We start from the raw sequence: 54,477 nt of genomic DNA, 5'->3' as shown, positions 1-54,477 counted from the left end.
GCTTTCCGGCATCAGTGGAAACGTGTTGGGCGCCACGATCGCAACATTTTGCGCATGACTGACCAGTTCCGCCGCACCGATCGCCGCCGCTGCGCCACCGCCCATGCCGTTGTAGAGCGCCACCATCTGCGGCATGGCCGTCATCGCCACCCGCCGCCCGGACCACCACGCGGCGGATACGCCAATCAGCACGGCGGCGATGATCAATCCGCGGTTCTGCATATCCGGCAGCAGCAAGGTCGCCACCACCGCCAACAGCATGCCGAAGCCGGCCCACACGATGCCGCCGCGCGCCGTGCGCGGCGAACTCATGCGTTTCAGACCGAGAATGAAAAGAAGGGCAGCAATGAAATAGCAGGCATCAATCAGTGTTTGCAGCCAGGCCATCACTTGGCCTCCTTGCTGCCGGGAGCAGGCTTGCTGGTCTTGAACATCTCCAGCATGCGTTCGGTGACCACGTAACCACCCGCCGCATTGCCGGCACCCAGTAGTACACCGACAAACCCGATCGCAAGTTCAAACGATGTATGCGCATGACCTAGCGCTATCATGGCGCCAACCAGCACAATGCCGTGTATGAAATTGGAGCCGGACATCAACGGCGTGTGCAGGATCACCGGCACCCGCGCGATGATTTCGTAGCCCGTGAATGCGGCCAGCATGAAGATATAAAGCGCCAGGAACCCGTCCAGCATGTGTTTCCCCCGCCAATCGGTCACATTCGCCGCATCATACGGTGAGCGGGACGCTGTGATCCATGGCATTCCGCCGCATGGCGTGGCCGGCGGTCGGCCCGTAAAGTCAACCCGCGCGGGCGCTGCGCGTTGATGGCGAGAGTCGAACAGATGGAGCCTCAGGATGCTCGCCCGGACGATCCAGAGAACGGCGCCATGAACAGCGTCTCGGCCGTTTTTGAGGCGGAACTTCTTGCGCCGGACGGTCAGGCCGCACCCGCCACTTTGGATGCGTTCCTGGCCGGCATGGAACGGCGCGCCTTCCGCATGGCCGAGCTGCATCTGGGCAACCGCGAAGATGCGCTGGACGCCGTGCAGGACGCGATGCTTCGTCTGGTCAAGCATTACCGTGGCAAGCCCGCAGAGGAATGGACGCCGCTGTTCTGGGGCATCCTGCGCCGGCGCATCGTGGACTTGCAGCGCCGCCGCAAGGTGCGTTCCATCGTGGTGGGTTGGCTGGGAGGCGGGCACGACGATGACGGCGATGAGCTGCCGGTGTGGGAACCGGCCGATACCGGCCCGGATCCACTGGAAAAGCTGCATGGCGAGCAGTCCTACGCGGACATGGCCGCCGCGGTGAAGAAACTTCCGCAGCGTCAGCGCGAAGCCTTCATCCTGCGGGTGCTCGAAGGTATGGACGTGGCAGAGACCGCCACGGCGATGGGTTGCTCGGAAGGCAGCGTAAAAACACATCTCTCGCGGGCGATGCAACACCTGCGCGAGCAATTGGAGGAGTGGCGATGAACTCGTCCGACAAACAATTCGAACAGCGCGCTCGCGCACGTTACCAGGAGGCGATCCAAAGCATCGATCCGGTGACGGCCGGTCGCCTGCGCGCTGCACGCCGTACCGCACTCGAAGTCGCTACCGTGCAGGCCTCGCCGCATCACCGAGTGCGCGTACTGCTGCCGGTGGGCGCTTTGGCCGCCATGGCGCTGGCAGCGCTGATGGTCTGGCAGCCTTCGCCGCAGCCGGAAGGCAAGCAAGTGGCGGTCACCGAGCAACAGGACAACGAATATCTGCCGCCGGAAGCCGACAAGGCTGATCCCGGCCTTTATCAAAACCTTGATTTCTATAGCTGGCTTGCTGCGAACAACAGCGACCAGGCCAAACGCTGATCCATGCTGCCACGAAGAGTTCACCTGCCAACGCTGCTGTTTTTTCTGCTCGGTCTGATGATCGCGGCGCCATCGTCTGCGCAGGGCACTCATCCATGGAGCAGTTTGAGCCAGCAGCAGCAATACCTGCTTGGCCCGCTGCAATCGCAGTGGGAGACGCTGCCGCAGCAGCGCCAGGAGCACATGATCCAGCGCACGCAGGAGTGGATGAAGCTGCCGCCCGACCGCCAGCAGGAAATCCGTGAGCGCATCCAGCGCTGGCAGCAGATGACGCCCGAGCAACGCGAGCAGGCCCGCCAGAACCAGCATCTGTACGACACCTTGCCAACCGAGAAACAGCAGCAGTTGCACGAGGCCTTCAAGCGTTACCAACAGCTACCGCCCGACCAACGCGAAGAGCTGCGCCGACGATGGCTGGAACAATCGCCCGAACAAAAGCGGCAATGGCTGGAACACATGGGGCCACATTCGACCTTACCCGCGGGGCACGCCTTTGGCATGCCTCGCGGCCGGCATTGATGGCGGCTTGCACGCGCCGCCATCGGCTCGTTACGCGCTGAACACGATCTCGCCCTGGCGCGTTACGCAGCTCTTCGCAACCAGCTCGTCATTGAAATCCGGTTGCAACGCACTATCGCGGAGCAATAACTCGGCGAAGTTGTAGATATTGCGCGCGTACATCTCCGAGGCATGCAGCGGCGCGCCGGCAGCGAGATTGAGCGGACCGAGGATCGTCACGCCGCCATGCTCTACGCGTTCGCCCGGGCGTGTCAGTTCGCAATTGCCGCCGCTTTCGGCGGCCAGATCGACGATCAAGGCGCCGGGCTTCATGCCTTCGACCATCGCAGTCGTGAGGATCTTGGGTGCAGCGCGCCCGGGCACGGCGGCCGTGGTAACCACCACATCGAAGACTTTCAAATGTTCCGCCAAGGCTTGTTGCTGCGCCGCGCGCTCTTCGGCCGTGAGCTCGCGCGCGTAACCGCCGCTGCCGGCCGCGCTCACACCCAGCTCCAGGAATTTTGCACCTAGCGATTCGACCTGCTCACGCGTTTCGGGGCGCACGTCGTAGCCTTCGATCTGCGCACCAAGCCGGCGCGCTGTGGCAATCGCCTGCAAACCGGCGACGCCTGCACCGATCACCAGGACGCGCGACGGACGAATGGTGCCCGCTGCCGTCGTCAGCATAGGAAAGAATTTCGGCGCATTTTCGGCGGCGATCAGCATGGCGCGGTAGCCAGCCACGGCGGCCTGCGAACTCAGCACATCCATCGCCTGCGCACGCGTGGTGCGCGGCAACAGTTCCAGCGCAAAAGCGGTGAGTTTCTGCTGCGCGAGTACCGCGATGCGCGATGACGCCCCATGCGGACGCAGTTGGCCGACGACGATGGCGCCTTCGCGCAAACCGGCGAGCGCATCGTCCGGCGACAATACGCACGCCAGCAGATCAGCCTGGGCTAGCACCTGGGTGCGATCGGCAAATTCGACATCCGCATAGCTCGCATCCGGAAACCCCGCCGCCTTTCCCGCATCATGTTCGAGCAGCACGCGCAGCCCCTTGCCGCGCAGTTTCTTTGCCACTTCCGGCGTGATCGCCACGCGGCGTTCGCCGGCGGCGGTTTCGCGCAATGCGGACACGGTGATCGACATCGGCCATCTCCTGCGGATGAGTTTTCCCATCGTAGCGGAAGCGCGGGTTAACTCGTAGGTTGGGTAATCCGGGAACAATCAAACGATGCCGTGGCAAAGACGTTGGGTTACGCTGCGCTAACCAACCTACGAGCGGTGAGGAATTCTGGTGTTCGAGCAGATCGACGGCAGCACCCTGTTGGACCTTGCCCGCAGCGCGCGCGACCTGGCCTATGCGCCCTACTCGCGCTTCCAGGTTGGCGCCGCCCTGCAGACCAAGGATGGCCTGGTGTTTCCCGGTTGCAACGTGGAAAACGCGGCCTACGGCTTGTGCAATTGCGCCGAACGCACCGCGCTTTTCAGCGCGCTGGCCGCCGGCTATCGGCCCGGTGATTTCAGCGCCATGGCCGTCATCGCCGACACCCCTGAACCCGTCACCCCCTGCGGCTCGTGCCGCCAGGTCATGGTGGAACTGTGCCCTGCCGACATGCCGGTGCTGCTGGCCAATACGGCAGGCGCCACGCGGCAGACGACGGTGCAAGCCTTGCTGCCCGATGGCTTTCGACTGCTTCCTGTCGCTACCACGTAGGCTGGGATGCCATCCCAGCTTTCATGTGGTTTCCCGGTACTGGGATTTCATCCCAGCCTACATGTGGGTTGAGTCCGCCGCGCGCAGCAGAGATGCCAGCGCACCGTCGAATGCCTTCGGCTCATCCACGAAAACGGCATGACGTGTATTTGGCAGTGTGATGAAAACGGCACCACGGATGCTTTCGGCCATCTGCTTTTGCGCATCGAGCAACGGCGAGCTGGCTGAGGCAACCACCAACGCCGGGCGATCGATTTTCTGCAATGCCGGCCGGCGATCGGCGCCAAAAATATCCGATACCAACATGGCCGCGCCTACGGCAGGTGGTGTGCGTCGCGCTTGTGCAATCACCGCTTCGATGTCGGCAGGTGGATGCAGAAAAATCGAGCGCACCATGCCGGCGCTGTAATCGGCCGGATCCGCTGCGTAGCGCGAGAGGCCGGTAAGAATGGCCTTGCTGAATGCCTTGCGCAGATCCAGTTCGTTGTTGCCGGCGGATACCGGCGAATCCACGAACACGACACCTGCAAGCGATCCCGTGCCGAATTGCTGCACATAGGCGGCGACATCCTGGGCGCCTTGCGACCATCCCACCAGCACGTATCGATCGACATGCAAGGATGCCAGCAATTCGTGCAGATCCTGCGCGCGGCGTTCCGGCGTGTTGCCGGTCAGCATGATCGATGATGCGCCTTGGGAGCGTGAGTCCACGGCGATCACACGGCGGTGATCGGAAAATCGCTGCAGCTGTTCACGCCACAATGAGGCCGTCAGCGTCCAGCCGGGAATCAGCACCAATGCCGGGGCAGCACTGTCCCGCCCGGCCTGCAGATAATGAATGCGTGCGCCGTCGTCCGTGCTGGCATAGCCCTCGCTCAAACCACTGTTCATCGTGGTCGCCTCGCCTGCGTACACGACAGGCGCCAGCGCCATCATCAAGGTTACGGCCAAGCCTTGCAGCAGCGTCATACAGCGCACTCCTCAGAGGGGTGCGCGGATCGTATGCCCTGGGCCCGTGGATGTCTGCGTGACTGAAAGGCATCGTGACTGGACGCAGACGGTTGTAGGATAAGCCTTTTCCCCACTCTCCCCTCCCATGCTCGACGCACTTTCCCTGCTGCAGCAACGCCATTCCGCACCCTCGCGCCAACTCGGCGAACCCGCACCCGATGCAGACACCTTGCGCACCTTGCTCGAAGCGGCCATTCGCGTGCCGGATCACGGCAAGCTCGTGCCGTTCCGGCTTATCAGCCTGCGTGGCGAAGCCAAGTTGAAGTTTGGCGCAGCGCTGGCCGAGCGCGCCATTCGTCGCGATCCGGATCTGCCGGAATCCAAGCGCGAAAAAGAGCGTTTTCGCTACACGTTCGCACCGCTGGTGATGGTGGTGGTCGCGCGCATCGATCATGACAACGGCATTCCCGAGATCGAGCAGAAACTGTGCGCCGGCAACGTGGCCTACAACATTCTGCAAGGCGCGTATGCCTTCGGCTTCGGTGCGCAATGGCTGACCGGCTGGGCTGCTTACGATGCGGAAGTGGCAGCATTGCTCGGCCTGGCAAACAACGAGTGCGTGATCGGCTTCGTGCACATCGGCACGCCGCAGGCAGACATTCCCGATCGCGATCGTCCCGCGCTCGATGATCTGCTTACCGAATGGAAGGGCTGAGCACGTGCGCTCTCACCTCCCCACCGCGCACCTGATCGACGGCAGCCTGTACGTGTTCCGTGCCTGGCATTCAATGCCGGACGAGTTTCACGACGTCGACGGTCACCCGGTCAATGCGGTGCATGGCTTCACGCGATTTCTGTGCGAAGTGCTGGAGCGCGAAGATCCCTCGCATCTGGCCGTGGCATTCGATGCCTCGCTCACTACCTCGTTTCGCAATGCCATCTATCCGGCGTACAAGGCGAACCGCGAGTTGCCGCCACCCGATCTGGAGCGGCAGTTTGTCCTGTGTCGCGCGGTAACCGAAGCGCTCGGCATTCGCGTGATGATCGATCACAGCTTTGAAGCGGACGATCTGATCGGCAGCACGCTATGGGGTCTGCGTGCGCATGGTTTTCGCAGCGTCATCGTTTCGGCGGACAAGGATTTCGGCCAGCTGCTCGGCGAACACGATGAGCAATGGGACTACGCGCGCAACCTGCGCTGGGGACCTTCCGGCGTGTTCGAGCGATTGGGTGTGCATCCGGAGCAAGTCGCCGATTTCCTCGCGTTGTGTGGCGATGCCGTGGATAACATTCCTGGCGTACCGGGCATCGGCGCGAAAACCGCCGCTGCGCTGCTCGCCCACTTCGGCAGCCTGGATGCGTTGCTCGATCGCGTGGATGAAGTGCCATTCCTGCGCCTGCGCGGTGCGGCGAGCTGCGCGGCAAAGCTGCGCGATCATGCCGAGTCAGCAAGACTGTATCGCCGCCTCACACGCATTGCCCTGGACGCACCCTTCGAAGGCGGTGTGGAAACGCTGGTTCGCGTGCGCAGCACCACCACACTCGAAGCCTTGTGCGAGCAATTGCGCTTCGGCCCGCTGACGCGCAGCCGTTTGCGCGCACTCAATGGCGCTTGAGTTTTTGAGACCGACATGAACGACATCAACCGCAAACCCGAAGACGCCAACAATCCTGCCGAGACGCTGTATCAGGGGCGCTGGCTACGACTGCGTCGTCGCGGCCGCTGGGAGTACGCCGAACGCAATAACCCGGGCGGCGCCGTGATCATTCTTGCCGTCACGCCAGAAGACAAAGTGCTGTTCGTGGAGCAGTACCGCGTTGCCATCCAGCAATTCACCATCGAAATGCCGGCTGGCCTGGTCGGCGATCTGGCCGATCAGGAACACGAAGGTGCGCTGCTCGCCGCGCAACGCGAACTGGAAGAAGAAACCGGCTATCGCTGCAGCCATGTCAGCTTCGTGCACGAAGGCCCTTCGTCCTCCGGCATGAGCAACGAGATCATCGCGTTCGTGCGCGCGCACGATCTGGTCAAGGTAGGCAATGGCGGTGGCGACCACACCGAGAACATTGTCGTGCACGAGATTCCTCGGCGTGAAGCCGGCGCATGGTTGGTGGCGCGTGCGAAAGATGGTTATTCGATCGATCCGAAGCTGTTTGCAGGCTTGTGGTTTATCGAGCATGCAGAAGCGTTCGGTTGAACCTCCTTCCTCCCCTGCGAACAGGGGAGGAAGCCCTCACAAGCCATATACGTTTCAAATGCAGGCTGGGGTGAAATCCCAGCTTGTTTGCAACTCTCCGTGCTGGGATTTCCTCCCAGCCTACGTAACTACGCCGCTCCTTTGGTGCTCTGACTGACCTGCTGTACCGCGCAATCGCACTGATCCTGTTCGGACAAGCGCAAGGCCTGCAGATTTCTTTTCAGCACAAGCGCCCAGTTCTTCAGATCCTGCACGGCCAGGACGTTTTCCTGCAGCAACAGATCGCGGTACTCGTCCTCCCCATACGAGCCGGATGTATCAATAGGTTGGGCAGCCGCCAGACTCGGCTTGCCCATGAAGGCGGTAACCTCGGAGGCCTGGATGACGGAATCGATGATCTGCAGCATCTGCACCCCTGCCTGCTCCATCACGATGATGCCTTGGCGGATGCGATCCACGCTGTCGGCAATGATGGCGTCGATGTGTTTGCAGGTAGCCGAGCCGCGCTGCGCATGTTTCAGGACCTGGCTGGCCAGCAGCGAAAAATGCTGCTCGTCCTGGTAATCCGCCGCGCGCGATGGAAACAGTTTTGACGTGGTGTGTTCCACCTCGTCGATCAGCCGCACCACGTCATGCGACAACACACTGAACACCCGCGCGTGGTCGACCAGCTCGTAACCGATGCTTCTCCCGCGGCAGAGCGGGAGCGATCCAGGTGATTTATCGCCTTTGATGCAGGTGTACTTCCTGGGTGAGCCTTCCTCCTCGTGCGAGCACGTGGCATGGCTCTGAAAAGCCGCATTCCTGCAACGATGGCTCGGCGCACCACCGCCATCCCCGGCACGGCTGCGCTTGAGCGACACTTTCCAATTTCGAACCAGCTTGAAGCATTTTGCATAGCGCATTTGAGGTACCCCCAAAATGCATGTCGATGATCAGGCTCGTGCGAGCACCGACTGAGAAACAGGGGAAGTCTTGAGGCCTCGCTCTATCGCCCAGCTCTGTCGTCCGGTTCATAGGTCCAAGCCGCCTCGTTGGGCCTGGACTCCGTGCACCCGTCTGTGAGTGCCCCTTTCATCTCCCCGCGATGTCGATTCCGCTCCCTGCGACATCGGTGCGCTATGTTCATTAGCGAATTGAATGTTCATATACGTTGTAGTCCAAACTTTCCCTCGATGCAAGGGGGTAAAAGCGGCCTTTTTCCACGCGCGCGCACTCTAGTCGCACGAGCCGTGCAACCTCATGAATTTTCAAGGAAACTCGTAGACTGGGATGAAATCCCAGCTCTGTTGGCACGGCGATGCCGGGATGTCATCCCAGCCTACGTAGCTAGGCCGCCGCTTTCAGGGCTCGCACTCGCCAGAACGCCAATGCTGCGCCGACTACCGCCACGCCAAACCACGCAGCCGCCGTTGCGTTGTCGTTGCCGAGCCACAGCACCGCGTCGACAGCGCCAACCACCAGCACTGCGATGGCTGGCGCAAGAATCGGGTCGATACGTCGGTAGTGCCAACGCAACAACAACGCCGCACCGAGCATGGCCAGCAACACGGCCAACACGCGACGCAATGCCGGATACTCCGGCGGCAGCGGCGTATCGGGGAAAATCTCCGACAACGGCACATCGCCGGATTGCACCGCATAGCCGATGCCATCCGGTGCGTCATCAGCCGGCACCAGCTTGTTGCCTTCCACCTTCGCGACGACGGTGACGGTCTGCACCGGCACGGCTTCCCACATCACGCGTAGATCGCCGACTTGCGGACGCGAAGGCTCAGGGCTGGTGACCAGACCGTCGTTATAGAGACTGAAGCTCGCGGCAAGATTGCTCGGCAGACGACGCAGATCCGGCTTCACCGGTTCGCTGCCAATCAAGGCATGCACGAGCGCCGGGGCGAGCGTGAAATTGTTCAAGCGCACCAGGCCCGCATCGAACTGCGCGCCATCGAGCGGCATCTTGCTTGGATTGGTGTGCCCTTCCGGATGCACGAAATGGCTGGAATCGATGGGATGATCCTGCCAGTCCTGCTCGTAGGTTGTTTGGCCACCGTAGCGAAGTTCGCGCCACTGGAACATCTGCACGTGGCGAATCAGCACCGGCTGATCGGTCTGCTGATTGAATTGCTGATCGAGCGGCGCTTCCACCACTTGCAAGGGGCCAACCACGCGCACCATGAAACCCTGCATGCTGGCATCGGGAAGACCGCGGCTACCCAGGTCCAGCACGTCGCCGCCATGGCGTTTCATCTGCGCGCTGTAGTCGAGTTGCCCGCGTTCCACCACGGCCCCTACACCTGCCCCCAAGAGCAATAGCACTGCACCCAGTGCAGGCAACAGCAATTCGCGGATAGAGGTTGGCTTACGCTCGACGCTCATCGAGCCTCCGGTGTGGTGTAGCGATGGGTCAGACGATGCCGCGCAATTCGGGCTGCTCGTCAGTCGTACCATAGCGCCCACGCTCATCGCGTGTCACGCGAGCCAACGCGCAAGCGTGGTCATGCGTGAAAAAAAGCCGCACATTGCGCGCGAACTTGTCTTCAAGAAACACCCGCTTCTCGTCGATGAGCGCTTCCGGATAACGGTCGTAGCCCATGGTGATGGGCAGATGCACCCAGGAGCGCCCCGGGATCAGGTCTGCACAAAACACCACGCCGGCCACTTCGGACAGCATCAAGCCCGGCGTATGGCCGTCCGAAAAAGAAAACCGCACCGCACGACCCAGCGTCTGCGAGTATTCGCCAGCCACCAGCTCCAGCCGCCCACTGTCCTGCAACAGGTGCTGCAATTCGGGAATGAAGGAAGCGCGGTCGCGCGGATGCGGCTTCCATGCGCGCTGCCAATGCTGCGCACCGACCAGGAAGCGCGCATGCGGAAACAACAACTGCGGCGGCTTGCCCTCTTCCCATGCTGCGAGCAAACCGCCGGCGTGATCGAAATGCAGATGCGAAAGCACCACAACATCGATGTCTTCGTGCGATAGCCCCAAGGACGCGAGCGATTCAAGCAACACGTGCTGGCTTTCCACCACCCCGTAGCGCTCGCGCAATGCCGGCTCGAAGAAGGCGCCGATGCCGGTTTCGAACAGGACGTTGCGGCCGTCCAGATCCTTGGCCAGCAAGCAGCGGCAGGCGAGCGGGATGCGATTGGATGCGTCAGGTTCGATCCAGCGCGACCACATGGCCTTCGGCGCATTGCCGAACATGGCGCCGCCGTCGAGTTGTTGCGTGTTGCCGTTGAGGGACCACAGTTGCATGACTATCCCGCTGTTTGGTCTTGCTTTGTCGTCATTCCGGCGAGGGCCGGAATCCAGTCAAATACGCGTCCGAAGGACACAAAACAGCTTTCGAGTGCTTCGCACGATTTATTTAACTGGATTCCGGCCTTCGCCGGAATGACGAACATGTGAGTGCTTACTGCACCTTGCCCAATCCATCATCCCTGCGCGGATCGCTCGCCGCATCCAGCTTGTTGATGCGCCGATCCCAGATCACCACGTTCATGAAACCCCATGGGTTGCGCTCTTTGAAGGTGTAGCCCATCTGCGCCAGCGCATTCGTGGTCGCTTCATCGAAAACGCCAGGTTCGATCGACACGACGTCCGGCATGAATTGATGATGGAAGCGCTTGGTCGCGACGATCTGATGCGCATCGCCGCCATTGATAAAGGCGAGGATACCTTCAAGCACCTGCGTGATGATGGTGGAGCCACCGGGCGAGCCGATCACCGCCGTGCGGTCCGGGCCGATCACGATGCTTGGCGTCATCGACGACAACATGCGCTTGCCGGGTTCCGGCGCATTGGCCTTGCTACCCAGCAAGCCGTACACGTTGGGTTTGTTCGGCACCAGCGCGAAATCATCCATCTCATCGTTGAGCAGCACACCGGTGCCCTTGGCCACGAAGGTGGAGCCAAGCAGGTAGTTCACGGTGGAGGTAATCGCGACCATGTTGCCGTCGGCATCGATGATCGAGAAATGCGTGGTGTGCATGCCGGGATCCTCGCCACCCGACGGCGCCAGCATCGACGAAGGCGTGGCCTTGTCCGGCAGGATGCTCTGGCGCAAGCCATCTGCGTAGTACGGCGACAGCAGCATGTTCAGCGGCATCTTCACGAAATCCGGGTCGCCCAGGTAATCGTTGTGATCGCGGAATGCGCGGCGCATCGCTTCGATCACCAGATGCGCGCGATGCGCTTGATCCAGCTTGGCCAGATCGAAGCCGGAAAGAATGTTGAGGATCTCCGCCACCGCCACGCCCCCCGACGACGGTGGCGGCGCCGTGATGATCTTGTAGCCGCGATAGTCGACGGTGATCGGCGTGCGCTCCTTCACGCGGTAGGCGGCCAGATCCTTCAGCGTCCAATTGCCGCCGGCCTCATGCACGGCATCGACCAGCTTCTGCGCGATTTCGCCACTGTAAAACCCGGCATCGCCGTAGTTCGCCAACAGTTCCAGCGTGTGCGCCTGATCTGGATCGCGCCAGATCTCACCAGCTGCCGGCACCTTCCCGCCCGGGAGGAATTTCGCGGCGGAAGCAGGCCAGCGCTCGAGGTTTTTCTGTTCTTCCTTCATCGCGCCGAGCAGGCGGTCGTCCGGTTTGAAGCCATCGCGCGCGGTGCGGATGGCAGGCGCCAGCGATGCGGACAACGGCAGCTTGCCGTAGTGCTTGGCCAGCCACACCAGGCCGGCTGGCTCGCCCGGAATGCCGGCCGACAGCGGTCCCTTCAGCGCGGTGTCGCGATTGGGTGTGCCGTCCGGATTGAGATAGTCCTTGGGATTGACGGCCGCGGGCGCCGTTTCGCGCGCATCGATAAACACCGTGCGCTTGCTGGAAGCTACGTACATGGTGGCCATGAAACCACCGCCGATGCCTGAGCTTTCCGGTTCCACGATCGACAACGTGGACGCCACTGCGATCGCTGCATCGAAGGCATTGCCGCCCTTGGCCAGCACTTCAAAGCCCGCTTCGGTAGCCAGCTTGTTGGCAGTGGCAATGCCGGCATGACCGGGACGTTCCGCCAGCGCTGCCGCGTGGGTGGATGGGGTGGGCTGGTCGGCGACAGATGCGCCACTCGTTCCCAATAGAAAACCCAGCAGCAGCACATGCCAGCGCAACGCAAGCTTCATCCCTTGGTCTCCATCAGATGTGTGTATTTGTCTTCGAGCTGCTCGCGCGATTCGGTATGCGCGGGATCGATGATGATGCATTCCACCGGGCACACGACCACGCATTGCGGCTCATCGTGATGGCCGACGCATTCCGTGCACAACGCGGGATCGATGACGTAGAACTCCTCGCCAAGCGAAATCGCCTTGTTAGGGCAGACGGGTTCGCAGACGTCGCAGTTGACGCAGGTATCGAGGATCTTGAGGGACATGCCGGGTTATTTTACATGGGCCGGCTGGAGCTTGAGCGGCGCAACAGAAAGCGGGATGACGGGTAGGTTGGGGTACGAACCCCAACATCTCAATGCATGCGCGTGATACGAGCCGGGCTTTGCGCTCCGGCTCGTATCACTCGGGCATCACATCTCGATGTAGCGAACCGTCGCATCGGTGGGCTTGAGCACGTCTTCCACGCGCTGCTCGTCCGCCTTGTCGCCGATCACGACCACGATCACACCCTTGAAGGAACCGGCCTTGGCATCCTTGAAAGCGGTGGTGACCACGTCAGCCGTCTTGGCCGAATCCGGGCCGCCGACGGCCAGCAGGTTACCCGGCAGCACGCCGCGAGCCACGATGTCCTGGATGTTGCTGAGCTGGCGATCGCGCGCATCCTTGGCTTCGTCGGTATCGCCGGCCGGCACGATGTAGGCATACGGCTGCGGCGCAGTCATGCCCTGCATGTTCTTCTGCACGATCTGGCCGAGGTACGCGCCCCACGCCTTGGTGTCGTTCGGATCGGTGGGCTTGGGCACCTGGGCCGGCTGCTGCTGTGCTTGCTGCTGGCCGTTGTCCTGCTGGTTGTTGCATGCGGACAGTGCCAGGCAGCCGGTCAACGCAAGGGCGCCGGCGATGAGAGTGAGTTTACGCATAGTTGTCCCCTTCGGTTTCGGGTTGCTTTTTTTGCCAGCGCTGCCGCATGGCCTGTTGGACGGCGGGATGCACGAAACCGGAAATATCGCCGCCGAGGCGGCCGATTTCGCGTACCAGCGAGGAAGAAATGAAGCTGTACTGCTCGGCCGGCGTCAAGAATAGCGTCTCGGCCTGCGGAATAAGATGACGATTCATGCTTGCCAGCTGGAATTCGTATTCGAAATCCGACACGGCACGCAAACCGCGAATGATGACGCCCGCCCCGAGTTCGCTGACCAGCTGGGCCAGCAGGCAATCGAAGCCGCGCACTTCCACGTTCGGCAGATCTGCCAGCGCCAGGCGCGCCAGCGTGATGCGCTCCTGCAGCGAGAAGCCGGGCCCCTTGTTCGAGCTTTCGGCCACCGCCACCACGATACGTTCGAACAGGGGTGCGGCACGCGCGACGAGATCCGCATGGCCGTTGGTAATCGGGTCGAAGGTGCCCGGATAGACGGCGAGACGCTTGTTGACCGGCGGCTGGTTCACTGAGAAGGCAGGGCGGGCTGGGAAAGCATTAGCTTAGCTGAGCGGCGATAGAGCGCATAGCGCACATCGCCGGCATGTCCTTCCCGATGCAGCGCCCAGTTCGGTGGCAACGAGAGCATGTGGCCACGCGGCGATTCGACGTAGATCTGCGCCGCATCGGCCAACCAGCCACCCTGCTCCAGCTGCTGCGCCAGCGGTGTCCACAACTGCAGCGCGAACGGCGGATCGACAAACACCAACCCGAATGGCCGTGGTATGCCGCGCAGAAAATGCGTGGCATCCATTGTGGCCACATCCGCACCTTCCGCCTTCAACCGGGCAAGGTTTCCGCGCAAGGCTTCCGCCGCAGCCCGTTCCGGTTCCACGAATTGCACGGCGGCCGCACCACGCGAGAGCGCCTCGATGCCTAGCGCACCCGTGCCGGCGCACAGGTCCAGCGCCCGCACGCCTGCAAGGGTCGGCGCCAGCCAGTTGAACAGGGTTTCGCGTACACGCTCAGGCGTCGGCCGCAAGCCTGGAAGATCGGGCACGTTCAAGCGTGAATTGCGTAAATTGCCGCCGATGATGCGGATTCGACCGGGCGCAGCCTTCATGCGACTGCGCCCTCAGCGGACAGTACGGGTGGGGGTGTTAGCATGGGGATGCTCTAACCGATTTTGCGTGGGTGTTACCGGCCCTGTCTGTTCGCAGATCACGGGGGCCATCGGCGAAGGCAGACTGGCCGTCTGTCGAGACGATGGGCCGCAGAGATGCGAACAGACAGGGCCGGCCCGAAGGGTGATGCCCAGAAGGCCCGCATGCTGCGCCGTGCGGCTTGGCAAGGCAACCAGCCTTCCCTGCGCTGCGCAGCACAACCTGCGGGCCTTCTGGGCATCATGCCACCCACGCAAAATCGGTTAGAGCATCCCACCGCATTGTCTTTGAAGCACGTCCCTCATGCTCAAGTTCTGGAAAAAGAAGCCCGCCGACCAGGGGGCCGCGGAAAACGAGGAAGTCGTCCCGCAGGCGCCCGCCGAAGAAGTGCAGGCGTCCGAGCCGGTAACGCCCGTGGCGGAAATCGCCATCCCCCTCGAGCCGGTGGCCGAGGCGACGCCGGTCAAGCGCAGCTGGCGCGAGCGCCTGTCAGGCAGCACCTTTGCGCGCGGACTCTCCTCGCTGTTCTCCCGCAATCCCAAGCTGGACGACGTCCTGCTGGACGAACTGGAAACCACCCTGATCACCGCCGACGTTGGTATCGAAGCCAGCACCTCGCTGGTGGAAAACCTGCGCAAGCGCATGCACAAGCGCGAGTTCGCCGACGCCAACGCCCTGCTGCAGGCACTGCGCCAGGAACTGGTCGCGCTGCTCAAGCCGGTGCAGAAGCCGCTGGACGTCAGCGGCCGCAAACCGTTCGTGGTGCTGATTGTCGGCATCAACGGCGCGGGCAAGACCACCACCATCGGCAAACTGGCGCGCCGCTGGCGCGATGAGAAACGCCAAGTGTTGCTGGCCGCCGGCGACACCTTCCGCGCCGCCGCGGTGGAGCAACTCAAGACCTGGGGCGAACGCAACCAGGTGCCGGTGATTTCGCAGGGCCAGGACGCCGACGCCGCCAGCGTCATCTTTGATGCCTTGCAAGCGGCACGTTCGCGCAATGCCGATGTGCTGATCGCCGACACCGCCGGTCGCCTGCACACGCAAGGCGGCTTGATGGACGAACTGGGCAAGATCGCCCGGGTGCTCAAGAAGCTCGATACCGACGCGCCACACGAAGTACTGATGGTGATCGACGGCACCACCGGCCAGAACGCCGTGAACCAGGTGCGCCAGTTCCGCCAGATCGTGGGCGTGACGGGCCTGGTGGTGACCAAGCTCGACGGCACCGCCAAGGGCGGCGTGGTGTTCGCGCTGGCGCGTGAATTCGGCTTGCCGATCCGCTTTGTCGGCTTGGGCGAAACCGCTACGGACCTGCGCGTGTTCGATGCGGATGCCTACGTCGACGGCTTGCTGCCCGCCGAATTCGCGCGAGCCTAGGATGCTCCCGCGCCCACTGCGATGGCTGCTGATTACCCTCGCCAGCATCGCCGGCGGCATCATGCTGGTGGTGCTGGTGGCGTTGTACCTGCTGCTGCAGCCCGATCGCTTCACAGCGATGCTGCAACAGCAAGCGCATGAGGTCGGCCTGCAGCTCACGCTGTCCAGCCCGGCCAGCCCCACGCTATTTCCGCGCCCTGCCCTGCAATTGGAAGGCATCACGCTTACGGCGAGCGGCGCCGGCCCCAATGCGATGCCGATCCTGCTCGCCGCCAATGGGCGATTGGTGCTGCCATGGCGCACCGTGTTCGGTCGCGAAGTGGTGATCTCGCGCATGCAGATCAATTCACCACGCGTGGATCTCGATGCGCTGCAAGCCTGGCTGATGAACCTGCCGCCGCAATCGGCGACGGTGCCGGAAGAAATCCCGCGCATCGCCACCGGTGTACGCATTCGCAACGGCAGCGTGGTGCAGAACAACAGCGAATGGTTGAGCGATGTATCGCTCGACACCGGACGCCTCGCACCCGGACAGGCTTTCTGGGTAAACCTGTCCGCCAAGGAAACCGACGGCACGCCGCTGCGCTGGCAGCTCTCCAGCGTGCCGAACATTGCCAACGGCGCGCTGAAACTCGACGCCATCAACATCCAGGTGGCCGATAACAGCGCCACCACTCTTCACCTGACCGGCCACGCCTACTGGGCAGGTTCGGCGAATGCATCCATGCAGCTGCAAGGCAAATTCCATCTTGCCGAACAAGGCGACTACGACGCCGCCGTGATGCTTGCACCGCCTACGCACGGCAAGCCCTTGCTGCTGCATCTGGCGCTGCTCGGCACCGGCAACCACATCGATCTCGAACTGCCGCCGCTCGCGCTGGCGCAGTGGTGGAACCAGCTGGCCAGTTCGCAGGAACCCAAATTGTCCACGCCGCCCGGCAACGGCCAGGTCGACATGGCCACACTCGATGTCGGCAACATCCACATCGAAGGGCTGAGCGTGCAGACCGGCGATGCTGTCCCCGCTGCCGCAGAAAGCACGGCCCCTCCCGCCTCCACCATTCCCGTAGCGCCACGACCGCAGTGACTCCCTTCGCATCTGCCCTGCTCGCCTGGTTTGATCGCCACGGCCGCCACGATCTGCCCTGGCAACATCCGCGCGATGCCTATCGCGTATGGCTGTCGGAAATCATGCTGCAGCAAACGCAGGTGGTCACGGTCATTCCCTACTTTCAACGCTTCGTCACGCAACTGCCCACCCTGCGCGATCTCGCCGCAGCGGATGAAGACACCGTGCTCGCGCTGTGGTCTGGCCTTGGCTACTACCGTCGCGCACGCTTTCTGCACCGCGCCGCGCAAGCGTGCGTGGAACAGCACGGCGGCGAACTGCCGCGCGATTTCGACGCGCTGGCAGCGCTGCCCGGCATCGGCCGCTCCACCGCAGGCGCCATCCTGGCGCAAGCTTATGGGCTGCGTTTCCCGATCCTCGATGGCAACGTGAAACGCGTGCTTACGCGCTATCACGGCATCGTGGGGCATCCGGGTGAGCGCGAGGTCGAGAAGCAACTCTGGCAGCACGCGGATGCACATACGCCAGGCGAGCGCACCGCCGACTACACGCAGGCGATCATGGACCTGGGTGCAACCGTCTGCGTGCGCACGCGTCCGTTGTGCGCGATGTGCCCCATGCGAAGCGACTGCATTGCCCATCGCGACAATCTCACCGCGCAGCTCCCTACACCCAAACCGGGCAAGACGATCCCAACCCGCAGCACCACCATGTTGATCCTGCGCAATGCCGATGGCTGCGTGCTGTTGCAGCGGCGCGGTGCGCAAGGCGTGTGGTCCGGCTTGTGGAGCCTGCCGGAAGCCGACGGCACCGACGATGCCTGGCGCGAGGCGCAACGTCATGCGCGCATCGACGACGCACAACCACTCACGCCCTTCGTGCACGTCTTCAGCCACTATCGCCTGCAGATCCAGCCGCTGCTGTTCGACGGCGCGACAGCCGCGCACGCCATCGCCGATAATGCCGATTTGCGCTGGTGCACCATCAGCGAGCTATCTGCACTCGGGCTGCCCGCGCCAGTGCGTTCGCTGCTGATGGCGCTGCCCGAACCCACTGCGTCGTAACACCAATCAGAGATAACTCCGATGAGCCGTACTGTTCATTGCGCCAAACTCGGCATCGATGCCGAAGGCCTGGATTTCGCCCCTTGGCCCGGCCCGCTGGGCCAGCGCATTTTTGCCGAGATCTCCAAACCCGCCTGGCAGCAGTGGCTGGCCCACCAGACCATGCTGATCAACGAATACCGCATCAATCCGCTCGATCCCAAGTCACGCCAATTCCTGGGCGGTGAAATGGAAAAATTCCTGTTCGGCGGCGAGGTAAAGAAACCCGAAGGCTACAAACCACCCGAGGACGAGTCTTGACGCCGTCCGCCACATCCGATTTAATGAGCGGCTCCCATGCAACGCATGGGGATCTGGCCGGGTAGCTCAGTTGGTAGAGCAGGGGATTGAAAATCCCCGTGTCGGCGGTTCGATTCCGTCCCCGGCCACCATGTTTAAAAGCCAAGGTTTTGACGACCTTGGCTTTTTTCATTTCTGTGGTTCGAAATACCCGCACATCTACCCACCCAATTTACATGGGGAAACCACCCCCTTCGCCACCTCGCGTTGCAATTTCAACCAACGCAGCATAGTCGCTAGCGATTGACCAAAATTTTCGCCCGCGTCGCTTAATCGTTCCTGCAGTTTCTGTCTTAACAACGATCCAGACTTTCTTCTTGCGAGTTGCTTCAAACAACGCGTCACCCGGAAGACTGAAAGCCTCAACGCGATGCGGTTCAACTACGCGACGTTCCGTACGCTTTGTCCAAAGTTGGATCGATCGCTTTTCTTTAACTGCTTTGCGTAGGCGGCAGGTGTCAGCCCGCGCAACGACGTTGCTAAAGAGTTCGTCCATCCGTATTGCCGCCGCCGCATTGTCGAGTGCAATGAGATCCAGCACATCTTCGCGGTCCAGCTCCGCTTCCTGCGTCCAGATGACTTTCACGCCTTATTTGCCGCCAACACCCTCCTTATGGGTTGAGTGGAATCTGCTCCGCTGAGTGCCGTAATGGCCACAACGATCGCGGAGCCCTGGCCGTGGAATAAATGGAGGGGACCGCGCTTGCGCAGGCACGGTCGTTGCGCAGCAGCTGATTGATACACCGCGATAGTCGAAAACGTTGATGGCTCTACGTGAGCCGCAATACAGCATGAACACTCCCCTACCCGGCTAATGTTTTCTTCACTGCCGATTGATTGCTTGCGACCAACACTCCAGGCACTCACAGGCAGCGAGGGTAAAGTCCGTGAAGAAGATCGCTTCATTGACCATGGCATTGGCGCTGGGCTCTGCCGGCATGGCCATGGCGCAAGATGAGCATGCTGCGTTGACTCAACATGAGATCGTTACGCAGCTGACACAGCAAGGCTACACGGACGTTCACGATGTCGATTTCAAAAACGGCGTGTGGACGGCACGCGCCCGCAGTGGTGACGGCTCACGCGTGAAACTGCGCGTGGATCCGCTCACCGGCAAGGCTTATCCGAACAAGCAGGTGTCCAGCCTCAACGAAACAGACGTGCGCGCCATGCTTTCCTCGGAAGGCTATACGCATGTGCATGACGTCGATTTCGACCATGGCATTTGGACGGCCAAGGCGAAGAACAATGCCGGCGTAAAGGTGACCTTGCAAATCGATGCACAATCGGGCCGCATCATCGGCACCAACTGAAACACGTGAGCTGTCATGTGCTGGCCGTGCAGACATGCACGGCCAGCCATATGGGTCTTACAGAGACGTCGAGAGATTCGTTACCCAGTCCGGCAATACGCCGATGAGGGCAGCTTCGAGATGACGATCGGTGCCCGTGATAATAAAAACGCCGACCAGCACGATAAGCACGCCAAGCACTCGCTTGCCGCGCGCACCGGCCTCCATCAATCTGCCGCGCCAACGCGCCATCAGGCTCTGCGCGAATAGCGCCAAAATCAGCAATACCGTCGCGATGCCGAGTGCAAACGCCGCCATCACCAAGACAACCTGTCCAAGATCTTTGCCTTGCGCCGCAAGCAATGTCGCCGCGCCCAGGGTTGGTCCCACACAAGGGCTCCACACCAAACCAAGCAACACGCCAATACCGGCCTGCCCTAACAAGCCGAACTGTTCCAGTCGCGCCTGGCGTTCGCCCGCCCAATTGGCGAGTGGGCCTGCCGCGTGTTCAAACCATAATTGCAGGCGCGGAATGACCAGCACCACACCTACCAGCAGCAGCAAAACCGCACTCCACAGGCGAATCGTTTCCGGACTGAGCCCAGCTGATGCACCAAACGCAGCGATGATGAAACCGGTAACCGTGAACGACGCTACCAAGCCTGATGCCAACGCCAGCGGCCCCCAGCGATGGCGCTGCGCTGCACTGCCGAGCACGATGGGAATCAATGGCAGCACGCACGGTGAAAGGATCGTCAATGCCCCAGCGGCATACGCGACAGCCGGACTGAGAGCGCCGCTCATGTGCGTGCTCCTGCACGGACAAAACACCCGGGCTTATGGATCAACATGTTCAACTCCTTGTGAAAGCTCTCTCCACTTTTCGTTGTGCAAGCTCACGAGGTTACGTGTAACCCACGCGATGTCTGCAGCGAATACGTCCGTATCACCACAACAAGAAGGAACTGTCGATGTCTTTTCTCCGCAAGCTTTCCCTCGCTCTGGTGCTTGGTCTGATCACCGCCACGCCATTGATGGCCCAGCCTATCCAGCCGTTCACCACTGCCGCATTGAAGGCCGCGCAAGCCGCTGGCAAACCTGTGCTGGTGGATGCCTATGCAAGCTGGTGTCCCACCTGCCGCAAACAGGCGCCTACCATTGATGCGCTGGCCAAGGATCCTGCCTTTGACAAGCTGGTCATTCTGCGCCTGGATTACGACAAGCAGACTGAGGAAAAGCGCGCGTTGGGCATTGTCCAGCAGAGCACGTTGATCGCCTTCAAAGGTGAAAAGGAAACGGATCGGCAGGTGGGCATTACTGATCCTGACCAGATCAAGAAACTCGCCCAATCAGCGTTGCATTAATACCTATAAAGCAAGCCCTTTGAGCAAGCCATCGGCCCACACGGGTCGATCGCCTTATGCTTTGCCGAACATGGGCAAAGGGCCATGCCCCGAACGCAAGGTTTTCGATCGCTGCAAACTCTCGCCCGTCATTCCAGCAAAAGCTGGAATCCGGCAACTTCGAGGCTGAAAAGCACTGGATTCCAGCTTCGCTGGAATGATGGGTCGAAGCTCAACGGCAACTGCAAATTCCCGAGTTCGGAACATGGTGCAAAGAGGCAATCATGATCAAACAAGGCAGCGCCGCAGCCGCACTGATGCTCGCACTCTCTGGCTGCGCATCAACACCTTCCGGCCACGTCCATGCATGGGTGAACTACACATGCAGTGATGGACAGGTCGTACAGGCCAGCTATCCGGACGACAACACCGCCATTATCAGGCTCAAGGGCGAAACGCATACGTTGCACGTTGCCCTCTCCGGCAGCGGCGCCCGCTATATCGGCGAAGGCTGGCAATGGTGGACCAAGGGCATGCATGACGGCATGTTGGCGCCACTGGCGTTCGGCGAAAGCATTGCCAGTGCGCCTGGCATCGCCTGCCACGCAGAGTGATCTCACACGTTCCTAACGCACGACGCACGCCACTCACAAAAGCATCACACCTCGCCATCGTAGTGACGCATGGGGATCATCCTTCCGTCATCAGCGTGCGCGATGCTTTCACCATCGGATTGGGAGAATATCCGGATGGTTTCGCAGTATGTTTTTCCTTCCAGCCGTGGCTTGTTTCGTATCGTCAAGCATGGCCACCGCTGGCGTTCGTTGGTCGAGGCAAAGGAAGTGGCCCGGCATGATTCCGCCGAGGCGGCGCTGGATGCGCTGCTCGAAGCCTGGCCCCAGGCACGCCTGCCGCAAACGCTGAGTCAATGGCGCTACGTCGCCGAGGCCGCCTATCTACCGCATGCGCGCCTGGCGCGCGCCACCAATGGCATTCGGGTCAGTGGCATGGATCCTTCGCAGCCGCGCGTGCGTCGTGCGCGTCGCGTGTGGAACCGGCCCAATCGTGACGTGACTGATCATGGATGATCGGTCACGGCCTTTTGCATAACAGGCCGGAACGTAGGCTGGGATGAAAGCCCGGCTTCGTCCATGTATGGCTGTGCTGGGATTTCATCCCAGCCTACAACGCGGTTGCTATGCCTTCGCGTTGATCACTTCCAGAAAATCGCGTCCATAGCGCTTGAGCTTGGCCTCGCCCACACCGCTGATCGAAGCAAGTTCGTCTTCGTTCTCCGGCATCGCGCGCAACATCGCCAACAACGTGGCGTCGTGAAAAATCACATACGCCGGCACACCGTGCTGCTTGGCCAGGCGCGAGCGCAAGCCGCGCAACGCATCCCACATCGGCTGTTCGTAGACTTCGATACCCAGACTCGCGCCGGTTACCAACTGGCTGTCGCGACGACGTGATGCGCGACGCGCAGGACGCGTTTCCTCGCGCATATGTATCGATTGATTGCCGACCAAGACATCGCGGCTGGCCGCCGTAAGGCGCAAGGTGCCAAAACCCTCCGCGTCCGTTGCCAACAAGCCGGCGGCAAGCAATTGGCGAAACACCGAGCGCCATTGCTTTTCATCCATATCGGCGCCGATGCCGAACGTGCTGAGGCGATCGTGCCCAAGCTGACTCATACGCTCGCTGTCGATGCCGCGCAGAATGTCGATCACGTGCCCCGCGCCGAAACGCTGGCCGCTGCGGTACACCGCCGATAGCGCTTTCTGTGCAGGAACCGTGGCATCCCACGTCTTGGGCGGATTGAGGCAGTTGTCGCAATTGCCGCACGGGTCGTCGAATGTTTCGCCGAACGCAGCCAACAGCAATTTGCGCCGGCATTGCATAGCTTCCGCGTAGCAAAGCAAGGAATCCAGTTTGGAACGCTCGATGCGCTTGCGCTCATCGCCGGATTCGGATTGCGCAATCATCTGGCTCATCGTCACGACGTCCGAGAGGCCATAGATCATCCAAGCCTCCGCCGGCAGACCATCACGCCCGCCACGGCCGGTTTCCTGGTAATAGCCTTCCATGCTGCGCGGCAAATCCAGGTGTGCGACGAAGCGTACGTCCGGTTTGTCGATGCCCATGCCGAAGGCCACCGTCGCCACCATCACAACGCCGTCTTCGCGCAAAAAGCGTTGCTGGTTCGCCATGCGCGTCGATGCATCGAGACCGGCGTGGTAGGGCAACGCTTCGATACCTGCCTCGCTGAGCCACTCGGCGGTGTCGTCGACTTTACGGCGGCTCATGCAATAGACGATGCCGGCGTCGCCGCGATGGCCATCCAGAAAACTCATCAGCTGGCTGCGCGGATTATGGCGTTGTGTCACGGTGTAGCGGATGTTCGGCCGGTCGAAGCTGGAAACGAATTGACGCGCATCCTGCAGCACCAGGCGCTCGACGATTTCCTCGCGCGTGCGTGGATCGGCAGTAGCGGTAAGCGCAATGCGCGGCACCTGCGGATAGCGCTGATGCAGGATGGTCAGCTCGCGGTATTCCGGCCGGAAATCGTGTCCCCACTGCGAAACGCAGTGCGCTTCGTCGATGGCGAACAGCGCCACTTCGGTGCGATCGAGCAGTTCGAGGAAACGTGGCGTAAGCAGGCGTTCCGGCGCGACGTACAGCAAATCCAGTTCGCTGGCCGAGAGCTTGCGCTCCACTTCGCGTTGCTCGAACGCATCCAGGCTGGAGTTCAAATAGGCCGCCGACACGCCTGCCTCGCGCAGCGCATCCACCTGATCATGCATCAGTGCGATCAGCGGCGACACCACAATGCCAGTGCCCTGCCGCAACAGCGCGGGAATCTGATAGCACAGCGATTTGCCGCCGCCCGTTGGCATCAGCACCAGTGCATCGCCACCTTCAGCGACGTGCTCGACGATGGCTTGCTGATGGCCGCGAAAGTGGGCGTAACCAAAAATGCTTTGGAGAATTTCCAGGGGTGTGGCGGGCATGCTTTGTTTTCTATCAGGCTTGCGAAAAAACCAGGCTCGTCGCCCCAGCGAAAGCTGGGGCCCAGTGACTTTGCTTCGGACTCAAGGCACTGGATTCCAGCTTTCGCTGGAATGACGAAACAAACCTTCGCTTTTTCACTAGCTATGCTGGGCAAGGGTGGGAGTAAGGGTCGCATCCAGCGACAAGCTTATGCCCTTTGGGCCAGGCCATCGAGCAATGATCCGCGTCAGCGGCAACCGCCCCGCGAGGTCCGTCGACAAGAACCGAATCAGGGCAAGCCCCACAACTGGCGATCCACATCCGCATCCAGCCCGAAGCGTGACAGCGGTACGCGGCCGTTCTTCACCTCCACGCCTTCCGCGCGCAGCAAGCGGCATTGCTCGCGAAAGCCGCGGCTGCCGGCCGGCATGGCGATCTGCCCACTGGAACGCAGCACGCGGAACCACGGCAGCGTCATGCCATTGGGCACTTCACCCAGCAGGCGTCCCACCAACCGGGCGCGTCCCGGCAGGCCGGCACGCGCGGCGATGGCGCCATAACTGGCTACGCGGCCGGGCGGAATGGCTGCAATGGCCTCGAAGACTTTCAAGTATTCCGGTTTCATAACGGTGTGCACTTTACGCAGATTTGATCCGCTTATGCCCGACTCGTGGCAGAGTAGCAGCGAACCCGCTCCCGCCAGGATCACCGCATGCATCACTTCGAAGCCGTGCGTTCGCTGATCAGCAGCCTGCATACCTTGCGGCGGAACGATCCGTACGTGATCAGCTTCGACCTGAGCCTGCCAGAAGGTCGCCATCAAGGCATCTACCTGGCCGAACTGGAAGACGAAGGCGGCCGCCGTTATCTGCGCATTTCCACCCCGATCGGCCCGCTGTCGGGTGCCGATCCCAAGCGTTGCCTGCGTTTCAATTGGCAACAGCGGGTGGGCTTTCTGGCGGTGGCGGACCTGGGTGGCTCGCCCTACCTGCATCTGTGCGAGAACCGGCCATATGAGCTGGTGAATGGGCAAGAGCTGATGCGCTTGATCAGCGAGCTAGGCGCGTTGGGCGATCAGCTGGAGCAATTGATTGTGGAAAGCGGCGACAGCTTTTAATCGCAGGCTGGGATGAAATCCCACCATCATGAGCATGGCGGGCTGTGCCGGAATTTCATCCCATCCTAGTTCAAAGAAACTGCCGCGCCACGTAAATCAGCCCGTACGCGATCAGCGCGGTCACCGGCAGGGTAAGTATCCACGCCCACACCATGCGCTCCACCACCGACCAGCGGATCGCATTGAAGCGCTTGGCCGAACCCACGCCCATGATCGACGACGACACCACGTGCGTAGTCGACACCGGCAGGCCAAACGCCGACGCACTCAAAATCACCAGCGCCGAACTGCCTTCGGCGGCAAAGCCATTGATGGGATGCAGCTTCACCATCTTGTGGCCGAGCGTCTTGATGATGCGCCAGCCGCCACCGGCGGTACCGCCAGCCATCGTGAGCGCGCACACCGCCGCCACCCAGTGCGGCACGGCAAAACCGCCGGCCGTGGATTCATGGATGCGCAGGAACGACAGCCACACCGGCAGGTGATCGAACCGCCCTGCCGCCGTAGCACTGGCCAGGGCGAGGGCGATGATGCCCATGCTTTTCTGCGCGTCGTTCATGCCGTGCGCCAGACCCATCGCACTGGCCGACAGAATCTGCGCCTTGCCGAACACGCTGTTGACGAACGGCGTGCGACCCAGGTGGCGCAAGAATCCCTTGCGGGACGCGAACCACGCCAGCAGCGCATACAGCCCGCCCATCAAGACGAAGCCCAGGACGAAGCCCATCACCGGCGACACCACCATCGGCATCACCACCTTAGGCAGCACACCCCTGCCCTCCCACCAGTGCGCGCCGCCCTGCGCCCAGATCACCGCCTGGAAATTACCGCCAGCCTCGGCGATCGCCGCGCCGACCAGCGCCCCCACCAGCGCATGGCTGGAGCTGGACGGCAGGCCCAGCCACCAGGTGATCAGGTTCCACACGATGGCCGCAAGCAGCGCGCAGATCAGCAGCTCCGAGCCCGCATGTACCACGCCGGTATTGACGATGCCGGCCGCAATGGTGGCCGCCACCGCGGTGCCCCACATGGCGCCGATCATGTTGGTGACCGCGGCCAGCAACACCGCCTGGCCCGGCGACAGCACCTTGGTCGCCACGACGGTGGCGATCGAGTTGGCGGTGTCATGAAAGCCGTTGATGTATGTGAAGATGAGCGCGATCAGCACGACCGCGATGACCAAGCCGAGGCTCATGCGCACACTCCCGTCAGTGCGCGCCATGCATGAGATGAAACGTGCAAGGCGTGCTCCTCAGGAGTTCTTCAACACGATGGAGTAGACGATATTGCCGACGTCGCGGCAGCGGTCGATGGCCTTCTCGATCAGCTCGAACAGATCCTTGGCCAGCATCGCGCGCATCGCGTCGTCGCTTTCCAGATAAAGCGTGCGGTACGGCGCCAGCAGCATGCGGTCGCCCTCCGACTCCAGCGTCTGCATGCGATCCTGCAGCTTCTTGACCGGGTCGATGCGCAGGCCGCGGCGCAGTTCGCCGATCATCTCCACCACCACGTCAGTGGAACGCGTCAGTACCAAGGTGCGCTGACTGAAGTCCACGCCTTGCAGGCGACTGGTGACGATGGTGTAGCGTTCGGCGAACTTCTCTACGCTTTTGGGGATTTTGTACAGCGCGCTATTGAGCGCCTCGATGTCTTCGCGATCCAGCGCGGTGACGAAGGTATTCACCAGTTCTTCGCTGATCTGCGTGGCCAGCGCCTTCTCCCGCTTGCGGGCGGCGGCGAAGGCGGCCATGACCGGCGTGTGGTCGGCCAGGGACACCAGTTCATGCAGGGCCTTGGCGCTTTCGCGGGCCGCTTCGGCGCTTTGTTCCAGCAGGCCGTAGAACTTGTCGCCTTTACCGAAAATCGTCTGGAGTGAAAACATGCGGGAGTCTGCGCAGGAAAGGGCAATTATTTCGCGAATGTTACAGGAGCCCCCTGTCGCACCGCATCACCCGCGCTTAGAGCCTGCTTGATGCCTCGGCGTAGTTCGTCTCGTTCCTGAGTAGTCGTCAGGTGGGCGTGCGTGGCGCAGCGCCAGACTGGCTGTCCGGTCAAGCCACGCGCGGGCGCAGGACGGCTACTCAGGGGCGAGGCGAGCTGCGCTGAGGCATCAAAACAGGCTCTTAGTATCCCGGGAGTGGCCTAGGTGCCTTACACTGGATGGCATGCCCGCACCTGATGCCCTGTCGCGATGCTGACCACAATCGCGCTCGTCCTTCTCCTCGCCCTTTGCAACGGTTTTTTCGCGCTGTCGGAAATGGCGCTGGTTGCCTCGCGCAAAAGCCGGCTCAAACAGATGGCCCGCACCAGCCGCCGCGCCCAGGTCGCGCTGCGCCATGCCGAAGCCCCGGAGCATTTCCTTTCCACCGTGCAGGTCGGCATCACCCTGGTCATGCTGATCACCGGCTCGGTCGCCGGCGATGCCGTGGGCGCGCATATCAGCGACATGCTGCATGACGGCAGCATCGCCTGGCTGGCGCCTTACACGCGGATCATTGGCGTGGTGTTGGGCTTCATGGTGATCTCCTTCATCCAGATCGTGGTCGGCGAACTGGTACCCAAGCGCCTGGCTCTTTCCGCACCGGAAAAGGTGTCGAGCATTGTCGGCATGCCGATGCTGGTGCTGTCGCGCGCCACCGCGCCATTCGTGTGGCTACTCAACCGTTCGAGCGGTGTGCTGCTGCAACTGCTGCGGGTGAAGAAACACGGCGACAATGCCGCCACCGAAGAAGAAATCCGCCTGCTGGTGGCCGAAAGCACCGAACAGGGTGTGCTCGATGTTGACGAACAGGCCATGGTCAACCGCGTACTGCGCCTGGGCGATCGCACGGTAGACAGCGTGATGACACCGCGCATGCGCATCGCCTGGCTCGACATCAACGCGTCGATGGAGGAGAACCTGGAAGTGCTGCGGGAAACCTCGTATTCGCGCTATCCGGTCTACCGCAGCGATGAAAGCGACATCGTCGGCGTGATGGAAGTAAAGAGCCTGCTCGGTGGCCTCGCCAAGGGCAAGCTGGACCTGTTCCGCACCCTCGCCAAGCCGCTGTATGTACCCGGCACGGCGCGCGCGCTCGATCTGTTGGAAGAATTCCGCGACGCCGAAACGCCTATGGCTTTGGTCGTGGATGAATACGGCGATATCGACGGCGTGGTCACTCTCAACGATCTGCTCGCCGCGGTCGTCGGCGCCAGCCAGCTCGGCCATGGCAGTGGTGAAGAACACTCGCCGATCGTGCAACGCGCAGACGGCACCTGGCTGATCGATGGCGCGCTTTCCACCGACGACCTGCGCGAACTGCTGCACCTGGATCACCTGCCCGGCGAAGACGAGCACGATTTCCGCACCGCCGCCGGCATGGTGATGGCGGCGCTGGGCCATATTCCGCAGGTCGGCGAAGTGTTCGCGTGGCGCGGCATTCGCTTTGAAGTGGTGGATCTCGACGGCGCGCGTATCGACAAGCTGCTGGTGACACCCGCGCCGCAGATCGAACTCGCCGATGACGAGCAGTGACGGTGGGTTGGGGTTCGCACCCCAACCTACGGCTTGCCATTAGCCAATCGCGCCATCCGCTGCGCATCGGCCAGAATCCCATGCAACATGCGCAACTCGCGCTCATCCATCTGCGCGCGCAAAAACAGCTTGCGCAAACGCAACATGATCATGGTCGACGAGCAGTGACGGTAGGTTGGGGTGCGAACCCCAACATCGCGATGCTAGCAAGGACAAAATGTTGGGGTTCGCACCCCAACCTACGGCTTGCCGTTAGCCAATCGCGCCATTCGCTGCGCATCGGCCAGAATCCCATGCAACATGCGCAACTCGCGCTCATCCATCTGCGCGCGCAGAAACAACTTGCGCAAACGCAACATGATCGTGGTCGACGCGCGCCCCTTGTGGAAATCGATATCGTCCAGCGTCTGCGACAGATGCTCGAAGAAGCGCTCCATCTGCGCCGCATCGGCCGGCGGCTCGTCATGCAGCGGCGGTGACGCCGGCAGCTTTTCACCGAGCAAGGCCAGGCGACATTCATAGGCCATCACCTGCACCGCCTGCGCGAGATTAAGCGAGCTGAAATCGTCCACGCTGGGGATACGCACCATCGCATGGCAGCGCGCCAATTCCTCGTTCTCAAGGCCGGTGCGCTCATTGCCGAACACCAAGGCCACCTGCCCACCGCGCTCGGCCGCGGCCAGCGCCTGCGCCGCCGCTTCACGCGGCGTCAGTTCCGGCAAGTGCACGCCACGACGCCGTGCGGACAGCCCCAGGGAGAAGCTCGCACCCGCCAGCGCGTCCACCAAGCCGGCATGCACACCGGCCCCTTCCAGCACGTCGTCCGCGCCCGCCGCCATGGCCGAGGCCTCCCGATCGGGAAAGCGATGGGGCGATACCAGCTCCATGCGGGCAAAGCCCATGGTCCGCATGGCCCGCGCCGCGCTGCCGATATTGCCCGGATGGGAAGTGCGGACGAGAACGAAACGGAAGCGGCAGGGAAGGTCGGCAATAACGCTCATGCGGCAAACCATCAGACATTCAGGAGGGTGGCAAGGATAAGGGATGCTCTGATCTATTCCACGCACCCGGCATGAGATCCAGAAGGCCCGCAGACTGTGTTGCGTGGCGCCGTGCAGACTGGCCCTCTGTTCAAGCCGCGCGGCGCAGGCTGCGGGCCTTCTGGACGTCACCCCATCCTATAAATTCAAAATGCTGGGGCCGCACTGTATGCGTGTCTGGCGGCGCCCCAACGCCGCCAGTCTGCCTTCGTCGCTGGGGCGCCGCCAGACACGCATACAGTGCGGTGACAGGTACATGGAATCGATCAGTGCATCCCTACGGCTCCGCCAAGAAGGGGCGACACCGCCTGCCACCGGTGCGGCCGCTCGCCCGCCCCTGGCCGCTCTGCTACCATGGCCGACCGCTAACCCGTTCTTTTGCCAAGCCAAAGCCATGACCAGACCCGCCGTCAACGTCGCGGTACGCGCCGCGCGCTCCGCCGGTAACGTGATCCTGCGTTACATGAACCGCATCGACGGTCTCAACGTCGTTGAAAAGCAGCGCATGGACTTCGCCTCCGAAGTCGATCGTCTGGCCGAGGCCGAAATCGTCAAAGAACTACGCCGCGCCTATCCCACCCATGCCATCCTCGCCGAAGAAGGCGGCGCGATCGGCAAGAGCCCGCAAGTGTGGGTGATCGATCCGCTCGATGGCACGCACAATTACCTGCGCGGCATTCCCCACTTCAGCGTTTCCATCGCCATGCTCGACAAGGGCGAGCCGGTCTACGCCGTGGTGTTCGACCCGCTGCGCGATGAACTCTTCACCGCCAGCAAGGGCGACGGCGCCTACCTCAACGACCGCCGCATCCGCGTCAGCAAGCGTGAAAACCTCAACGGCGCCATGATCGGCACTGGCTTCCCCTACCGCCAGCGCGCGCACCTCGAATCGCAACTGGCCATGACGCGCGCCCTGCTCGCCCAGGCCGAAGACATCCGCCGCTCCGGCTCCGCCGCCCTCGACCTCGCCTACACCGCCGCCGGCCGCTACGACGGCTTCTTCGAAATCGGCCTGAAGCCCTGGGACATGGCCGCCGGTGTGCTGCTGGTGCGCGAAGCCGGCGGCCAGTACTGCGACTTCGCTGGGCGTGAAGGCATCCCCGAAAGCGGCAACGTCATCGCAGGCAACCACCACGTGGTGAAAGCGATGGTGGAAGCGGTAGGTGCGAACGCGACCCCGGCCTTGTTGCGCGCCTGATGCAGGCGGGGGCGCGAGCTCCGGCATTCCCTACGTTTAGACATCCATTTGGGGTCTTCACCCCAACTATGCGCGTGCGTCAAATTCCGCACCAGTAAGTTCCGAGCACGTTTCAAACGAAAAAGCCCACACGCCACGGCTGGCATTCATGCGAGCAAGGAATAGCCAAGCACGCACAAAACGGCTGCTGATTAGCTGATATCTGCCAGCCATACCTGCAACGGTATGATTTTTCCTCGTTCATGGGGAACACCGACGCGACGATGGATCTCGATTTTTTTCGGCATGGATGCCTGCGGGCGGCAACACTTTTGATTGCCCTTACGCTTACTGCTTGCGGTACGCCCGCGGCCAAAGATGTTGGTGGGCGGTGGAAGCCGGTAAATCATTTCCAAAGCGCACCAACGGAAATTCCGCTGGCCAGGGCCTATATCTTCTACGGAGCGCCCATGGATGGCACGCTCAAAACCATGCTTACGCGTTGGGCGAAGGATTCTGGCTTACAGCTTGTCTATCTGCTGCCATCGGACTTCGCGTTGTATACGCCCGTATCGCAGCTGCACACCACAGACATCCAGGAAGCGATTACCAAGCTCAACGCGCTTTACGCCGAGCAGGACGTACTCATTTCAGCCGACAGCCGCCAGATACAAGTGCGTTCGGCCAGCGCCGTGCGCGCTGAAGCTGCCGCAAACGCCACCACCATCGCAGCGCCAGCCCGGCAGCCATGATGTTCAAGCGCACGTCCAGCCAACGCATTGACGACGCCGTCGCCAAGTCGATCAACTATGAAATCACCGTGGCAGATCTTGCCAAACGCAGCGAGCGCCGCGCGTGGCTAGTAGCTTTTAGCGCACTCGTGATGTCGCTGATCCTTGCAGGCGGCTATTTCTACATGTTGCCACTGAAGGAAAAGGTGCCTTACATCATCATGGCCGATGCCTATACCGGCACCAGCACCATTACGCGATTGACCGACGATGTCGCCAATCATCAGCTCTCCACCAGCGAAGCGATCAATCGCAGCAACGTCGCGCATTTCATATTGGCCAGGGAGTCCTACGACGTAGCCATGATGAACCTGCGCGACTGGACTGCCACGCTCACCATGTCCTCACCCGAGGTTGCTGCCCCCTACCGCGCGTTGCACGCTCCGAACAATCCCAACAGCCCATACGCCACCTACGGCAAGGATCGCGCGATTCGCATCAAGATCCTCAGCATCACTCTGATCGGTGGTAGTGCCAATCAGGCACCCCAAGGCGCCACGGTGCGCTTCCAGCGCAGCCTCTACAACAAACAGACCGGCGCGAGCCAACTGCTGGACAACAAGATCGCGAATCTTCAGTTTACCTATAAGTCGAACCTGCAAATGGATGAACAGGCGCGGATCGAAAATCCGCTCGGCTTCCAGGTCACCAGTTATCGCGTAGACAACGACTACGCCACTGCCGCACCGGACGAAGTGCGCGTGCCTGAGCAAGCAGATCCACAGAATACGACAGCACCGGCTGTCGCTGAGAGCGCGCCGGAAGCACCTTCGATAACGCTTGCACCTGAGCAATCCAGAGCCTCGGCGCCAATGGCAACACCGCGAACTTTCTCGAAAGACGCCGCTATTGGAGCAGCCCGCTGATGAAGGGAATCCGCACATTCATCTTGTCCGGCGCGGCATGTCTGGCAATCGCGGGCCCTGCACCTCACGCACATGCCCAGGTTTTTCCGCAATACCAGTATCAGCCCGATCGCATCTACCAGGTACGCACGGGCCTGGGCATCACCACGCAGATCGAGCTCAGTCCGCACGAAAAAATACTCGATTACAGCACCGGCTTCAGCAATGGCTGGGACATCACGCGGCGCGAGAACGTGTTCTACCTCAAGCCCAAGAACGTCGACGTGGATACCAACATGATCATCCGCACGGCGACGCATACCTACATCCTCGAATTGAAGGTGGTGGCCACGGACTGGATCCACCTGGACCAGGCCAAGCGCGCCGGCGTGCAGTACAAGATCAGCTTCACCTATCCGGCCGATGCAAGCTTCAGCAACGAAGCTGCAACCAACAGTCAAACCGCGGAGCTGGACACCACGCTGGTGAAAGGGCGTGTCTACAACTTTGATTACGACTATGCGGCCCGTAGCCGCACTCCGTCGTGGTTAATTCCGGTCAATGTGTATGACGACGGCCAATTCACCTACGTCAAGATGAGCGACCTGAAGCAGTTTCCGACTGGCGATTTCCCGGCGGTTTTCATGCGCGAGAAGGAACACGGCGATGACGCCGTGGTGAACACCACCGTCGAGGGCAACACCCTCATCGTTCATGGCACGTATCCCTATCTGGTCATCCGCCACGGCAACAGCGTCATCGGCTTGCGAAGGAATGCGAAGAAGTGAGCACGAACAATCCTTATCGCGCCGAAGACAGTGGCTCCGACGCAGCATCGTCCGGCAACAGCTATTCGCAGCAATACCGTCAGGCATCAGCACCCGACCTCGATGCGGGTGCACCACAACTGCGCACGAACGAAGCCAAGCGAAGCAGCCGCAACGCAATCCTCGTGTTGGCCGGTACGATCGCCGTGCTCATTGTGAGCGTGCTGCTGCTCGCGAACGGACTGTCGCATCGACATGACGCACAGACCAAACCGCGCGAGGAAACGGTGAACGTACCGCCGACGCCGTCCCCTCTGCCTGCGGCGCCTATGGCACAGCAACCAAGCGTAGCCATTCCACTCGCGCCAAAGCCCCCATCGCTCCCGCCGTCAACGACGGTCACACCACTTACGCCACGCGGCCCAACGTTGATGGAGCGCCGTATGATGGCTGGCGATACGGCTTCGCCCCGGTCCGATCAAGGCGCCATGACCGGCATCCATGGCGCACTGCATGCCACCTCGCCCGGCGGCATCGCAGCGCTCGCCGACGTATCCAATGCGCAGCCATTGAATAATCCCGACACCTTGCTGCTGCGTGGCACGTTTATTCGTTGCGTGCTGCAGACCCGCATTGTCACCGATTACCCGGGATTTACCTCCTGCACGGTGACCGAGCCGGTCTATTCGTTCAATGGCCATCGCCTGCTGTTGCCCAAGGGCTCAAAAGTCCTTGGCAAATACGACACCGAGCCGACGACCAACCGCGTCTACGTGGTGTGGGACCGCATCGTGACACCCACCGGCATCGACGTGAACATGGCCAGTCCCGGCGTGGACAACCTTGGCGGCTCCGGACATCCGGGCTATTACAACGCTCACTGGCCTAGCCGCATCGGCGCTGCCTTGCTGATCAGCATGCTCAGTGATGCGTTCAAGTACGAAGCCGCCGAACACGGCCCGCCCCAGACCACCATCAGCAATGGCGTGGTCACGCAAACACCATTCGAAAGCAACACCGCGCAAACCCTGCAGAACCTCGCCAACCAGGCGGTGCAGCGTTCTGCCAATCGTCCCGCCACCGTCACCATCAACCAGGGCACCGTCGTGAGCATCTACGTCGCCAAGGACGTGGATTTCAGCGGCGTAGTGGCTCGTTTCTAGGCACACGGAACAGCGCCATGGATGACTCGATCATCGCCCACGTCAGCACCGACTTCCTCGATTACCAGTACGCCATCCTGGGCATCAAGGATTTCATGGCGTCGCCGGACGTTACGGAAATCTGCATCAATCGGCCGGGTGAGCTCTATCTGGAAAACCGCACCGGATGGCATCGTGTGGAGATTCCTACGCTCACCTTCGAACGCGCCCGGCAGTTCTGCACTACCGTCGTCAACGAAAGCAATACCGGCCAGCACATCACCGATACCGATCCAGTGGTGTCGCTGACCTTTCCCACTGGCCAGCGTGCACAATTCGTCATTCCGCCCGCCTGCGATGCCGGCAAGGTATCGATCACCATCCGCCTGCCATCACGGCAAACCCGAACGTTGGCGCAATATCAGGAAGACGGCTTCTTCGCGCAAATCCTCGAAGACACCCACGCCCTCAGCGATCAGGATCGCGAGCTGTTGCGTCTGCGCGCGGAGCGCCGCTACGGCGACTTTTTCCGCCAGGCCGTGCTCGACAAGAAGAACATCGTCGTCGCCGGTGCCACCGGCAGCGGCAAGACCACCTTCATGAAGTCGCTGGTGCATCACATTCCCCACGACGAACGGCTAGTCACCATCGAAGACGCACGCGAACTGTTCATCGAACAGCCAAACGTGGTGCATCTGCTGTATTCCAAGGGAGGCCAGAGCGCCAGTAACGTCACCGCCAAAAGCTGCATGGAAGCCTGCCTGCGCATGAAGCCGGATCGCATCATCCTGGCCGAGCTGCGTGGCGATGAAGCGTTCTACTTCATCCGCAACTGCGCCTCGGGGCACCCTGGCTCCATCACTAGTTGCCACGCCGGAAGCACGGAACAAACCTGGGATCAGCTGGCTCTGATGGTGAAGGCATCAGCCGAAGGAGCGGGCTTGGAATTCACCACCATCAAGCGCCTGCTGATGATGACCATCGACATCATCGTACACATCAAGGCGCATGCCGGCCGCCGCTACATCACCGGCATCGACTTCAATCCCGGTCGCGTGCTGCACGCGCATACCGCCTGAGGAGCCATCGTCATGCTGCCAGGCCTGGAAATGCTGAGTTGCCCGAACCTTGCCGTGCCGGTGGCAGTGATGCAGCACGTTGTCGATGTCGAATCCAGCCATAACCCGTTCGCCATCGGCGTGGTCGGCGGCCAGCTCGCGCGCCAGCCACAAAATCTCGGCGAGGCCATCGCCACTGTGCGCATGCTGGAAGAACAGGGCTACAACTTTTCCGTGGGCATCGCCCAGGTCAATCGCGCCAATCTCGCCAAGTATGGCCTGGATACCTATGAGAAGGCCTTTGAAGCCTGCGCTAATCTGGCGGCCGGCTCTCGCATTCTCGCCGAATGCTACGCAAGCTCCGGCAACGATTGGGGCAAGGCTTTCAGTTGCTACCACTCCGGCAACTTCATCACCGGCTACCGCGATGGATACGTGCAAAAAATCTATGACTCCATCAGCCGGAGCCTGACGCTCGAAGGTCGCCAAGTTGCCGCCGTCCCGGTTGCTCTAACTCGCGACGACGTCACGCGAGTCTCGAAGCTACAGAACGATAGCGGCGCGTACCGCATCGCCATGCGCAGCATCGCGCTGGACACTGCTTTGAGTGTTGTCCCATCCACCATGGCGCGCACTGCCGGTGTTTCCGCCGACTCGCCATCAAACGACGCCGCGACGGCCACACTCGCCACCGGCCATACCGCTGCAAGTGACGTCTTCGTGCCGCAGGTGCTCGGCCCAGACGAACCAGTCACACGTACGTCCGTCTCCTCACCGGCGGTCACTTCGACAGCATCCCCCGAACCTGCCGATCTGGCTGATTCATACCAAGAGCCACGCGATGAAGCTTTCGTTTTCTAAGGCAGCAGCACCGTTTCGAGGCGCTCGTCACGAACCTGACGGCCCATTCCGTTACCAGGCATCTTTCCCAGCTTGCAACCCACTCAACAAGGAGTCCGAGATGAAAAAAAACGCCCCTATCAAACATCGATTTTCCAACATGCAGCCTATGTTGATGCTGGGCCTAGTCGTACTCGCCACCGCTTTGCTGCCCAATCTGGCGCTCGCCATGCCGGACTTCGCCGGTTCCGATCAGAAAGTCTGCGGCTTCTTTGACAACGTAAACGGCCTGCTCAACATGGCTTCGATCGCCGTGGTCACCATCGCGATCGTTTTCTCCGGCTACCAAATCGCCTTTGCACATAAGCGTATCTCGGACGTCGCACCGATTCTGATTGGTGGCGTACTGATCGGTGCCGCCGCTCAAATCGCCAAGATGGTGGTCGGCGACACCGGTCAGCAGTGCGGCACTGCCATGATTGTGCAGCTTCTGAACCACTATGCATAAAAACGTGGTGTTCCGCGGCTGCACGCGCCCGCCGATGTTCATGGGCGTGCCTTACGTGCCCTTCTTTATCGGCGCCGGTTCGTGCCTGTTGTTGGCGATGTACACCAATCTCATTTTCCTCGTTCTCATCCCGTTCGTCATCTTCGCGATGCGGCAAATGGCCAAGCGCGATGAAATGATCTTCCGCCTGCTCAGCCTTCACTTGCTACTCCGCACACGCGTGCGCAATCTCAAGGAGCACGACGGCATGTGGGTGTTCACCCCTAACAGCTACCGCGGCCGACCCGGGCAGCACAAGTAATCGGTCCCGCTCCAGCATGAACAGCTGGAGCGGACGCGCCTACAGACTTTTTGAGTCCACGTCGCTAGGTTTAACTCTCACAACGGCATGAAGCCATGTTGATTCCCGACGCCCCCATCAGCGAATGCATCCCCCTCTCCACGCATGTATCGCCCACCGTGGTCAAGACGACCGGCGGCGACTTCCTGCTCGTGTGGCGGCTGGACGGCTTGCCCTTCGTCGGCAAGGAGGCGGGGGACATCGAGTATCGTCATAACAGCTTCAACCGCATGCTGCAGACCTTGCGCGCACCGGATTTCGCCAATGTCGCGTTCTGGGTGCACGACGTGCGCCGGCGCCGCCGGCTGAAGGACAAGAGCCGCTTCGGCCAAGCCTTCAACCAAAGCCTGTCCGACGCCTACTTCAGCGCGCTCTCCGAGCAGAAGCTGATGCAGAACGAGCTGTACCTCACATTGATCTATCGTCCTGTCGTCAGCGGCAAGCGCTTTGCCGAAAAAGTCCGCGACATCAGCCAGCTCGAAGCCGAACAGGCGCACGCCATCAGCACCATCCAGGAATTGGGCGGCAATGTAGAAGCCGTGCTTGCGGATTACGCCCCTACTCGTCTGGGGATGTACGAATCCGGCAACGGCGTAGTGTTTTCCGAAACGCTGGAACTGTTCGGCTATTTGCTCAACCGCATTGATGAACCCGTGCCGGTACTACCCGCACCGGTCTACCAGTACCTGCCCGTAAGCAAGCAACGCTTCTCCAGCAAGACCGGCGATTTCGTGGTCTCCACACCCAATGGCGAGAATCACTTCGGCGCGATTCTAAACGTCAAGGAATACACCGAAAGCACCTATCCCGGCATTCTCAATGGCCTGAAGTACCTGGATTTCGAATACGTCATCACGCATTCTTTCAGCCCGATGGGTCGCCATGCCGCACTCAAGGCATTGGAACGCACCAAAGGGATGATGATCTCTTCCGGCGACAAGGCCGTCAGCCAGATCATCGAGCTGGACCAGGCGATGGACCAGCTCGCCTCCGGCAACTTCGTGCTGGGTGAATATCACTTCACCATGGCCGTATATGCCGCGAGCCAGGACGCACTTTCCCAGCAAATCGCCGCCACGCGCGCGGAACTTTCCAATGCCGGTTTCGTGTCGGTGAAAGAAGACCTGGCCGTTACCGCTTCGTTCTATTCGCAATTCCCCGGCAATTGGAAATACCGCACGCGTCCGGCCAACGTCAGCTCACTCAACTTCCTGGGGCTCTCGCCCCTGCACAACTTTGCCATTGGCAAGAAAGCGCACAACCCGTGGGGCGATTGCATCACCACCCTGCAAACCAACAACGGCCAGCCGTATTACTTCAACTTCCACGCCACCCATCCCAACGAGAAATCGGAGGGCGAAAAAGCCGTGGCCAACACGCTGGTCATCGGCAAATCCGGTACTGGCAAAACCGCGCTGATCAACTTCCTGCTCAGCCAGGCGCAGAAGCTCTCGCCCACACCCACCATTTTCTTTTTCGACAAGGATCATGGCGCCGAGATTTTCGTGCGCGCCTGCGGCGGCAATTATCTGGCGCTAAAAAACGGCAAGCCCACCGGCTTCAACCCCTTCCAGTGCGAGCGCAACGAAGCCAACGTGCAGTTTCTGGCCGAACTGATCAAGATGCTGGCTGGCAAGAGCCTCTACAGCTCCCGCGAAGAGGAAGACATTTACCGCGCCGTCGACAGCATGCTCGACACGCCCCTGCACCTGCGCAGCATGACCAACTTCCAGAAGAGCCTGCCCAACATGGGCGACGACGGCCTGTTCGTACGCATGCGCAAATGGACGGCGGCCCATTCGCTTGGCTGGGTGTTCGACAATCCAAAGGACACCGTCGACCTCACCCGGGCCAACATCATCGGCTTCGACTACACCGACATCATCGACAACCCGCAAGTGCGCGCACCGGTCATCCATTACCTGCTGCACCGCCTGGAAGCGCTGATCGACGGCCGCCCGCTGATTTACGTCATGGACGAATTCTGGAAGATCCTCGACGGCCAGGGCGGCCTGAAGGAATTCGCCAAGAACAAGCAAAAAACCATCCGTAAACAAAACGGCCTGGGCATTTTCGCCACGCAGAGCCCTGAGGATGCCCTCGCCAGCGACATCGCCGCGGCCCTGATCGAACAGACCGCCACAATGATCCTGCTGCCCAACCCAAACGCCAGCCGCGAGGATTACATCAACGGCCTGAAACTCACCGAGGCAGAATACCAGGTCGTTGTAAGTCTGGATGAGCGCTCGCGCAGCTTCCTGGTCAAGCAAGGCCATGGCTCGGCAGTGTGCCAACTGAACCTGCGCGGCTTCGACGATGCACTGGCCGTGATCTCCGCGTCTACCGACAACATCGACGTCATGCACGCCGTGATCAACGAGTGTGCCGAAGCCAAAAGCGTGCCAGTGGATGAACTGAGGCCCGAGCAGTGGTTGCAGATGTTTTACGAACGACGCAAAGGCAGCGGTAAATCCAAATCCTCGCCAACATCACCGACCACAACTGCGTCCATCACCCAACAGGCCCGTTCCTGAGCGCATTCATCTCACACAGGTTTCTTTAATGAAAGCTCCAGACTATCTCCGCACTGGCCTCAGAAAAAAGCTTACCGTTGCTGTTGTGATATTGGCCGGCAGCCTCACCACCGTTACCAACATGGCCCAGGGTGTACAAATCGTCAACGACCCCATGAGCTTGGCCAGGGCCATCGAGGAATATGCGCAACAAGAATCTCGCTGGATCCAAACGGCACAACACTATATGGATCAGATTCAGCATTACAAAGACGTCATGCAGCATTACGCCGATCAAGCGGCGTTCTGGCAGCAACAACTGGTCAAGCTCCAGGGTCTTAACTTCCAGCTTTTCACCCTGCAGAACCAGTTCACGCACATCCCTGATGACTACGGCGTTAGCGATGCCTGCCCCGGCATTACGACATCATTAGCCGGCGATATTACCAGTGCACTGCAATCGTTCATTCCGCAGATGGGCGGCGACGTGGTGAAGCAGCAGCGCCAATTGTGCGGACTGATCGTTATGACCAAGAACAAGAAATACAACGACACTGTCGACTACCTGCAAGCAGTCGCCAGGGCCAGCTCCGATTTGACACAGATCCAAGAAGAGCGCTTCACGAAAGTAGACAACTCATCCGGCAACCTGGATGCCAATACCAACGATATCGGTCGTTATCAAGGCAATCTGACCCAGGCTCGCGAACAATGGCAAAGCAACATGCAGCAAAACGATGCCCAAGTTCAGATGTTGCAGCAGATTCAGTCCAACCTTTCGCGCCGCGCTATGCAAGGCAGCCCCAGCGTGCTTGGCACTATCATCAACTCGACTGCCCTCAAGGCCGCCCTCAGTAACTAGGTGTCCGGCGACATAGGCCACGGAGCAAGTACATGCCCAACATAGGCGATTACATTTATTTCTCGCTGGTCTATGAGTACCTGAATCAGCAGATCAATCAGTTCGGGCTGAACTTGATGACCCGCGCAATGACCTGGGCCAGCGCCATCGCACTGACCCTCGTCACGTTGTGGATCATCGTTCAGGGCTACCGACTTCTCACTGGCCAATCCCGCGAACCACTGATGCACATGGTCCTCAACATGGCCCGCATCGCCGTTATCGTCTCCGCTGCCACCACCATGTCCGTGGTGGGCACCAACCTGCATGACTGGCTGACCATCGGCCTGGACAAAGAGGTCCACGGTTTGTTCACCGGCAATGGCGATGAGAGCACCGCGCAGGACGTCGACAAGAACCTCGCCTACACGCAAGTGGCCTTGGGCACCATCGATGCTGTGCAGATCGTGCCTGGTGACCAGGAGATGCAGGATGCGAAGAACCGCTCCTTGCTCATCGCCACTTTCGGTACCGCTTCCCCGCCCATGGCGGCAGGTGCGATGCTGTTGCTCTACCAATTCGCGATAGCTCTGTTCATTGGCTTAGGCCCCTTGTTCATTCTCTGCCTGCTTTTTGAACAGACCAAAGAGCTGTTTCGCCGTTGGCTGCTCTACGGCCTGGGCACAGTATTCTCCATGGCCTTGCTCAGCGCAGTTTGCGCGATGGTGCTGGGCCTCACGCTAAAAATAAGTGAGGCATTGTGGGCATCCAAGGTGATCAATTCGATTCTTGGCAATAATACCGAAGGTTTGACCAGTCAGGCGATGCAGCAGGGCGGCATTGGACTGTTGCTTACGGTATTGATTATTTCGGTGCCGCCGATGGCAGCGGTGTTTTTCAATGGGACGATGGGGAGTTTTATGCACTTCTCGGTGTTTAGTGGCGGGATGTTGAGCCGGCCAGGGCCGCAGGGGCAGCCGGTGGGGTCGTATGGGGGTGGGTATATGCCGCTGACATATGCGCCAAATCAATCCACCGGAAGAGCCCAGAACGAAGGCATCAGTGCGTTCGACACCCATACAGCGCCCCCGCAACGCACCCTTGCTCAAACATCCAACACTGCGAACCAAGATGCAGTGAAACACAAACCTCGTGATGGAGAGTAGACGTGAAACTGTTTGTCTTGATGCCCCTTCTACTTTGCTTATTGATGTTTCACTCCTTTGCACATGCCGAGGGCGGCTGCCCACCGGGCATGATTCCGTATAGCGGCACGGATATTAGTTCGTGCGGCCCCTTACCATCAGGCTATTACCAACAACCATCACAAGCACCATCCCCACGATGGGAGTCGCGCTGGGGCGCCATTGCGATTGGGTCTGTTGGTCGCATCGGAGTGGCTACCAATGAGCCGAGCAAACGACAAGCCGAGCAGTCGGCCATTGCCGACTGCCAAGCAAAAGAAGGCAAAAATTGCAAGATTGAAACTTTATACGCCAATGGCTGCGCAGTTGTAGTTGCGGGTAAAAAAATCCATGTCTCTCACAGTGGAGCAACCCTGACGGAGGCTACTGAGCAAGCCATGAAGATTTGTGTCGCAAGCGACACTGACTGCCGCACCATCTTTACAAGTTGTAGCCTCCCCGCCCAAATCGGGTAATCAGGCGTCAATGAAATACCCTTTCACTTTTTTGTTCTTAGTGCCATTGGCCCTGATTACTAATGCGTGCGGCTCCTCCATGAACACACCCGACATCAAACACAACCCGCACCCCAAGATGCGCTACGAGATCACCTTGACGATCAAGGATGCGCCGGGACCGTTCGATTCGGCTGAAGGCTATGTGTCCTACGAGGTCGCCAATGAGCAATGTGCGCCATTTGAGAGATTCGCAGGTATCTATCGCACGCCACCTTCTCAGCACCTGGCATTTTCGCTCTCTCGTTTCAGCAACAATGAATACAAGGGGATTGTCTATCTCGATCTTTTACAAGACGAGGATTATTACGGTTTTGGCATGTGCCATTGGAGCGTCAATTCGGTCAGCGCAGCCTTGTCATACAAACAAGTCACCTTCACAACATCCATCACGCTGAGCGAATTGTTGATGCAAGAGCCATCCACGGAATACCTCTGGAAGGAAGCCTACTTCCACCCAGTAGCGGGCAGCCATGAAATAGGGTTGCTACCCACTGATGAATTCAAGCACAAATATCCCGAGCGCTATTTCACTGCCACACTCGCAGTCAAGGAACGTTTTGAATGAGTATTGGAAGCTCTGAATATGCTCTGCTCGCCCAGGATTCCTATATTGATCGACCACATGACAAGGATAAAACCGTCGTCATTGGCGGCGTCGATTACAAAATCCTCGACACCAAGACCAACTCCATCACCGGCTACCAAGGCACGGTCTACCGTCGCATAGACACCGGCGAAGTGATCATTGCCCATCGCGGCACAGAGTTCGGCCGCGAGCCGATCAAGGATGGCGTTATTGTCGATGGCGGCATGGTGTCCAGCGGCCTTAACGTGCAAGCTCCGGAGGCCGAAGCGTTTACCCAACACGCCATCGAACTTGCCAAACAGGCTGGTGCGCGCGATGGTAAACCGCTCCACATCACCATCACTGGCCACTCCCTCGGCGGCACGCTGGCCGAACTTACGGCCTACAAATTTCACCTCCAAGGCGAAACCTTCAACGCCTACGGCGCCGCTGGTCTGTTGCACGGTGTACCTGAAGGCGGCAATCAGGTGATCAACCATGTTCGCGCTACCGATGTGGTCAGCGCCGCCAGTAAACATTTTGGCGAAGTGCGTATCTATGCCACATCGCAAGACATCGACCGCCTTTCTCACGCGCACTACCGCGATGACGGCGCAGGGTTACGCAACGTGATTGGCGCGATCGACCCGAGTGCCCACGGTATTGCCAACTTCATACCAGATGCCCAAGGCCATTCGGCGTTCGATCCGGAAAACACCGCCCGTTATCGCGCCCATCACGCGACGGTCGATCGCTTTCGCCACGACGTGCTGACCACGCGCACTATCGTCTCCGCACGATGGGAAGTGCAAAAGGAAGTCCAACAATTTGCTTATGAGGCCGGCGAGATGATGGCCATGGAATCAGCGGCGCGCTTGCTTCAGACGTACGATGCCGCACGCGATGCGGCCCTGAACGCCGGCCACTTTGTCGGCAAGACGTACGACCAGGCGCACGATGCCATAGCGCGCAGCACGCAAGCGATGAACGAAAGCGTTGACCATTTGGTGCAGTCGTTCAGCGCGCTTAGCGAACGGCATGATTCCAAACTATCTGCAGCCAAGGCATCTATTGCACCCGTTCTGCTGGACGATCCTAGCCACCCTGGCCACACGCTGTTCCAACAGGGCATGGCTGCCGTGCAGCAACTCAACGCCAAACAGGACGTCAACCCTTCTTACGAGCGCGACGCCTGTCTTGCCGGTGCCCTCGCCGCCGCTGCCGTCCAAGCAGGAGTTGTGCACATCGATCGTGTCTCCCTCAGCAAAGATGCTGCCACCGCCTATGCGCTGGATGACCGGGCCATGCACGACTTATGGGGCCATACACCCTGGTCCGCTCAGGTGGACGTGGCGACAGCTTTGAATACTCCGCTGACGCAGAGCAGCGAGTCGCTCGCACAGGCAACACAGCACCGACTGGCCGAAGAGCGGCAGCGAGAACAGCAACAGCTGCAACCATTGCAGTCCACACCGCTCCGTTCTGCTCCGGCAATGTAAACCACCATGTGGATATGTATCGCCACGGATAAGGCTCTGGGCTCGCCTCGTCCCAATGCAGGCAGCTACCGTCTCGTCACCGGCCAATCCCCGCGAACCAGCTATGGTGTTTGTCACCAACCTCGGCTTGATCGGCTTGATCGTCATGCTTACCAGCACGGTCCGCTGGTCAATGGCGATATGCGCGACCTCATCACCACGGATATGAGCAATACCATTAACCTCCTAGTCAAAGGCTCGGACGCCTCGATGGTCAGCAACATCGACGAGAACCTCGCCTACTCAGCAATCGATTCAGGGCAGCTGGCCCTCAATGATCCGACCACAGTCAAAGAAGGGCGTCGTCAAGGGCATCAAAGGAGGCCGACGTGAAATGCATATGGATATTCGTAGCGGCCCTGCTTTTTACCACCACTGTACCCACGCAGGACATTAGCTTCCGCGCCGGTGATCCCTTCGTTTTCTGCACGCAGGGCCAAGCCGTTCCTGATCCATGCTGGAAACCATTACCCCCTTACACAGGTGGTGCCGCCTGGACATATACCGGTGCGTGCGATCCACCGAATAAATACGGCCGCTCATGGACGACAAACGATTCTCTCGCTTTGAGCCAGTACCAAACGATCTGTGCCATGGCAATCAGTAGCGGCCTATGGACTGGCGAGGTTCTACCTGACATGGTGCCGCTCAAGCACTGATTCGTATGCCTATCGCGAACGATACATCCTGCAATAGCTCGCTGAATTCCACAGCATCAACCGAAGGCATCACCAGTCAAAAGATGCAACAAAGTGGTATTGGGCTATTGCTGACGGTGTTGGTTATTTGGGTGCCGCCACTCGGCGGCGGCGAATCGTTTTTGCAAGCCATGCAGAAACACCAAGCCGAAGCATTGCAGCGAGAACAGCAACGGCAACAACCACGCCAGCAAGAGCTGACGCAGCCTGCACAGTATCGTTCACGTCTAGCCAAATAAGCAGGAACATCTATGCACGCGGCCATGGCTAAGGCGTTTCTTTGGTAATTACCTAGCGCAAGCGCCCGCTTATCACCAGCAAAACCCCTGATAACGCGCTCGTACGGTAAATAGCGAACACTCTCCACCAAAGTAGCCGCTTGTTCCCGTGGCGCGGGCAAATAGCCCCCCAAAGCGCAACGCGGCCAAACGCCGAAATTAGCCATAACCGGTCAGGTGATGCAAACGACTATCACCCCGGCTATTAAAGACTTTCACTACACATTTATCGGCATACACCACCTGTATCCGAATCGCATCAGATTGGATAGTTAAGCCAGGGGCCGATTTCGAGCGATGCACGATACAAGAAGAACCGTGCGAGCGCTCTTTTGCCAAGCAAAACAATGGAGCTGTCATGCAAAGCTATCAATTAAAGGGCGGTGTTAAAACGCTTGCCATTTTCGGCACAGCGCTATTGGCGGGGTGCGCTCAAATGCAAGTAGGGGGAGGCAAGGATCCCGTTGGCGGTTCGGCAGCGGGGTCTGCCAGCACTGGGTCGGCGAGCACGCTGGAACACTGCCCGCGTCCGCTCGGCACGCTGGCCGTGGAAGAAAACGTCAACGATCCCTGGTATGCGGTACTTACCCAGCAATACAAATTGCCATCTACGATTCCACTGATTCGCTTGATGGTGCAACAGAGCAACTGCTTCGTCGTTGTCGACCGGGGCCGAGCGATGGATTCGATGATGGGCGAACGCGGCCTGGCTGCGTCAGGCGAGTTGCGCGGTTCAAGCACTATGGGACGTGGCCAGATAGTCGCGGCGGATTATATCGTTACGCCTTCCATCCAATTTTCGGAGCATACCGGTGGCGCACAGGGCGCTCTCTCCGCTATTGGCGGCAGCTATGGCGCGATCCTTGGTGCTGTCGCGGGCTCGATGAAGAACAGTGAGGCATCCACCACCATGATGCTGACGGATACGCGCTCAGGTGTGCAGGTTGCGGCAGCGCAGGGCAGCGCCAAGAACATCGACTTCGCCGGAAGTGCCTTGCTAAGTCAGTTTGGAACAGGCGGCGCAAACATGGGGGCTTATAGCCAGACGCCTGAAGGCAAAGTAATCGCAGCAGCTTTTCTGAATGCCTACAACCAGATGGTGCAATCAGTCCGCAACTATGCACCGCAGCGTGTTGCCGGAGGCTTGGGCACGGGTGGAGTATTGGCGGTCGATGGCGCAAACAGAGCCGGGGCCAATGGCAGCTATTCGCTTGCCGATGCACAGCGCAAGCTGGCGGAGCTGGGGCTATACAACAGTAAAGTTGACGGGCTGCCCGGCCCGGGAACCAGCCACGCGATCAGCACGTTCCAGCATGCCAACGGCCTGCCGGTCACCGGCCAGCTAGACGCTGCAACGGTCAGTGCATTGCAAGCGCGCTAAGCTTCCCAGATATAACGCCTGGCATAGCAAGTTGCCAGGCGTTATATCTGATCTGTGTTGTTGCAAAAGATGCGCGATGCGTCCAAATCGGCATTTACATCTGCACGCTGAAAGTTCCAGATATACCCATCCTTGTGTTATGCCGCCTCATGACACACCGCCTCAACATTGTGCCCATCAGGATCCAGCACAAACGCCGCGTAATAATGCTCGTGATAGTGCGGACGAAGTCCAGGTGCACCGTTATCGCGGCCGCCCGCTGCCATGGCTGCCTTGTAGAACGCATCAACCGTAGCGCGCTCGCTGACGCGAAACGCCACATGGATCGCCGGCTGATTGGGCACGCCTTTGCTGATCCAGAAATCCGGGCGTGACGGCTCACCGAAGCCTGCGACGTCGGTGTAGCCCGTTACCGAAGCGGGAAATTCCTTCAATAACACGTAGCCAATCGCGGAGAGCGCGCTGATGTAGAACGCTTTGCTTTTTTCGTAATCGCGTACGGAAACACCAGTGTGGTCGATCATGCTTTGATCCTTGGATAAGTAGGCTGGGATGCCAATCCCAGCTTCTTTGCTGATGATGGTGCTGGGATTGTCATCCCAGCCTACGCAACTAATGTGGCAAGTTGAGTTGCCACGATACGCCGTAACGGTCGTTGACCCAGCCGAATTTCCTGCTGAAGCCGTAATCATCGAGCGGCATGAGTACTTTGCCGCCGTCCACGAGTTGGGAGAAAGCTCGATCCAGGTTTGTCTCACTATCCAGGTCGACGAATAGCGAGAGCGACGGGGTGAACGTGAAGGCATGCTCAATGGGGCTGTCGGAGCAATAGAACGATCGGCCGCACAACGTGAATTGCGCCTTTTTTATCTTTCCTTCGGCGCCGACATCATGCGCACCCCAGCGTTCCACCGAAACCACGCCGGAATCATCGAACAAGGACACGTAGAACTGCATCGCTTCCTCTGCCGTTCCTTCGAACATCAAAAAGGGAGTAATGACGGGTGCCATCAGTCGAGCTCCTGGTATTGCGGCAACGCATCGGTAATCGTGTACCACGGTGCTTTCGAGCCGACATAGATATGCGCGGTTGGCCGTATGGATGGCTCATCGAGCAGCGTACCGAGGGTGACATGCACGTATTGCCCGTCGCGAACAACGGAATACAACAGCGAGCCGCATCGCCTGCAGTGCGCATCATGTCCATGCTCGTCGCCAAATAGCGAGAGAGCATCCTCGCCCTTGATGACGCTGAATTTGCTCCGTTCGATACCGCCAAACGGCTTGAAGGCGGAGCCGGTCGCCTTTCGGCATTGCGAACAGTGGCAGTTGAGCGCGTAGAGGAAGCGATCCTCGACGCGATAGTGCACATCACCGCATAGACATTCCCCGGAAAGTGCTCGATCAGGACTTGCTTCAGGAACAATCGTGCTCATGCTGCCTTCCTCTGATCATCAGCTGGAACGCTCGGGCAAAAGAATTTCAGTGTGACGGCTGACCTGTTTCGCGCAGGAATGCCCGCAGAAAAGGTACGGTAACCCGCCGCTGGGCCGCCAATGAGGCCTGATCCAGCCGATCAAGCAGATCCAGCAGCGCGCCCAGATCGCGCGCGTAACGTGCAAACAACCAATCGAGCACGGCGTCGTCCAGTTCAATGCCGCGCAGCGCTGCCTGCTGCTTCAGCACATCGCGACGCTCCTCATCGTCCAGCGGCTTCAAGGCGAACTGAGTGCAGGCGCCGAGGCGTGAGCGCAAATCGGGCAGGATAAGCGGAAGTTGGGCAGGCGTAGCTTGCGCCGTGAAGATCAGCGCTGTGCCTTCAGCGCGTGCGCGGTTGTAGAGATCGAACAACGCGTGTTCGGCTTCACGTTCGCCCGCCAACGCATCCAGATCGTCAAGGGCAATGAACTGGCTGCCAGCGATGCCGCGAATCGCCATGAAATGTTCGCGAAAATTCTTCAACGGAAGGTATTGCACGGTGCGTCCGACTTCATGAGCGGCCTGGCAGGCAGCCATAAGCAGATGACTCTTGCCGCTGCCTGTTGTACCGCTTAGATACACCCATGGCGCGCCCGTCTGCGTAGCAAGCATTTGTACGGCTGCCAACGCGGCAGCATTGGCTCCCGCGTGGAAATGCTCGAAGCGCTGGCGGCGAGGCCAGCGCAATCCCAGTGGCAGTTGCGCAGTCATGGCTTGTCGCTATGTCCGGCGACAGTTACCGGTGCACTGCCTTCTTCGTGAACCGTCACATCCACTTCGGCAATCACGCTATCAGGTGCACCTTTCTCGGTATAGAGATCACTGAGCCGATAGCGTTGCGCGAGATAGCGCAACAACACCAGGATGACCGATGCCGCCGGCAAGGCGAGCAACACGCCGAGGAAGCCGAACAGATAACCACCCGCCAGCACGGCAAAGATCACGGCAACCGGATGCAGGCCAATCTTCTCGCCCACCAGTCGCGGCACCAACACGTAACCTTCCAGCAATTGGCCGATGACGAACACACCCACCACCATCAGCAAGTGCGTCCAATCACCATGCTGTACCAGCGAGGCGATGATCGCCGCGGCAAAACCGGTAATAAAGCCGAGATACGGCACGAAACTGAGCAAGCCGGCAACCATGCCGATCAGCGGACCGACCGAAATCCCCACCAACGTTAGGGCCACGCCGTAATAGATGGCCAGCGCCAACATCACCAGCAATTGCCCGCGCACGAACGCGCCGAGCACAGAATCGGACTCGCGCGCCAGATGCTCGACCGTCGGTTGCACCGAGCGCGGCAGCATGCGATCGACCCACGCCACCAGACGATCCCAATCACGCAGCAGATAGAACCACACCACCGGAATCAACACCAGGTTGGTAAGCCATGCGACCACGCTCACACTGGAGCGCGAGATGGTGCCCAGCACAGTACCGATGGAACCGAGGTGTTCCTTGATCTGGTCGACCAGCCGGTCGGTGTCGAACGCCTTGGGATCCAGATGCAACTTCGCCTGCAGCCACGGCAAGGCGGTGTCTCTGCCCCACTCCAGGTAACGAGGAAAGTTCAGCACCAGGTTTTCGATCTGCCGTGCGATCAACGGCACCAGCAGAAGCAGCGCTGCGGCGATCGCCAGGATCAGCACCACGAACACGATGCTTACCGCCAGGGTGCGCCCCAAGCCGAGCCGTTCCAGCCGATCGGCGAGCGGATCGCTGAGATACGCCAACATGGCGGCGACCGCGAAAGGCATCAGCACCGGCGCGAGCAGCCATACCAGCAGCCCGATGGTGATGATGATCGCCAGCATCTGCCAGCGGCGGGAGGTCTCTTGGCTTATAGACACGAAAAGCTCGTCAGGATGATGCGGCCGGAAACAAGTGTGGCTGATGTGAGTGACTGTTCAAAGCCCGCTCTAATCTAACAACGGCTCTCCGCGTTCGCCTCCTCTCCCCTCTGGGGAGAGGATTGAGGTGAGGGGCAACTCTCGCGAAGTACCCCATCGAAGCAAAGCCTCTTGAGAAATCAGCTTTCGCGCAGCGCCCGCCACGCACGCCACGACCAATACGACACGTAATGCAGCCCACTCGCCACACACAGCGCCGCCACCAGCCAGGCCAGCGCCGTTGAGCGCAACGCCGGCCAATGCGCCAGCGCCAGCAATACCGCGAGCAAATAGATGATCTGCGCCAGCGTGCAAGCCTTCGACAACAGGCTGGGCCGTGGCTCGATCGGGCCGATCATCACACGCCAGCCCAGCGCCCCCAGCGCGATCACCAGATCGCGGCCGCACACGATCAGCGCCAGCCAGACGGGCGCTTGTTGGCGCCATGCCAGGATGACAATGCACGCGATCAGCAACAGCTTGTCGGCCACCGCATCAAGAATGCCGCCGAGGCGGCTTTGCCAGCCGTAGTGACGCGCCAGAAAACCATCCAGCCCATCCGACACGCCGGCCACCGCGACCAGCAGCAAGGCAAACGACCAACGCTGCTGCCAAAGCAGCCAGCAGATTGGCACCACGAGCAGCACCCGCACCATCGAGATGGCGTTGGGCAGATGACGCCAGGGCGATGGCGACGCTAGCGGCATCGCAGCGCACATGACTCAATGAAGCCAGCGCAGCGTGGCATCCGCGCCGTCATGCGCCTGACCTTCCATCACGCGTCCGCCGGCCGCGAGATTGGCGACGAGATTGTCCAGCGGCATGCCCGCCTTGACCGACAGCATCACGCCATCGTCCTGGGCACCGGTGGTGGCGACGCTGCGCACGGACGGATCGGCACGCAGGGTGGCGAGCAGGTTGGCGTAGTCCATGGCCGAATGCAGGCCCGCTACCCACACGTTGCCCGTCACGTCGCCCGTGGCGATCACGTTGAGCGCCTGGCCCAGGCGGCTGGTGGCGCTTTGGCCGGCATCGGCGAACAAGGCGTTCGGGTCGTTGCCCTGCGCCTTCCAGTGCTGCGATTGGCCGCCGCTGATCAGCGTCCAATCAGCGCTATTGCCGTGCAGGTTGCCGATCAGCACCAGGCCGGTGTGATAAAGCCGGCTGATCGCGGACAAAGCGGCAGGATCGGCATCGGCCAGCTTGTCCAGATCGGGCAGTTGCGACGGATCGGCATAGCTCGCCTGATAGCCGCCCTTGTTCACCGCGCCGGTCAGCCCGCCGAGCTCTTCCTGCTTGAGCACATGGCCATCGCTCGCCTTCACCACCAGCAACAGCGGCGGCTTGACCCCGGCTGCCGTGGCGCCCAGCTGGGTGACCAGGCGTTGCACGGCGCCCTGATCGAAACTCACCGTCAGCGTGAACGTGGGCGGGTTGCCGCCATCGGCCTGGTAGCGAAACTGTTTGACGATGCCGGCCGCGTTTTGCACGGCCTCGGGATAACCGGGCTTGCTGCTCAGATCCTGGCCGCCGGACACACGCACCAGCACCTGCCCGAGCGCGGATTGGAATGCCTGGCTGCGCTGCGCGGCACTGGTGTCAGTGACCGGCACTACCACGGTATAGGGAGAATTGGTGGTCTGCCCGTGCGCCATCGGGGCAAGCCCCAGGACGAGGCCAAACAACAGGAGGGCGATCGGCAAACGGGGCAGACGCATGGATAGGGGCCATATAGGGGTCGGGAAACCGGCAAAAGTCTGCCCAATCCAGCCCTTAACGTCTATCATTGGACGTTTCTCCAAGCTCAGGTTGGCCATGTCCGACGCCCTTACCTACCGCGCCGCAGGCGTGGATATCGATGCCGGCAACGCCGTGGTCGAACGTATCAAGCCGCTTGTGAAGCGCACCTTTCGTCCGGAGGTGATGGGCGGCCTGGGTGGCTTCGGCGGCCTGTTCAACCTGGGTACGCGCTACAAGGAGCCGGTGCTGGTCTCGGGCACCGATGGCGTGGGCACCAAGCTCAAGCTGGCGCAGCAATTGAACCGTCACGACACCATCGGCATCGACCTGGTGGGCATGTGCGTGAACGACGTGCTGGTGCAAGGCGCCGAGCCCTTGTTCTTCCTCGATTACTTCGCCACCGGCAAGCTGGACGTGGAGACCACCGTGGCCGTGGTCGGCGGCATCGCCAAAGGCTGCGAATTGGCTGGCTGCGCATTGATCGGCGGCGAAACGGCCGAGATGCCGGATATGTATCCCCCGGGCGAATACGACCTGGCCGGTTTCACCGTCGGCGCGGTGGAAAAAGAAGCGTTGCTCAGTGGCGACAGCGTGGCAGCCGGTGACGTGATCCTGGCCGTCGCTTCGTCCGGCCCTCATTCCAACGGTTATTCGCTGATCCGCAAGATCGTCGAGCGTGCGGGCAATCCGCTGGATCTGGATCTTGGCGGCGTGAAGCTGGCCGATGCGTTGATGGCACCGACCACGATCTACGTGAAGCCGATGCTGGAGCTGCTGAAGTCTGCGCCCGTGCACGGCATGGCGCACATCACCGGCGGCGGTTTGAAGGAAAACATCATTCGTGTCGTGCCGGATGGCCTTGGCTTGCATCTCGACGCTTCCGCCATCGTGCTGCCGCCGGTGTTCGACTGGCTGATGCGCGAAGGCAACGTGGCGCGCGAAGAAATGTGGCGCACCTTCAATTGCGGCGTGGGCTTTACCGTGCTGCTGCCGCGCGATGCGGTGAGTGCGGCATCGGCGTTGCTCGCCAAGCATGATTTGAAGAGCTGGGTAATTGGCGAAGTGGTGCAGGCGCAAGGCGACGAGCGCGTGCATATCGCTTAAGAGATTCAAACCCGCCATAAGTTTTGTGGCCGTCATTCCCGCGCAAGCGGGAATCCATTTGCTCTTATGCAAAAGGCGAAGATGGATTCCCGCTTGCGCGGGAATGACGATCGATAAATACATCGAAGCCGTCCATACATGTCCGCACCTCTCCGCATCGCAGTCCTCGCCTCCGGCCGCGGCAGCAATTTCGCTGCGCTGCTCGCTGCACGCGAACGCGGTGAACTGTCGGTGGAATTCGTATTGGTTGCGAGCGACAAGGCCGACGCACCGGTGCTCCAACTCGCGCAAAGCGCAGGCATTCCCACCACCGTGTTGAACCCGCGCGAATACACCGACCGCCGCGCTTACGATTTCGCGCTCTTCGACCGTATCGGCGCCAGCAAGCCCGACCTGCTCGTGCTGGCCGGTTTCATGCGCATCATCGACGGCGAGGCATTGAAACCGTGGGCGGGACGGATGATCAACATCCACCCTTCCCTGTTGCCCAAGTATCGTGGCCTGCACACGCACCGCCGTGCGCTGAAGGCTGGCGATCTCGAGCATGGCGCAAGCGTGCATTACGTAACGGCCGAACTCGACGGCGGCCCGGTGATTGCACAAGCCGCGTTGACGATCGAAGCCGGCGACGACGAAAACACCCTCGCCACACGCTTGTTGCCGTTGGAGCATCAGTTGTTGCCGGCAGTGGTTGCATTGATTGCCACTGGCCGCTTGGCGCTCGATGACGAAGGCATCCAGCTGGACAATGAGCCGCTTCGCAAACCTTTGCGGTGGCAGAAAGGCATACTCGCGCCCTGATTGCCATCAGGCGTTCAGCATCTGCGCGTACACTGCCGACCCATGCGCACACACAACCTCACCCGCTCTCTCCTCGCCGGTCTCGCACTGGCTGTTTCCACCGCTGCATTTGCGGCACAGCCGACGCCGTTCACGGCGACCTATGCCGTAACAAGCCAGGGCCAACCGATGGGCGAAGCAACCATCACCCTGAAATCGCTGGGCAACGGCCAATACGAATACAGCAATCAGATGCAGGGCACGTCTGGCCTGGCAGCCGCGTTGGGCGCCAATTCCAGCGATGTCACTCGCTTCCGCTGGAACGGCAATGCGCCGGAGACCGAAAGCTATATGTCCAAGGTTGTTGCGTTCAAAACCAAGCAGCGCAGCATGCAGGTCAACTGGTCTACCAAGCAGGTGAGCGTGGACGAAGGCAAGGGCGTTACGAACTATGCCGCTGTGCCGGGCATGGTCGATCGCAACACCATCTCGTACGCACTAGGCATGGCGTTGCGTAACGGCGGTCAGAACGTGAACTTGCCGGTGGGCGTGAAGCAGCATGTCGAGCAGCAGCAATTCAAAGTGCAAGGCAGCGAGAGCGTGAAAGTGCCTGCTGGAAGTTTCCAGGCCGAGCGTGTGGCGCGCACCGATTCGGACAAGCACTTCGAGGCGTGGTATGTGCCGGCGAAATATCCGCTGCCGGTGAAGCTGGCGCAGAGCGATGGCGGGGATTTGACGTTGGAGCTGGTGCGCTACAGCTCGCCGTGAACTCCTTCCTCGTCATTCCGGCGAAAGCCCATTGCTGTCCGGGGAAATTCGCTGCGCTCTAGACAAGCACATCTGCAACTCAACCGAAGCCCTTTTTTTCCAGCAAATTCAAAGCTAGCGATTCGTCGCCCCGGCGAACGCCGGGGCCCAGTGTCTTTGACGACCTGTA

At 60.5% G+C, this 54,477-nt stretch carries 64 protein-coding genes, 1 tRNA gene and 1 pseudogene (1 of these 66 only partly in view); 39 read left to right on the top strand and 27 right to left on the bottom strand.

From position 1 onward, the window contains the following. On the bottom strand, nt 1-387 hold the 5' end (the start) of the coding sequence (locus VJR68_RS13905) for an NAD(P)(+) transhydrogenase (Re/Si-specific) subunit beta (protein WP_324148560.1). The gene continues 1,077 nt to the left of window position 1, outside the view; only the first 387 of its 1,464 coding nucleotides appear in the window; its start codon is at nt 385-387; its stop codon lies beyond the left edge, outside the window. Next, nucleotides 387-695: an NAD(P) transhydrogenase subunit alpha gene (locus VJR68_RS13900; RefSeq protein WP_324148558.1), complete on the bottom strand. Its 309-nt coding sequence runs from the start codon at nt 693-695 to the stop codon at nt 387-389. The genes VJR68_RS13905 and VJR68_RS13900 overlap by 1 nt, the downstream gene beginning before the upstream one ends. Before the next feature lie 195 nt (nt 696-890). Between VJR68_RS13900 and VJR68_RS13895 the strand changes: the two genes are divergently transcribed. From VJR68_RS13895 to VJR68_RS13885, 3 genes are read left to right on the top strand one after another with little or no spacing between them, the layout of a single operon-like run. Continuing rightward, nucleotides 891-1,478 (top strand): RNA polymerase sigma factor, encoded by a 588-nt coding sequence (locus tag VJR68_RS13895; RefSeq protein ID WP_324148556.1) that lies wholly within the window; start codon nt 891-893, stop codon nt 1,476-1,478. Further along, nucleotides 1,475-1,852, top strand: coding sequence for a hypothetical protein (locus VJR68_RS13890; RefSeq protein WP_324148554.1), 378 nt, complete (start codon nt 1,475-1,477; stop codon nt 1,850-1,852). Before VJR68_RS13895 ends, VJR68_RS13890 begins: the two co-directional genes overlap by 4 nt. 3 nt (nt 1,853-1,855) lie before the next feature. Beyond that, entirely contained in the window at nt 1,856-2,371 is a 516-nt protein-coding gene (locus VJR68_RS13885; RefSeq protein ID WP_324148552.1) for a DUF3106 domain-containing protein, read from the top strand. A 30-nt stretch (nt 2,372-2,401) separates the two neighbouring features. Here VJR68_RS13885 and VJR68_RS13880 read toward each other — a convergent pair whose 3' ends face one another. Next, on the bottom strand, nt 2,402-3,499 hold the full coding sequence (locus tag VJR68_RS13880) for an NAD(P) transhydrogenase subunit alpha (protein ID WP_324148550.1): 1,098 nt from the start codon (nt 3,497-3,499) through the stop codon (nt 2,402-2,404). Between the two features lie 148 nt (nt 3,500-3,647). On the opposite strand from VJR68_RS13880, the gene cdd reads away from it, so the two are divergent. After that, nucleotides 3,648-4,067, top strand: a complete 420-nt coding sequence (cdd, locus tag VJR68_RS13875; protein WP_324148548.1) for a cytidine deaminase — start codon at nt 3,648-3,650, stop codon at nt 4,065-4,067. Between the two features lie 57 nt (nt 4,068-4,124). On the opposite strand, the gene VJR68_RS13870 is transcribed toward cdd, so the two are convergent. After that, nucleotides 4,125-5,036 (bottom strand): alpha/beta hydrolase, encoded by a 912-nt coding sequence (locus VJR68_RS13870; RefSeq protein ID WP_324148546.1) that lies wholly within the window; start codon nt 5,034-5,036, stop codon nt 4,125-4,127. A gap of 127 nt (nt 5,037-5,163) precedes the next feature. Between VJR68_RS13870 and VJR68_RS13865 the strand changes: the two genes are divergently transcribed. Genes VJR68_RS13865 through VJR68_RS13855 form a run of 3 tightly spaced genes read left to right on the top strand, consistent with a single transcriptional unit; the run spans nt 5,164 to nt 7,216 of the window. Next, on the top strand, nt 5,164-5,733 hold the full coding sequence (locus VJR68_RS13865; RefSeq protein ID WP_324148544.1) for a nitroreductase: 570 nt from the start codon (nt 5,164-5,166) through the stop codon (nt 5,731-5,733). Then, nucleotides 5,705-6,634, top strand: coding sequence for a 5'-3' exonuclease (locus VJR68_RS13860; RefSeq protein ID WP_324148541.1), 930 nt, complete (start codon nt 5,705-5,707; stop codon nt 6,632-6,634). Before VJR68_RS13865 ends, VJR68_RS13860 begins: the two co-directional genes overlap by 29 nt. A gap of 15 nt (nt 6,635-6,649) precedes the next feature. Beyond that, nucleotides 6,650-7,216, top strand: coding sequence for an NUDIX hydrolase (locus tag VJR68_RS13855; protein ID WP_324148539.1), 567 nt, complete (start codon nt 6,650-6,652; stop codon nt 7,214-7,216). Between the two features lie 128 nt (nt 7,217-7,344). Here VJR68_RS13855 and VJR68_RS13850 read toward each other — a convergent pair whose 3' ends face one another. The 8 genes from VJR68_RS13850 to rsmD form a co-directional block, all read right to left on the bottom strand. Further along, the gene (locus VJR68_RS13850; RefSeq protein WP_324148537.1) at nt 7,345-8,079 is read right to left on the bottom strand and encodes a hypothetical protein; all 735 of its coding nucleotides are present in this window, start codon (nt 8,077-8,079) and stop codon (nt 7,345-7,347) included. 466 nt (nt 8,080-8,545) lie between these two features. Beyond that, nucleotides 8,546-9,592 carry a TMEM43 family protein gene (locus tag VJR68_RS13845; RefSeq protein ID WP_324148535.1) on the bottom strand — a complete coding sequence of 349 codons (1,047 nt, stop codon included), beginning with the start codon at nt 9,590-9,592 and terminating at the stop codon, nt 8,546-8,548. Between the two features lie 28 nt (nt 9,593-9,620). Further along, nucleotides 9,621-10,469: an MBL fold metallo-hydrolase gene (locus VJR68_RS13840; RefSeq protein WP_324148533.1), complete on the bottom strand. Its 849-nt coding sequence runs from the start codon at nt 10,467-10,469 to the stop codon at nt 9,621-9,623. A 157-nt stretch (nt 10,470-10,626) separates the two neighbouring features. Then, nucleotides 10,627-12,342 (bottom strand): gamma-glutamyltransferase, encoded by a 1,716-nt coding sequence (gene ggt / locus VJR68_RS13835; protein WP_324148531.1) that lies wholly within the window; start codon nt 12,340-12,342, stop codon nt 10,627-10,629. Beyond that, nucleotides 12,339-12,593 (bottom strand): YfhL family 4Fe-4S dicluster ferredoxin, encoded by a 255-nt coding sequence (locus VJR68_RS13830; protein ID WP_324148529.1) that lies wholly within the window; start codon nt 12,591-12,593, stop codon nt 12,339-12,341. The genes ggt and VJR68_RS13830 overlap by 4 nt, the downstream gene beginning before the upstream one ends. 147 nt (nt 12,594-12,740) lie before the next feature. Then, the gene (locus tag VJR68_RS13825) at nt 12,741-13,250 is read right to left on the bottom strand and encodes a hypothetical protein (RefSeq protein WP_324148527.1); all 510 of its coding nucleotides are present in this window, start codon (nt 13,248-13,250) and stop codon (nt 12,741-12,743) included. Beyond that, entirely contained in the window at nt 13,243-13,776 is a 534-nt protein-coding gene (gene coaD / locus VJR68_RS13820) for a pantetheine-phosphate adenylyltransferase (protein WP_324148525.1), read from the bottom strand. Before coaD ends, VJR68_RS13825 begins: the two co-directional genes overlap by 8 nt. Continuing rightward, nucleotides 13,773-14,369, bottom strand: a complete 597-nt coding sequence (gene rsmD, locus VJR68_RS13815) for a 16S rRNA (guanine(966)-N(2))-methyltransferase RsmD (RefSeq protein WP_324148523.1) — start codon at nt 14,367-14,369, stop codon at nt 13,773-13,775. Before rsmD ends, coaD begins: the two co-directional genes overlap by 4 nt. A 343-nt stretch (nt 14,370-14,712) precedes the next feature. On the opposite strand from rsmD, the gene ftsY reads away from it, so the two are divergent. The 5 genes from ftsY (at nt 14,713) to VJR68_RS13790 (ending at nt 18,353) form a co-directional block, all read left to right on the top strand. Next, a complete protein-coding gene (ftsY, locus tag VJR68_RS13810; protein ID WP_324148521.1) occupies nt 14,713-15,789 on the top strand; it encodes a signal recognition particle-docking protein FtsY in 1,077 nt (358 codons plus the stop codon). Between the two features lies 1 nt (nt 15,790). Next, a complete protein-coding gene (locus tag VJR68_RS13805; RefSeq protein WP_324148519.1) occupies nt 15,791-16,876 on the top strand; it encodes a membrane assembly protein AsmA in 1,086 nt (361 codons plus the stop codon). After that, a complete protein-coding gene (mutY, locus tag VJR68_RS13800; RefSeq protein ID WP_324148517.1) occupies nt 16,873-17,922 on the top strand; it encodes an A/G-specific adenine glycosylase in 1,050 nt (349 codons plus the stop codon). The genes VJR68_RS13805 and mutY overlap by 4 nt, the downstream gene beginning before the upstream one ends. 21 nt (nt 17,923-17,943) lie before the next feature. Continuing rightward, nucleotides 17,944-18,222 (top strand): oxidative damage protection protein, encoded by a 279-nt coding sequence (locus VJR68_RS13795; RefSeq protein ID WP_324148516.1) that lies wholly within the window; start codon nt 17,944-17,946, stop codon nt 18,220-18,222. Between the two features lie 55 nt (nt 18,223-18,277). After that, nucleotides 18,278-18,353 (top strand) — tRNA-Phe (locus VJR68_RS13790). 80 nt (nt 18,354-18,433) lie between these two features. Here VJR68_RS13790 and VJR68_RS13785 read toward each other — a convergent pair. Next, nucleotides 18,434-18,847: a hypothetical protein gene (locus VJR68_RS13785; RefSeq protein WP_324148514.1), complete on the bottom strand. Its 414-nt coding sequence runs from the start codon at nt 18,845-18,847 to the stop codon at nt 18,434-18,436. Between the two features lie 301 nt (nt 18,848-19,148). Between VJR68_RS13785 and VJR68_RS13780 the strand changes: the two genes are divergently transcribed. Then, entirely contained in the window at nt 19,149-19,574 is a 426-nt protein-coding gene (locus VJR68_RS13780) for a PepSY domain-containing protein (RefSeq protein WP_324148512.1), read from the top strand. Between the two features lie 57 nt (nt 19,575-19,631). On the opposite strand, the gene VJR68_RS13775 is transcribed toward VJR68_RS13780, so the two are convergent. After that, nucleotides 19,632-20,357: a cytochrome c biogenesis CcdA family protein gene (locus VJR68_RS13775; RefSeq protein ID WP_324148510.1), complete on the bottom strand. Its 726-nt coding sequence runs from the start codon at nt 20,355-20,357 to the stop codon at nt 19,632-19,634. 167 nt (nt 20,358-20,524) lie between these two features. On the opposite strand from VJR68_RS13775, the gene VJR68_RS13770 reads away from it, so the two are divergent. The 3 genes from VJR68_RS13770 to VJR68_RS13760 all read left to right on the top strand — a co-directional run bounded on the left by VJR68_RS13770 (nt 20,525) and on the right by VJR68_RS13760 (nt 21,984). Further along, on the top strand, nt 20,525-20,917 hold the full coding sequence (locus tag VJR68_RS13770; protein ID WP_324148508.1) for a thioredoxin family protein: 393 nt from the start codon (nt 20,525-20,527) through the stop codon (nt 20,915-20,917). 263 nt (nt 20,918-21,180) lie between these two features. Continuing rightward, the gene (locus VJR68_RS13765) at nt 21,181-21,510 is read left to right on the top strand and encodes an MliC family protein (RefSeq protein WP_324148506.1); all 330 of its coding nucleotides are present in this window, start codon (nt 21,181-21,183) and stop codon (nt 21,508-21,510) included. A gap of 135 nt (nt 21,511-21,645) precedes the next feature. Next, the gene (locus VJR68_RS13760) at nt 21,646-21,984 is read left to right on the top strand and encodes a hypothetical protein (RefSeq protein WP_324148505.1); all 339 of its coding nucleotides are present in this window, start codon (nt 21,646-21,648) and stop codon (nt 21,982-21,984) included. Nucleotides 21,985-22,092: 108 nt separating this feature from the next. Here VJR68_RS13760 and recQ read toward each other — a convergent pair whose 3' ends face one another. Further along, complete coding sequence (gene recQ / locus VJR68_RS13755) at nt 22,093-23,907, bottom strand: DNA helicase RecQ (protein WP_324148503.1); 1,815 nt, start codon at nt 23,905-23,907, stop codon at nt 22,093-22,095. Between the two features lie 269 nt (nt 23,908-24,176). Next, on the bottom strand, nt 24,177-24,512 hold the full coding sequence (locus VJR68_RS13750; protein ID WP_324148501.1) for an MGMT family protein: 336 nt from the start codon (nt 24,510-24,512) through the stop codon (nt 24,177-24,179). 87 nt (nt 24,513-24,599) lie between these two features. Here VJR68_RS13750 and VJR68_RS13745 point away from each other — a divergent pair, with 87 nt between their 5' ends. Next, entirely contained in the window at nt 24,600-25,004 is a 405-nt protein-coding gene (locus tag VJR68_RS13745; protein ID WP_324148499.1) for a hypothetical protein, read from the top strand. A gap of 70 nt (nt 25,005-25,074) precedes the next feature. Here VJR68_RS13745 and VJR68_RS13740 read toward each other — a convergent pair whose 3' ends face one another. Together VJR68_RS13740 and VJR68_RS13735 are read right to left on the bottom strand one after the other, a co-directional pair. After that, a complete protein-coding gene (locus VJR68_RS13740) occupies nt 25,075-26,199 on the bottom strand; it encodes an inorganic phosphate transporter (protein ID WP_324148498.1) in 1,125 nt (374 codons plus the stop codon). A 57-nt stretch (nt 26,200-26,256) separates the two neighbouring features. Further along, complete coding sequence (locus tag VJR68_RS13735) at nt 26,257-26,886, bottom strand: pit accessory protein (RefSeq protein WP_324148496.1); 630 nt, start codon at nt 26,884-26,886, stop codon at nt 26,257-26,259. 309 nt (nt 26,887-27,195) lie between these two features. Between VJR68_RS13735 and VJR68_RS13730 the strand changes: the two genes are divergently transcribed. Continuing rightward, nucleotides 27,196-28,518, top strand: a complete 1,323-nt coding sequence (locus VJR68_RS13730) for a hemolysin family protein (RefSeq protein WP_324148494.1) — start codon at nt 27,196-27,198, stop codon at nt 28,516-28,518. A 26-nt stretch (nt 28,519-28,544) separates the two neighbouring features. Here VJR68_RS13730 and VJR68_RS13725 read toward each other — a convergent pair. Together VJR68_RS13725 and VJR68_RS13720 are read right to left on the bottom strand one after the other, a co-directional pair. Beyond that, nucleotides 28,545-28,673 (bottom strand): annotated as a pseudogene (locus tag VJR68_RS13725) (RNA methyltransferase); the annotation flags it as partial. An 84-nt stretch (nt 28,674-28,757) separates the two neighbouring features. Continuing rightward, nucleotides 28,758-29,519 carry an RNA methyltransferase gene (locus VJR68_RS13720; protein ID WP_324148492.1) on the bottom strand — a complete coding sequence of 254 codons (762 nt, stop codon included), beginning with the start codon at nt 29,517-29,519 and terminating at the stop codon, nt 28,758-28,760. Between the two features lie 433 nt (nt 29,520-29,952). Between VJR68_RS13720 and VJR68_RS13715 the strand changes: the two genes are divergently transcribed. The 18 genes from VJR68_RS13715 to VJR68_RS13630 all read left to right on the top strand — a co-directional run bounded on the left by VJR68_RS13715 (nt 29,953) and on the right by VJR68_RS13630 (nt 46,542). Beyond that, a complete protein-coding gene (locus tag VJR68_RS13715) occupies nt 29,953-30,756 on the top strand; it encodes an inositol monophosphatase family protein (RefSeq protein WP_324148490.1) in 804 nt (267 codons plus the stop codon). 263 nt (nt 30,757-31,019) lie between these two features. Then, nucleotides 31,020-31,487, top strand: coding sequence for a hypothetical protein (locus VJR68_RS13710; protein ID WP_324148603.1), 468 nt, complete (start codon nt 31,020-31,022; stop codon nt 31,485-31,487). Next, nucleotides 31,487-32,392, top strand: coding sequence for a type IV secretion system protein (locus tag VJR68_RS13705; RefSeq protein ID WP_324148488.1), 906 nt, complete (start codon nt 31,487-31,489; stop codon nt 32,390-32,392). Before VJR68_RS13710 ends, VJR68_RS13705 begins: the two co-directional genes overlap by 1 nt. Further along, nucleotides 32,392-33,159, top strand: coding sequence for a TrbG/VirB9 family P-type conjugative transfer protein (locus tag VJR68_RS13700; RefSeq protein WP_324148486.1), 768 nt, complete (start codon nt 32,392-32,394; stop codon nt 33,157-33,159). The genes VJR68_RS13705 and VJR68_RS13700 overlap by 1 nt, the downstream gene beginning before the upstream one ends. Next, nucleotides 33,156-34,301: a TrbI/VirB10 family protein gene (locus VJR68_RS13695; protein ID WP_324148484.1), complete on the top strand. Its 1,146-nt coding sequence runs from the start codon at nt 33,156-33,158 to the stop codon at nt 34,299-34,301. Before VJR68_RS13700 ends, VJR68_RS13695 begins: the two co-directional genes overlap by 4 nt. Nucleotides 34,302-34,318: 17 nt before the next feature. After that, nucleotides 34,319-35,359, top strand: coding sequence for a P-type DNA transfer ATPase VirB11 (gene virB11, locus VJR68_RS13690; protein WP_324148482.1), 1,041 nt, complete (start codon nt 34,319-34,321; stop codon nt 35,357-35,359). Between the two features lie 12 nt (nt 35,360-35,371). Continuing rightward, nucleotides 35,372-36,199, top strand: coding sequence for a lytic transglycosylase domain-containing protein (locus VJR68_RS13685; RefSeq protein ID WP_324148480.1), 828 nt, complete (start codon nt 35,372-35,374; stop codon nt 36,197-36,199). A gap of 100 nt (nt 36,200-36,299) precedes the next feature. Further along, the gene (locus tag VJR68_RS13680) at nt 36,300-36,686 is read left to right on the top strand and encodes a TrbC/VirB2 family protein (RefSeq protein WP_414647789.1); all 387 of its coding nucleotides are present in this window, start codon (nt 36,300-36,302) and stop codon (nt 36,684-36,686) included. Next, entirely contained in the window at nt 36,679-36,987 is a 309-nt protein-coding gene (locus VJR68_RS13675; protein WP_324148478.1) for a VirB3 family type IV secretion system protein, read from the top strand. Before VJR68_RS13680 ends, VJR68_RS13675 begins: the two co-directional genes overlap by 8 nt. 95 nt (nt 36,988-37,082) lie before the next feature. Continuing rightward, entirely contained in the window at nt 37,083-39,560 is a 2,478-nt protein-coding gene (locus VJR68_RS13670; RefSeq protein WP_324148476.1) for a VirB4 family type IV secretion/conjugal transfer ATPase, read from the top strand. A gap of 28 nt (nt 39,561-39,588) precedes the next feature. Beyond that, nucleotides 39,589-40,401: a hypothetical protein gene (locus VJR68_RS13665; RefSeq protein WP_324148474.1), complete on the top strand. Its 813-nt coding sequence runs from the start codon at nt 39,589-39,591 to the stop codon at nt 40,399-40,401. Between the two features lie 32 nt (nt 40,402-40,433). Next, a complete protein-coding gene (locus VJR68_RS13660; RefSeq protein ID WP_324148472.1) occupies nt 40,434-41,546 on the top strand; it encodes a type IV secretion system protein in 1,113 nt (370 codons plus the stop codon). 2 nt (nt 41,547-41,548) lie between these two features. After that, nucleotides 41,549-42,040 (top strand): DUF4189 domain-containing protein, encoded by a 492-nt coding sequence (locus tag VJR68_RS13655; protein ID WP_324148470.1) that lies wholly within the window; start codon nt 41,549-41,551, stop codon nt 42,038-42,040. A gap of 79 nt (nt 42,041-42,119) precedes the next feature. Further along, nucleotides 42,120-42,647, top strand: a complete 528-nt coding sequence (locus VJR68_RS13650) for a hypothetical protein (RefSeq protein WP_324148468.1) — start codon at nt 42,120-42,122, stop codon at nt 42,645-42,647. Beyond that, nucleotides 42,644-44,146, top strand: coding sequence for an XVIPCD domain-containing protein (locus tag VJR68_RS13645; protein ID WP_324148466.1), 1,503 nt, complete (start codon nt 42,644-42,646; stop codon nt 44,144-44,146). Before VJR68_RS13650 ends, VJR68_RS13645 begins: the two co-directional genes overlap by 4 nt. A gap of 6 nt (nt 44,147-44,152) precedes the next feature. After that, nucleotides 44,153-44,518, top strand: a complete 366-nt coding sequence (locus VJR68_RS13640; RefSeq protein ID WP_324148464.1) for a hypothetical protein — start codon at nt 44,153-44,155, stop codon at nt 44,516-44,518. A 331-nt stretch (nt 44,519-44,849) separates the two neighbouring features. Then, the gene (locus tag VJR68_RS13635) at nt 44,850-45,122 is read left to right on the top strand and encodes a hypothetical protein (protein WP_324148463.1); all 273 of its coding nucleotides are present in this window, start codon (nt 44,850-44,852) and stop codon (nt 45,120-45,122) included. A 397-nt stretch (nt 45,123-45,519) separates the two neighbouring features. Beyond that, the gene (locus VJR68_RS13630; RefSeq protein ID WP_324148461.1) at nt 45,520-46,542 is read left to right on the top strand and encodes a peptidoglycan-binding protein; all 1,023 of its coding nucleotides are present in this window, start codon (nt 45,520-45,522) and stop codon (nt 46,540-46,542) included. 137 nt (nt 46,543-46,679) lie between these two features. Here the strand turns inward: VJR68_RS13630 and VJR68_RS13625 are convergent, their stop codons facing one another. The 7 genes from VJR68_RS13625 to VJR68_RS13595 form a co-directional block, all read right to left on the bottom strand. After that, complete coding sequence (locus VJR68_RS13625) at nt 46,680-47,066, bottom strand: VOC family protein (protein WP_324148459.1); 387 nt, start codon at nt 47,064-47,066, stop codon at nt 46,680-46,682. Between the two features lie 88 nt (nt 47,067-47,154). Then, a complete protein-coding gene (locus tag VJR68_RS13620) occupies nt 47,155-47,553 on the bottom strand; it encodes a VOC family protein (protein ID WP_324148458.1) in 399 nt (132 codons plus the stop codon). Continuing rightward, nucleotides 47,553-47,978, bottom strand: coding sequence for a GFA family protein (locus tag VJR68_RS13615; RefSeq protein WP_324148456.1), 426 nt, complete (start codon nt 47,976-47,978; stop codon nt 47,553-47,555). Before VJR68_RS13615 ends, VJR68_RS13620 begins: the two co-directional genes overlap by 1 nt. A gap of 46 nt (nt 47,979-48,024) precedes the next feature. Continuing rightward, entirely contained in the window at nt 48,025-48,732 is a 708-nt protein-coding gene (gene hda / locus VJR68_RS13610; RefSeq protein WP_324148455.1) for a DnaA regulatory inactivator Hda, read from the bottom strand. After that, on the bottom strand, nt 48,729-49,877 hold the full coding sequence (locus VJR68_RS13605) for an AI-2E family transporter (RefSeq protein WP_324148453.1): 1,149 nt from the start codon (nt 49,875-49,877) through the stop codon (nt 48,729-48,731). The genes hda and VJR68_RS13605 overlap by 4 nt, the downstream gene beginning before the upstream one ends. 179 nt (nt 49,878-50,056) lie before the next feature. After that, a complete protein-coding gene (locus VJR68_RS13600; RefSeq protein WP_324148452.1) occupies nt 50,057-50,623 on the bottom strand; it encodes a CDP-alcohol phosphatidyltransferase family protein in 567 nt (188 codons plus the stop codon). 15 nt (nt 50,624-50,638) lie between these two features. After that, nucleotides 50,639-51,634: a DUF2066 domain-containing protein gene (locus VJR68_RS13595; protein WP_324148450.1), complete on the bottom strand. Its 996-nt coding sequence runs from the start codon at nt 51,632-51,634 to the stop codon at nt 50,639-50,641. Between the two features lie 97 nt (nt 51,635-51,731). On the opposite strand from VJR68_RS13595, the gene purM reads away from it, so the two are divergent. The 3 genes from purM to VJR68_RS13580 all read left to right on the top strand — a co-directional run bounded on the left by purM (nt 51,732) and on the right by VJR68_RS13580 (nt 54,308). Next, complete coding sequence (gene purM / locus VJR68_RS13590; RefSeq protein ID WP_324148448.1) at nt 51,732-52,760, top strand: phosphoribosylformylglycinamidine cyclo-ligase; 1,029 nt, start codon at nt 51,732-51,734, stop codon at nt 52,758-52,760. 138 nt (nt 52,761-52,898) lie between these two features. Continuing rightward, complete coding sequence (gene purN, locus VJR68_RS13585) at nt 52,899-53,561, top strand: phosphoribosylglycinamide formyltransferase (protein ID WP_324148447.1); 663 nt, start codon at nt 52,899-52,901, stop codon at nt 53,559-53,561. Nucleotides 53,562-53,603: 42 nt separating this feature from the next. Then, a complete protein-coding gene (locus VJR68_RS13580; RefSeq protein WP_324148445.1) occupies nt 53,604-54,308 on the top strand; it encodes a DUF3108 domain-containing protein in 705 nt (234 codons plus the stop codon). Nucleotides 54,309-54,477: the final 169 nt, after the last annotated feature.

The sequence above is a fragment of the Dyella sp. genome, from assembly GCF_035277725.1.
In the GTDB taxonomy this organism is placed as follows: Bacteria; Pseudomonadota; Gammaproteobacteria; order Xanthomonadales; family Rhodanobacteraceae; genus Dyella_B.
The sequence above is the reverse complement of the archived record's forward strand: the minus strand, read 5'-3'. Positions and strand labels throughout refer to the sequence as shown.

Bases quoted from the DNA above. Each gene is read 5' to 3' on its own strand.
- VJR68_RS13635 (WP_324148463.1), top strand. From the start codon at position 44,850: ATGCCTATCGCGAACGATACATCCTGCAATAGCTCGCTGAATTCCACA.
- VJR68_RS13770 (WP_324148508.1), top strand. From the start codon at position 20,525: ATGTCTTTTCTCCGCAAGCTTTCCCTCGCTCTGGTGCTTGGTCTGATC.
- VJR68_RS13600 (WP_324148452.1), bottom strand. From the start codon at position 50,623: ATGCCGCTAGCGTCGCCATCGCCCTGGCGTCATCTGCCCAACGCCATC.
- VJR68_RS13830 (WP_324148529.1), bottom strand. From the start codon at position 12,593: ATGTCCCTCAAGATCCTCGATACCTGCGTCAACTGCGACGTCTGCGAA.
- VJR68_RS13645 (WP_324148466.1), top strand. From the start codon at position 42,644: ATGAGTATTGGAAGCTCTGAATATGCTCTGCTCGCCCAGGATTCCTAT.
- VJR68_RS13840 (WP_324148533.1), bottom strand. From the start codon at position 10,469: ATGCAACTGTGGTCCCTCAACGGCAACACGCAACAACTCGACGGCGGC.
- VJR68_RS13900 (WP_324148558.1), bottom strand. From the start codon at position 695: ATGCTGGACGGGTTCCTGGCGCTTTATATCTTCATGCTGGCCGCATTC.
- VJR68_RS13685 (WP_324148480.1), top strand. From the start codon at position 35,372: ATGCTGCCAGGCCTGGAAATGCTGAGTTGCCCGAACCTTGCCGTGCCG.
- VJR68_RS13855 (WP_324148539.1), top strand. From the start codon at position 6,650: ATGAACGACATCAACCGCAAACCCGAAGACGCCAACAATCCTGCCGAG.
- VJR68_RS13765 (WP_324148506.1), top strand. From the start codon at position 21,181: ATGATCAAACAAGGCAGCGCCGCAGCCGCACTGATGCTCGCACTCTCT.
- VJR68_RS13895 (WP_324148556.1), top strand. From the start codon at position 891: ATGAACAGCGTCTCGGCCGTTTTTGAGGCGGAACTTCTTGCGCCGGAC.
- VJR68_RS13700 (WP_324148486.1), top strand. From the start codon at position 32,392: ATGAAGGGAATCCGCACATTCATCTTGTCCGGCGCGGCATGTCTGGCA.
- hda (WP_324148455.1), bottom strand. From the start codon at position 48,732: ATGACTGCGCAACTGCCACTGGGATTGCGCTGGCCTCGCCGCCAGCGC.
- VJR68_RS13615 (WP_324148456.1), bottom strand. From the start codon at position 47,978: ATGAGCACGATTGTTCCTGAAGCAAGTCCTGATCGAGCACTTTCCGGG.
- VJR68_RS13740 (WP_324148498.1), bottom strand. From the start codon at position 26,199: ATGAGCCTCGGCTTGGTCATCGCGGTCGTGCTGATCGCGCTCATCTTC.
- purN (WP_324148447.1), top strand. From the start codon at position 52,899: ATGTCCGCACCTCTCCGCATCGCAGTCCTCGCCTCCGGCCGCGGCAGC.
- VJR68_RS13640 (WP_324148464.1), top strand. From the start codon at position 44,153: ATGTGGATATGTATCGCCACGGATAAGGCTCTGGGCTCGCCTCGTCCC.
- VJR68_RS13870 (WP_324148546.1), bottom strand. From the start codon at position 5,036: ATGACGCTGCTGCAAGGCTTGGCCGTAACCTTGATGATGGCGCTGGCG.
- VJR68_RS13675 (WP_324148478.1), top strand. From the start codon at position 36,679: ATGCATAAAAACGTGGTGTTCCGCGGCTGCACGCGCCCGCCGATGTTC.
- VJR68_RS13745 (WP_324148499.1), top strand. From the start codon at position 24,600: ATGCATCACTTCGAAGCCGTGCGTTCGCTGATCAGCAGCCTGCATACC.
- VJR68_RS13620 (WP_324148458.1), bottom strand. From the start codon at position 47,553: ATGGCACCCGTCATTACTCCCTTTTTGATGTTCGAAGGAACGGCAGAG.
- VJR68_RS13760 (WP_324148505.1), top strand. From the start codon at position 21,646: ATGGTTTCGCAGTATGTTTTTCCTTCCAGCCGTGGCTTGTTTCGTATC.
- VJR68_RS13890 (WP_324148554.1), top strand. From the start codon at position 1,475: ATGAACTCGTCCGACAAACAATTCGAACAGCGCGCTCGCGCACGTTAC.
- virB11 (WP_324148482.1), top strand. From the start codon at position 34,319: ATGGATGACTCGATCATCGCCCACGTCAGCACCGACTTCCTCGATTAC.
- VJR68_RS13865 (WP_324148544.1), top strand. From the start codon at position 5,164: ATGCTCGACGCACTTTCCCTGCTGCAGCAACGCCATTCCGCACCCTCG.
- ftsY (WP_324148521.1), top strand. From the start codon at position 14,713: ATGCTCAAGTTCTGGAAAAAGAAGCCCGCCGACCAGGGGGCCGCGGAA.
- VJR68_RS13660 (WP_324148472.1), top strand. From the start codon at position 40,434: ATGCCCAACATAGGCGATTACATTTATTTCTCGCTGGTCTATGAGTAC.
- ggt (WP_324148531.1), bottom strand. From the start codon at position 12,342: ATGAAGCTTGCGTTGCGCTGGCATGTGCTGCTGCTGGGTTTTCTATTG.
- VJR68_RS13825 (WP_324148527.1), bottom strand. From the start codon at position 13,250: ATGCGTAAACTCACTCTCATCGCCGGCGCCCTTGCGTTGACCGGCTGC.
- rsmD (WP_324148523.1), bottom strand. From the start codon at position 14,369: ATGAAGGCTGCGCCCGGTCGAATCCGCATCATCGGCGGCAATTTACGC.
- VJR68_RS13735 (WP_324148496.1), bottom strand. From the start codon at position 26,886: ATGTTTTCACTCCAGACGATTTTCGGTAAAGGCGACAAGTTCTACGGC.
- VJR68_RS13630 (WP_324148461.1), top strand. From the start codon at position 45,520: ATGCAAAGCTATCAATTAAAGGGCGGTGTTAAAACGCTTGCCATTTTC.
- purM (WP_324148448.1), top strand. From the start codon at position 51,732: ATGTCCGACGCCCTTACCTACCGCGCCGCAGGCGTGGATATCGATGCC.
- VJR68_RS13710 (WP_324148603.1), top strand. From the start codon at position 31,020: ATGGATCTCGATTTTTTTCGGCATGGATGCCTGCGGGCGGCAACACTT.
- VJR68_RS13680 (WP_414647789.1), top strand. From the start codon at position 36,300: ATGAAAAAAAACGCCCCTATCAAACATCGATTTTCCAACATGCAGCCT.
- VJR68_RS13750 (WP_324148501.1), bottom strand. From the start codon at position 24,512: ATGAAACCGGAATACTTGAAAGTCTTCGAGGCCATTGCAGCCATTCCG.
- recQ (WP_324148503.1), bottom strand. From the start codon at position 23,907: ATGCCCGCCACACCCCTGGAAATTCTCCAAAGCATTTTTGGTTACGCC.
- VJR68_RS13595 (WP_324148450.1), bottom strand. From the start codon at position 51,634: ATGCGTCTGCCCCGTTTGCCGATCGCCCTCCTGTTGTTTGGCCTCGTC.
- VJR68_RS13795 (WP_324148516.1), top strand. From the start codon at position 17,944: ATGAGCCGTACTGTTCATTGCGCCAAACTCGGCATCGATGCCGAAGGC.
- VJR68_RS13670 (WP_324148476.1), top strand. From the start codon at position 37,083: ATGTTGATTCCCGACGCCCCCATCAGCGAATGCATCCCCCTCTCCACG.
- VJR68_RS13650 (WP_324148468.1), top strand. From the start codon at position 42,120: ATGAACACACCCGACATCAAACACAACCCGCACCCCAAGATGCGCTAC.
- VJR68_RS13880 (WP_324148550.1), bottom strand. From the start codon at position 3,499: ATGTCGATCACCGTGTCCGCATTGCGCGAAACCGCCGCCGGCGAACGC.
- VJR68_RS13720 (WP_324148492.1), bottom strand. From the start codon at position 29,519: ATGAGCGTTATTGCCGACCTTCCCTGCCGCTTCCGTTTCGTTCTCGTC.
- VJR68_RS13885 (WP_324148552.1), top strand. From the start codon at position 1,856: ATGCTGCCACGAAGAGTTCACCTGCCAACGCTGCTGTTTTTTCTGCTC.
- VJR68_RS13805 (WP_324148519.1), top strand. From the start codon at position 15,791: ATGCTCCCGCGCCCACTGCGATGGCTGCTGATTACCCTCGCCAGCATC.
- VJR68_RS13625 (WP_324148459.1), bottom strand. From the start codon at position 47,066: ATGATCGACCACACTGGTGTTTCCGTACGCGATTACGAAAAAAGCAAA.
- VJR68_RS13860 (WP_324148541.1), top strand. From the start codon at position 5,705: ATGATCTGCTTACCGAATGGAAGGGCTGAGCACGTGCGCTCTCACCTC.
- VJR68_RS13715 (WP_324148490.1), top strand. From the start codon at position 29,953: ATGACCAGACCCGCCGTCAACGTCGCGGTACGCGCCGCGCGCTCCGCC.
- VJR68_RS13665 (WP_324148474.1), top strand. From the start codon at position 39,589: ATGAAAGCTCCAGACTATCTCCGCACTGGCCTCAGAAAAAAGCTTACC.
- VJR68_RS13845 (WP_324148535.1), bottom strand. From the start codon at position 9,592: ATGAGCGTCGAGCGTAAGCCAACCTCTATCCGCGAATTGCTGTTGCCT.
- VJR68_RS13705 (WP_324148488.1), top strand. From the start codon at position 31,487: ATGTTCAAGCGCACGTCCAGCCAACGCATTGACGACGCCGTCGCCAAG.
- VJR68_RS13775 (WP_324148510.1), bottom strand. From the start codon at position 20,357: ATGAGCGGCGCTCTCAGTCCGGCTGTCGCGTATGCCGCTGGGGCATTG.
- VJR68_RS13580 (WP_324148445.1), top strand. From the start codon at position 53,604: ATGCGCACACACAACCTCACCCGCTCTCTCCTCGCCGGTCTCGCACTG.
- VJR68_RS13730 (WP_324148494.1), top strand. From the start codon at position 27,196: ATGCTGACCACAATCGCGCTCGTCCTTCTCCTCGCCCTTTGCAACGGT.